The 50,223-nt window shown below is 67.1% G+C and carries 44 protein-coding genes, 2 pseudogenes and 1 riboswitch; of the genes and pseudogenes, 30 read left to right on the plus strand and 16 right to left on the minus strand.

Annotated features, from left to right (window positions below):
- Positions 1-325: 325 nt before the first annotated feature.
- From AWC07_RS10145 to AWC07_RS10155, 3 genes are all read right to left on the minus strand, one after another.
- Positions 326-3,304: an MMPL/RND family transporter gene (locus AWC07_RS10145; RefSeq protein ID WP_085105058.1), complete on the minus strand. Its 2,979-nt coding sequence runs from the start codon at positions 3,302-3,304 to the stop codon at positions 326-328.
- Positions 3,301-3,723 (minus strand): MmpS family transport accessory protein, encoded by a 423-nt coding sequence (locus AWC07_RS10150; protein ID WP_051508237.1) that lies wholly within the window; start codon positions 3,721-3,723, stop codon positions 3,301-3,303. Before AWC07_RS10150 ends, AWC07_RS10145 begins: the two co-directional genes overlap by 4 nt.
- A 277-nt stretch (positions 3,724-4,000) precedes the next feature.
- A complete protein-coding gene (locus tag AWC07_RS10155; protein ID WP_036418644.1) occupies positions 4,001-4,687 on the minus strand; it encodes a TetR/AcrR family transcriptional regulator in 687 nt (228 codons plus the stop codon).
- A gap of 316 nt (positions 4,688-5,003) precedes the next feature.
- Here AWC07_RS10155 and AWC07_RS10160 point away from each other — a divergent pair, with 316 nt between their 5' ends.
- From AWC07_RS10160 to AWC07_RS10195, 8 genes are read left to right on the plus strand one after another with little or no spacing between them, the layout of a single operon-like run.
- Positions 5,004-5,423, plus strand: a complete 420-nt coding sequence (locus AWC07_RS10160; protein WP_036416030.1) for an MmpS family transport accessory protein — start codon at positions 5,004-5,006, stop codon at positions 5,421-5,423.
- On the plus strand, positions 5,420-8,326 hold the full coding sequence (locus AWC07_RS10165; protein WP_036416032.1) for an MMPL/RND family transporter: 2,907 nt from the start codon (positions 5,420-5,422) through the stop codon (positions 8,324-8,326). Before AWC07_RS10160 ends, AWC07_RS10165 begins: the two co-directional genes overlap by 4 nt.
- Positions 8,327-8,385: 59 nt before the next feature.
- On the plus strand, positions 8,386-9,702 hold the full coding sequence (locus tag AWC07_RS10170) for an NAD(P)/FAD-dependent oxidoreductase (protein ID WP_036416034.1): 1,317 nt from the start codon (positions 8,386-8,388) through the stop codon (positions 9,700-9,702).
- Positions 9,696-10,403, plus strand: coding sequence for a DUF1365 domain-containing protein (locus AWC07_RS10175; RefSeq protein WP_036416035.1), 708 nt, complete (start codon positions 9,696-9,698; stop codon positions 10,401-10,403). The genes AWC07_RS10170 and AWC07_RS10175 overlap by 7 nt, the downstream gene beginning before the upstream one ends.
- Positions 10,400-11,680, plus strand: a complete 1,281-nt coding sequence (locus AWC07_RS10180; protein ID WP_036416036.1) for a class I SAM-dependent methyltransferase — start codon at positions 10,400-10,402, stop codon at positions 11,678-11,680. Before AWC07_RS10175 ends, AWC07_RS10180 begins: the two co-directional genes overlap by 4 nt.
- A gap of 17 nt (positions 11,681-11,697) precedes the next feature.
- Positions 11,698-12,471, plus strand: a complete 774-nt coding sequence (locus AWC07_RS10185) for a DUF1295 domain-containing protein (RefSeq protein WP_036416037.1) — start codon at positions 11,698-11,700, stop codon at positions 12,469-12,471.
- 44 nt (positions 12,472-12,515) lie between these two features.
- Positions 12,516-13,079: a sigma-70 family RNA polymerase sigma factor gene (locus AWC07_RS10190; RefSeq protein ID WP_036416494.1), complete on the plus strand. Its 564-nt coding sequence runs from the start codon at positions 12,516-12,518 to the stop codon at positions 13,077-13,079.
- Positions 13,076-13,774 carry an anti-sigma factor gene (locus AWC07_RS10195; RefSeq protein WP_036416484.1) on the plus strand — a complete coding sequence of 233 codons (699 nt, stop codon included), beginning with the start codon at positions 13,076-13,078 and terminating at the stop codon, positions 13,772-13,774. The genes AWC07_RS10190 and AWC07_RS10195 overlap by 4 nt, the downstream gene beginning before the upstream one ends.
- A 64-nt stretch (positions 13,775-13,838) precedes the next feature.
- Here the strand turns inward: AWC07_RS10195 and AWC07_RS10200 are convergent, their stop codons facing one another.
- Both AWC07_RS10200 and AWC07_RS10205 read right to left on the minus strand, forming a co-directional pair.
- Complete coding sequence (locus tag AWC07_RS10200; protein ID WP_036416485.1) at positions 13,839-14,696, minus strand: hypothetical protein; 858 nt, start codon at positions 14,694-14,696, stop codon at positions 13,839-13,841.
- Positions 14,697-14,706: 10 nt separating this feature from the next.
- Positions 14,707-15,249 (minus strand): mycothiol transferase, encoded by a 543-nt coding sequence (locus tag AWC07_RS10205; RefSeq protein WP_036416488.1) that lies wholly within the window; start codon positions 15,247-15,249, stop codon positions 14,707-14,709.
- Positions 15,250-15,314: 65 nt separating this feature from the next.
- Between AWC07_RS10205 and AWC07_RS10210 the strand changes: the two genes are divergently transcribed.
- From AWC07_RS10210 to AWC07_RS10220, 3 genes are all read left to right on the plus strand, one after another.
- Positions 15,315-17,051 (plus strand): N-acyl-D-amino-acid deacylase family protein, encoded by a 1,737-nt coding sequence (locus AWC07_RS10210; protein ID WP_036416490.1) that lies wholly within the window; start codon positions 15,315-15,317, stop codon positions 17,049-17,051.
- Between the two features lie 94 nt (positions 17,052-17,145).
- The gene (locus AWC07_RS10215) at positions 17,146-18,582 is read left to right on the plus strand and encodes a capsule stability/integrity protein PPE10 (protein WP_036416491.1); all 1,437 of its coding nucleotides are present in this window, start codon (positions 17,146-17,148) and stop codon (positions 18,580-18,582) included.
- 44 nt (positions 18,583-18,626) lie between these two features.
- Positions 18,627-19,022, plus strand: a complete 396-nt coding sequence (locus tag AWC07_RS10220; RefSeq protein WP_036416492.1) for a hypothetical protein — start codon at positions 18,627-18,629, stop codon at positions 19,020-19,022.
- Between the two features lie 145 nt (positions 19,023-19,167).
- On the opposite strand, the gene groL is transcribed toward AWC07_RS10220, so the two are convergent.
- Positions 19,168-20,790 carry a chaperonin GroEL gene (groL, locus tag AWC07_RS10225; protein WP_036416493.1) on the minus strand — a complete coding sequence of 541 codons (1,623 nt, stop codon included), beginning with the start codon at positions 20,788-20,790 and terminating at the stop codon, positions 19,168-19,170.
- A gap of 421 nt (positions 20,791-21,211) precedes the next feature.
- Here groL and AWC07_RS10230 point away from each other — a divergent pair, with 421 nt between their 5' ends.
- The 7 genes from AWC07_RS10230 to AWC07_RS10260 all read left to right on the plus strand — a co-directional run bounded on the left by AWC07_RS10230 (position 21,212) and on the right by AWC07_RS10260 (position 28,041).
- Positions 21,212-22,162 (plus strand): SDR family NAD(P)-dependent oxidoreductase, encoded by a 951-nt coding sequence (locus AWC07_RS10230; RefSeq protein WP_036416496.1) that lies wholly within the window; start codon positions 21,212-21,214, stop codon positions 22,160-22,162.
- A 30-nt stretch (positions 22,163-22,192) separates the two neighbouring features.
- The gene (moeA, locus tag AWC07_RS10235) at positions 22,193-23,398 is read left to right on the plus strand and encodes a molybdopterin molybdotransferase MoeA (protein WP_085105060.1); all 1,206 of its coding nucleotides are present in this window, start codon (positions 22,193-22,195) and stop codon (positions 23,396-23,398) included.
- Positions 23,399-23,490: 92 nt separating this feature from the next.
- Positions 23,491-24,255 carry a phosphatidylserine decarboxylase gene (locus AWC07_RS10240; RefSeq protein ID WP_084293544.1) on the plus strand — a complete coding sequence of 255 codons (765 nt, stop codon included), beginning with the start codon at positions 23,491-23,493 and terminating at the stop codon, positions 24,253-24,255.
- Positions 24,252-25,112: a CDP-diacylglycerol--serine O-phosphatidyltransferase gene (pssA, locus tag AWC07_RS10245; RefSeq protein WP_036413940.1), complete on the plus strand. Its 861-nt coding sequence runs from the start codon at positions 24,252-24,254 to the stop codon at positions 25,110-25,112. The genes AWC07_RS10240 and pssA overlap by 4 nt, the downstream gene beginning before the upstream one ends.
- A complete protein-coding gene (locus AWC07_RS10250) occupies positions 25,109-27,304 on the plus strand; it encodes an AAA family ATPase (RefSeq protein WP_036413936.1) in 2,196 nt (731 codons plus the stop codon). Before pssA ends, AWC07_RS10250 begins: the two co-directional genes overlap by 4 nt.
- Positions 27,305-27,349: 45 nt before the next feature.
- Positions 27,350-27,610, plus strand: coding sequence for a ribbon-helix-helix domain-containing protein (locus tag AWC07_RS10255; RefSeq protein ID WP_036413932.1), 261 nt, complete (start codon positions 27,350-27,352; stop codon positions 27,608-27,610).
- A complete protein-coding gene (locus AWC07_RS10260) occupies positions 27,607-28,041 on the plus strand; it encodes a type II toxin-antitoxin system VapC family toxin (protein WP_036413929.1) in 435 nt (144 codons plus the stop codon). The genes AWC07_RS10255 and AWC07_RS10260 overlap by 4 nt, the downstream gene beginning before the upstream one ends.
- 8 nt (positions 28,042-28,049) lie before the next feature.
- Here the strand turns inward: AWC07_RS10260 and AWC07_RS10265 are convergent, their stop codons facing one another.
- From AWC07_RS10265 to AWC07_RS10285, 5 genes are all read right to left on the minus strand, one after another.
- A complete protein-coding gene (locus AWC07_RS10265) occupies positions 28,050-28,697 on the minus strand; it encodes an LON peptidase substrate-binding domain-containing protein (protein ID WP_036413926.1) in 648 nt (215 codons plus the stop codon).
- A 45-nt stretch (positions 28,698-28,742) separates the two neighbouring features.
- Positions 28,743-29,906 carry a glutamate--cysteine ligase gene (locus AWC07_RS10270; protein WP_167380053.1) on the minus strand — a complete coding sequence of 388 codons (1,164 nt, stop codon included), beginning with the start codon at positions 29,904-29,906 and terminating at the stop codon, positions 28,743-28,745.
- Positions 29,887-30,603: a superoxide dismutase[Cu-Zn] gene (gene sodC / locus AWC07_RS10275; RefSeq protein WP_085105059.1), complete on the minus strand. Its 717-nt coding sequence runs from the start codon at positions 30,601-30,603 to the stop codon at positions 29,887-29,889. The genes AWC07_RS10270 and sodC overlap by 20 nt, the downstream gene beginning before the upstream one ends.
- A gap of 69 nt (positions 30,604-30,672) precedes the next feature.
- Positions 30,673-31,146, minus strand: a complete 474-nt coding sequence (locus tag AWC07_RS10280) for a LytR C-terminal domain-containing protein (RefSeq protein ID WP_036412933.1) — start codon at positions 31,144-31,146, stop codon at positions 30,673-30,675.
- Positions 31,147-31,210: 64 nt separating this feature from the next.
- Entirely contained in the window at positions 31,211-31,519 is a 309-nt protein-coding gene (locus tag AWC07_RS10285) for a nucleoid-associated protein NapA (RefSeq protein ID WP_023370272.1), read from the minus strand.
- 266 nt (positions 31,520-31,785) lie between these two features.
- Here AWC07_RS10285 and AWC07_RS10290 point away from each other — a divergent pair, with 266 nt between their 5' ends.
- The 5 genes and pseudogenes from AWC07_RS10290 to AWC07_RS29765 all read left to right on the plus strand — a co-directional run.
- The gene (locus AWC07_RS10290) at positions 31,786-32,379 is read left to right on the plus strand and encodes a peptide deformylase (RefSeq protein WP_036412935.1); all 594 of its coding nucleotides are present in this window, start codon (positions 31,786-31,788) and stop codon (positions 32,377-32,379) included.
- Positions 32,379-33,296 carry an N-acetylglutamate synthase, CG3035 family gene (locus tag AWC07_RS10295; protein ID WP_036412937.1) on the plus strand — a complete coding sequence of 306 codons (918 nt, stop codon included), beginning with the start codon at positions 32,379-32,381 and terminating at the stop codon, positions 33,294-33,296. The genes AWC07_RS10290 and AWC07_RS10295 overlap by 1 nt, the downstream gene beginning before the upstream one ends.
- 17 nt (positions 33,297-33,313) lie before the next feature.
- Complete coding sequence (locus tag AWC07_RS10300) at positions 33,314-34,129, plus strand: exodeoxyribonuclease III (protein ID WP_036412943.1); 816 nt, start codon at positions 33,314-33,316, stop codon at positions 34,127-34,129.
- A 127-nt stretch (positions 34,130-34,256) separates the two neighbouring features.
- Complete coding sequence (locus AWC07_RS10305) at positions 34,257-34,703, plus strand: hypothetical protein (protein WP_036412938.1); 447 nt, start codon at positions 34,257-34,259, stop codon at positions 34,701-34,703.
- A gap of 2,212 nt (positions 34,704-36,915) precedes the next feature.
- Positions 36,916-39,075 (plus strand): annotated as a pseudogene (locus AWC07_RS29765) (cation-translocating P-type ATPase); the annotation flags it as partial.
- Here AWC07_RS29765 and AWC07_RS29770 read toward each other — a convergent pair.
- Positions 39,038-39,352 carry an Rv1535 domain-containing protein gene (locus AWC07_RS29770; RefSeq protein WP_425271240.1) on the minus strand — a complete coding sequence of 105 codons (315 nt, stop codon included), beginning with the start codon at positions 39,350-39,352 and terminating at the stop codon, positions 39,038-39,040. The pseudogene AWC07_RS29765 and the gene AWC07_RS29770 overlap by 38 nt on opposite strands.
- A gap of 63 nt (positions 39,353-39,415) precedes the next feature.
- Here AWC07_RS29770 and AWC07_RS10315 point away from each other — a divergent pair, with 63 nt between their 5' ends.
- Positions 39,416-39,691, plus strand: coding sequence for a hypothetical protein (locus AWC07_RS10315; RefSeq protein ID WP_139829634.1), 276 nt, complete (start codon positions 39,416-39,418; stop codon positions 39,689-39,691).
- A 22-nt stretch (positions 39,692-39,713) separates the two neighbouring features.
- Here AWC07_RS10315 and AWC07_RS29775 read toward each other — a convergent pair whose 3' ends face one another.
- Together AWC07_RS29775 and AWC07_RS10320 are read right to left on the minus strand one after the other, a co-directional pair.
- On the minus strand, positions 39,714-39,998 hold the full coding sequence (locus AWC07_RS29775; RefSeq protein WP_425271238.1) for an ATP-binding protein: 285 nt from the start codon (positions 39,996-39,998) through the stop codon (positions 39,714-39,716).
- Positions 39,886-40,170 (minus strand): annotated as a pseudogene (locus tag AWC07_RS10320) (ANTAR domain-containing protein); the annotation flags it as partial. The pseudogene AWC07_RS10320 and the gene AWC07_RS29775, both read right to left, overlap by 113 nt.
- 34 nt (positions 40,171-40,204) lie before the next feature.
- Positions 40,205-40,315: riboswitch (TPP riboswitch) on the plus strand.
- On the opposite strand from AWC07_RS10320, the gene thiC reads away from it, so the two are divergent.
- The 3 genes from thiC (at position 40,305) to AWC07_RS10335 (ending at position 43,451) form a co-directional block, all read left to right on the plus strand.
- A complete protein-coding gene (gene thiC, locus AWC07_RS10325) occupies positions 40,305-41,945 on the plus strand; it encodes a phosphomethylpyrimidine synthase ThiC (RefSeq protein ID WP_036418658.1) in 1,641 nt (546 codons plus the stop codon). It overlaps the preceding riboswitch by 11 nt.
- A gap of 49 nt (positions 41,946-41,994) precedes the next feature.
- Positions 41,995-42,834 (plus strand): bifunctional hydroxymethylpyrimidine kinase/phosphomethylpyrimidine kinase, encoded by an 840-nt coding sequence (thiD, locus tag AWC07_RS10330; protein ID WP_036418661.1) that lies wholly within the window; start codon positions 41,995-41,997, stop codon positions 42,832-42,834.
- Entirely contained in the window at positions 42,831-43,451 is a 621-nt protein-coding gene (locus AWC07_RS10335) for an alpha/beta hydrolase family protein (protein WP_036418663.1), read from the plus strand. Before thiD ends, AWC07_RS10335 begins: the two co-directional genes overlap by 4 nt.
- A gap of 85 nt (positions 43,452-43,536) precedes the next feature.
- Here the strand turns inward: AWC07_RS10335 and AWC07_RS10340 are convergent, their stop codons facing one another.
- Positions 43,537-44,823, minus strand: coding sequence for a PucR family transcriptional regulator (locus AWC07_RS10340; RefSeq protein WP_036418665.1), 1,287 nt, complete (start codon positions 44,821-44,823; stop codon positions 43,537-43,539).
- Between the two features lie 139 nt (positions 44,824-44,962).
- Here AWC07_RS10340 and AWC07_RS10345 point away from each other — a divergent pair, with 139 nt between their 5' ends.
- Together AWC07_RS10345 and AWC07_RS10350 are read left to right on the plus strand one after the other, a co-directional pair.
- Positions 44,963-46,753, plus strand: a complete 1,791-nt coding sequence (locus AWC07_RS10345) for a DUF3556 domain-containing protein (RefSeq protein ID WP_036418668.1) — start codon at positions 44,963-44,965, stop codon at positions 46,751-46,753.
- Entirely contained in the window at positions 46,750-48,171 is a 1,422-nt protein-coding gene (locus AWC07_RS10350; RefSeq protein ID WP_036418712.1) for a phytoene desaturase family protein, read from the plus strand. The genes AWC07_RS10345 and AWC07_RS10350 overlap by 4 nt, the downstream gene beginning before the upstream one ends.
- Positions 48,172-48,364: 193 nt before the next feature.
- Here AWC07_RS10350 and AWC07_RS10355 read toward each other — a convergent pair whose 3' ends face one another.
- Entirely contained in the window at positions 48,365-49,240 is an 876-nt protein-coding gene (locus AWC07_RS10355; protein ID WP_036418670.1) for a 3-hydroxyacyl-CoA dehydrogenase family protein, read from the minus strand.
- Between the two features lie 255 nt (positions 49,241-49,495).
- On the opposite strand from AWC07_RS10355, the gene AWC07_RS10360 reads away from it, so the two are divergent.
- Positions 49,496-50,223: DUF222 domain-containing protein (locus tag AWC07_RS10360; protein WP_139829633.1), on the plus strand; the 728-nt coding region annotated here is incomplete at its 3' end.

Raw genomic sequence — 50,223 nt, forward strand, 5'->3', positions numbered from 1 at the left:
ACCACCACCAACCAACTGAGTTGGCTGCCGGCCAGGTCATTGCAAGTACCGGATCGGAGCTTAAACGGGTTGGCGCATCAAGGAATTCGTTCGCGATACACGCAGCAACGGCCATCGTGAACAATCAAGGCCGACAACCGCACCCGCTACCCGACGACCTCGCAACACCCTCCCCACGATCCGCGACAACGTGCGCACCACCGTGAGCCAAGTCGGGGCAGCGCCACGCGCACTCGCGCTTCTCCGCGCACACGTAGATCTCGCTGCGGCTCAAGGCGATTGGTCGAGACCTGCCCATCGGGCATCTGGATGTTCGCCTCCCGCGTCAGTAGTGCGGGGTGCTCACCGGGAATCGATCGGTGTCGGTCGTTCCGGATGGGTCGACGGACTTACCGTCGCGGGGCAGCAACAAGGCACGAACCAACGGGCGCGGGCCGTAGGGCCGAAGTAGCTGACTGGCCGGCCGGGTGCGCACGCGCTGCGGCCACCAGAACCAGCGGCCCATCATCGCGGCAACGGACGGCATCATGAACGACCGCACGATCAGCGTGTCGAACAACAGACCCAGCGCGATCGTCGTACCGACCTGCCCGATCACCTTCAAGTCGCTGAAGATGAAGGAGGCCATGGTGGCGGCGAAGACCAGGCCCGCAGAGGTCACGACCGCGCCGGTGCCGGCCATCGACCGGATGATCCCGGTCTTTATTCCGGCGCCGATTTCTTCCTTGAAGCGCGATACCAGCAGCAGGTTGTAGTCCGACCCGACGGCCAACAGCAGGATGACCGACATCGCCAGCACCATCCAGTGCAATTCGAAACCGAGAATGTCCTGCCAGACCAGAACGGAAAGCCCGAACGAGGCACCCAACGACAACAGCACCGTGCCGACAATGGTGAACGCCGCCACCACGCTTCGGGTAATGATCAGCATGATGATGAAAATCAAACTGGCGGCGGCAATCCCGGCGATCATGAGATCCCATTTGGAACCGTCGCGCATATCCTTGAAGACGGCGGCGGTTCCGCCGAGATAGATTTTGGCGCCCTCCAGCGGAGTTCCTTTGACCGCCTCCTTGGCCGCCTTCAAGATCGGCTCGACGTGCGAGATGCCTTCGGGGGTAGCCGGATCACCTTCGTGGGAGATGATGAAGCGGACCGCGTGCCCGTCCGCCGACAGGAACATCTTCAGACCCCGTTTGAAGTCGGGGTTGTCGAAAACCTCCGGCGGAATATAAAAGGAGTCGTCGTTCCGCGACTGGTCGAAAGACTGTCCCATCGCCGTCGAATTCTTGGTCATCTCGTCCATCTGGTCATACAGCGACGACATCGAGCTGTGCATAGTCAGCATCATCGTCTTCATGGTCTTCATGGTCGCTATCTGCGGCGGCAGCTGAGCAAGCATCTGCGGCATCAACACGTCCAATTGGTCCAAATTGCCGGCGAGTTCCGCCAGCTTCTCGTCGATCTGGTCAAGACCGTCCAGCGCATCGAATATCGACCGGAGCGACCAGCAGATCGGAATGTCGTAGCAGTGTCGCTCCCAATAGAAGTAACTGCGAATCGGCCGCCAGAAATCGTCGAAATCGGCGATGTGGTCCCGCAATTGGTTGGTGATCTCAACCATTTCATGGGTCAGCGTGTCCATGTTGTGGGTGACCTTCACCGTCTGGGCCATGATGTCGTACATGTGCTGCATGGTGTCGATCGACTGCTGCATCGCTTCGGCCTGCGTCAGCATGTCGGCCATACGCTGCTTCATGTACTGCATGTTCTCGACCTGGACGGTGCTTTGCATACTGATCTGGAACGGAATCGACGTGTGCTCGATCGGTCTGCCCAACGGCCGGGTGATCGCCTGCACCCGCGCGATGCCGGGCACGTGAAAGACCGCTTTGGCTATCCGGTCGATGACCAGCATGTCGGCCGAATTGCGCATATCGTGATCGGTCTCCACCAAGAGCAGCTCCGGATTCATCCTTGCCTGGGAGAAATGCCGGTCGGCAGCCGCGTAACCCACATTGGCGGGGGTCCACGACGGCAGATATTTCTTACCGTCGTAATTCGTCTTGTACCCGGGCAGCGCGAGCAGCCCGATCAGGGCGATCGCGATGGACACGGCCAGGATCGGTCCGGGCCAGCGCACGATCGCGGTACCTACCCGCCGCCAGCCCCGGGTCCGCATCTTGCGCTTGGGGTCGAAGATTTTGAAGTAACTGCCGACGACCAGCACGGCGGGCCCCAGGGTGAGCGCGGCCAGCACCGCTACCAGCATTCCTATTGCGCATGGAGCACCGAGGGTCTGGAAATAGGGAAGCCGGGTGAAGCTGAGGCAATACATCGCACCGGCGATCGTGAGGCCGGAGCCGAGGACGACATGCGCGGTTCCGTGGAACATCGTGTAGAACGCCTTTTCCCGATCCTCACCGAGGCCGCGCGCCTCTTGATATCGGCCGAGCACGAATATCGCGTAATCGGTTCCGGCGGCGATCGCCATCAGCACCAGCAGATTAACCGCGAAGGTGGAAAGCCCGATGATGTTGTAATGCCCCAAGAAAGCAACGACCTGCCGGGCCGCCATCAATTCGATGGCAACCAACACCAGCACCAGCAGCACCTGGACAATAGACCGGTAGACGAAAAGCAGCATCACGATAATCACCAGGAAAGTGATCGCGGTGACTTTCTTGATACCTTTGTCGCCGGAGGTGGACTGATCGGCGGTGAGCGCGGCCGGGCCGGTGACATATGCCTTGACACCTGGCGGAGCCGGAACGCTGTTGACGATCTTGCGCACCGCTTCAACCGACTCGTTGGCCAGGGACTCTCCCTGGTTGCCGGCCAGGTTCAGCTGGACGTAGGCCGCCTTGCCGTCGGGGCTCTGTGAACCGGCCGCCGTCAGCGGATCGCCCCAGAAATCCTGGATGTGCTGAACGTGTCTGGTGTCGGCGGAGAGCCTGCGGATCAGTTCGTCGTAATAGTGGTGGGCGGCGTCATCGAGTGGCTTGTCGCCTTCCAGCACGATCATCACCGAGCTGTCGGTATTGAACTCCTGAAAGACCTTGCCGACGCGCTTCATCGCGACCATCGACTCCGCATCGCTGGGGCTCAACGACACGGTGTGGTCTTTGCCGACCTGTTCCAGCGACGGTACGAAAATGCTCAGAACGACGACGAGTCCGATCCAGAGCAGCACGATCGGCACCGCAAGGCGGTGGACTATCCGGGCGAACGAGGGCCGTTTCCGGGCCCCGTTCGGGGCTTGGTCCGCGGGACTGTTTTCGGCGGTCGTCTGGATATCGCTCATGCCGATTTCACCAAGCAGAAGGTTTGGGCGTTCACTTCGTTCTCGGACCTTTCGTCCTTGACTTCGCCGTTCACGATGATGCGGCAGCCGATCTGGTCGCTGTTGCCCTGTGCCACCACGTTGACGCTCACCGAAGCCAGCGTGGTGGTGACGGAAAGCGTCCAGGGCAGCGGGACGTTACTGACCCGCTGGGGCTGCGCATTGATGTCCAGATAGTTGATGTTGGCGATGGTCCCGGGGGGACCGAAGACCTCGTAGACCACGTGCTTGGGGTTGAACGGCTTGATGTCGTCGGCAATGCCGCTGGTGATCGGCCCCTTGTCCTGATAGCCGAAGAAGCTGCGCAGGCGGTGGACGCTGAAACCAGCAACCGCGACCACGGCAACGATGACGAGGGGGATCCACACTCGCTTCAGCACGTTGGCGACCGAAATCTTTGCCACCGATCACCTTCCGCTTGCCGGGGCCGGGACCGTGCGCCGGAGCGCGTCGGCCATCGCGCGCGCCGGGCTTGTCGAACGGATCCAGGAAGCAAACCCGAGGCGGTTGGCAACGACCGGCGTTCGTGGCCATCCCATCCGGATGGTTTGTTGCACTAAGTATCGTAGACGTACCCGTGGCGGGCCGCAGAATCTCGCCCCGGCGACGGTCCCAACCGGTTGTGATCTGGTCACGAAACTCTCCATCCTCGGTGGCTCAGGGACATTCGGCGGTGAGACCGAAGCACGTCGCGGTCAGTAGCCGGGTCAGGGCGGAACCGAAGTCGAGGTTCCACTCGGGCGGCAGGACTTCAGGCTCCTCGGCGTAAGCGTCGGTAAGCCGCTCCGGCGGGTTGGCGATCTGCCACAGCGTGGCCGCCAACGAGTAAGCGGCCAGCAGAATGTCGAAGGCCCCGGAACGCCCGAGCGCCGGCAGCGCATTCTCGATCGCGTCCGCGAGTGCGATGACGGCTGCGGTGCTAGTGCGCTTCACCTCGACCACCCGGTCGACGTCCACCTCGTGTTCGAGATGCAGGTGCAGATTGGCCAGCAGGTCACAGAACAGCGGATCGGCGGCCAGGCCGTCGGCCAGGGCCGCGGCCACCCGGGAATGTGACATCGGGCCGGGCTCACTCAAGCTCTCGCATACCGTCTTCGACCACCGCACCCAGCCCTCGGCAGCGAGGTGGAGCAGTACCTCCTTATGGGAGGTGAAATAGCGGCGCACCGCCGAGTAGTGAATGCCGGCGCGGTTGGCGACGGCGGTCAAGGTCACCGACGCCACCCCGGTTTCGGATGCCAGCGAACGCGCCGCTTCCATCAACGCGGCGGCACGCCGACGTTTGTTCTCCTCGGTGCGGGCGCGCCGGAACGTCAGTTGCGCCACCGACAGAGGATAACGCACATCATGTGATTTGCGAGCGGTAAGCCGACCGGGTACCGTGCCGTTACGCACGTGATATGCGTTACACTGCCGCCCCGCGGGGGAAGGAGCCGCCCCCACGCCGCAATGATTTACTTAGGCAAGGCTAGGCACAGTAGTGGCGGGCTTAAGGTGATTCGGGGTGACCCGCGACGAGTAGCTCGTCGCGGCCACCGGGCGTCGCTGATCGGGTGCGTCGCGCTGCTCTGTCGTTGAAAGCTCGGAAGGACTTCAATAGGGCGGGTATGGTTCGCCCGTAGCAAATACCAACCGGCGAAAGGGACTTGAGATCTTCAAGGTGTTGTCGCGGACGTGGATCGCGTTGGTAATCCTGGCGGTAGTCATCGTCGGGGGGTTTACCGTGCACCGGATTCGCGGCTTCTTCGCGTCCGAGAAACGCGAGTCCTATTCCGACAGCAACCTCGACAGCAAACCGTTCAACCCCAAGCAGATCACCTACGAAGTCTTCGGGACACCCGGGACGGTCGCCGATATCAGTTATTTCGATGTCAATTCCGACCCACAACGGGTCGACAATGCGGTGCTACCGTGGTCCTTGCACTTCACCACGAACTTGGCGGCAGTGATGGGAAACCTTGTGGCCCAAGGTGACAGCGACAGCATCGGTTGCCGGATCACCGTGGACGGTGTGGTCAAGGCGGAGAAGGTTTCGCACGAGGTCAACGCTTACACCTACTGCCTGGTGAAGTCGGCGTGACCATCAAGTACGCGAACGATCCCGACACCGGCAGCCACGCCGAAAAGCCGTTGATCGCGCGGATCATCCACGCGTTCGCGGTGCCGATCATCCTGGGCTGGCTCGCGATCTGCGTTGCGCTCAGCGTTTTCGTCCCATCGCTGGAAGAAGTCGGGCAAGAGCGCTCGGTGTCGCTGAGCCCCAAGGAAGCGCCGTCGTACCAGGCGATGAAGCACATCGGTCAGGCGTTCAACGAAGGCAACACCGACAGCGTCGCCATGATCGTGTTGGAGGGCAAGCAGCCGCTCGGCGACGAGGCCCACAAGTATTACGACGTTCTCGTCCGCAAGCTGCGGGCCGATACCAGGCATGTCCAGAGCGTCCAGGACTTCTGGGGGGATCCGCTCACGGCTGCCGGGGCGCAGAGCAACGACGGCAAAGCTGCCTACGTCCAGTTGAACCTCGCCGGCAACCAGGGTGAGCCGCTGGCCAACGAGTCCGTCGAAGCGGTGCGCAAGATCGTCGCGGAGACGCCGGCGCCGTCCGGGGTGACGACGTACGTCACCGGCGCGGCAGCGCTGGTTGCCGATATGCACCACAGTGGCGACACATCGATGATGAAGATCACCATCACCACCGTCGCCGTGATCTTCATCATGCTGCTGCTGGTGTACCGCTCGCCGATCACCGTCATCATGCTGTTGCTGACGGTGGGGGTGGAATTGACCGCGGCCCGCGGAGTGGTCGCGCTGTTCGGACACCTCGGGGCCATGGGACTGTCCACCTTTGCGGTCAGCCTGCTGACCTCACTGGCAATCGCCGCCGGCACCGACTACGGCATCTTCATCTTCGGGCGCTACCAGGAGGCGCGCCAGGCCGGCGAAGACCGGGAAACCGCCTTCTACACGATGTACCGCGGCACCGCCCACGTCATCCTGGGCTCCGGATTGACGATCGCCGGCGCGACCTTCTGCCTCAAATTCGCCCGGATGCCCTACTTCGAAACGCTCGGCATCCCTTGTGCGTTGGGCATGCTGGTGGCGGTCTTCGCGGCACTGACGCTGGGGCCCGCGGTGCTGACCGTGGGCAGCCGATTCGGGCTGTTCGACCCCAAGCGGCTGCTGAAGGTTCGCGGCTGGCGCCGGGTCGGCACGGTGGTGGTGCGGTGGCCGCTGCCCGTTCTGGCCGCCACCTGCGCCGTTGCCCTGGTCGGTCTGCTCGCCCTGCCCGGATACCGGACCAACTACAACGACCGCTCCTACCTGCCCAACTTCATCCCCGCCAATGAGGGATTCGCCGCTGCGGAACGCCATTTCTCGCAAGCCCGGATGAAGCCCGACGTGCTGATGATCGAGTCCGATCACGACATGCGCAATCCCGCGGACTTTCTGGTGCTGGACAAGCTGGCCAAAGGAATCTTCCGGGTTCCCGGAATATCCCGGGTGCAGGCGATCACCAGGCCCGACGGGACGGCGATGGATCACACGTCGATCCCGTTTCTGATCAGCATGCAAAACGCCGGTCAGGTGCAAACCTTGAAGTACCAGCGTGACCGGATCGACGACATGCTCAAGCAGGCCGACGAGATGGCCAAGACCATCACGATCATGCAGCAGATGTACAGCCTGATGTCGCAGCTGGCCGCCAATACCCACCGCATCGTCGGCGACACCGAACAGATGCAGCAGATCACCAACGAGCTGCGCGACCATATCGCGGACTTCGATGATTTCTGGCGTCCGATCCGCAGCTACTTCTACTGGGAGAAGCACTGTTACGACATCCCCATCTGCTGGTCCTTCAGGTCGATATTCGACGCGCTGGACGGACTCGACCAGGTTGACGAGAAGCTCGGCGATCTGGTGGCCGATACCAAGAATATTGACCGGCTGATGCCGCAGATGCTCGCGACGTTCCCGCCGATGATCGACAGCATGGAGAGCATGCGGGTCATGATGCTGACCATGCACAGCACCATGGCCGGCTTCTACGACCAGATGAACGAGATGAGCGACAACGCGAACGCGATGGGCAAGGCGTTCGATGCCGCCAAGAACGACGACTCGTTCTACCTGCCGCCTGAGGTCTTCAAGAACAAGGACTTCCAGCGCGCCATGAAGTCGTTCCTGTCACCCGATGGGCACGCTGCCCGCTTCATCATTTTGCACCGGGGAGATCCGCAATCGCCCGAGGGAATCGCGAGCGTCAGTGCGATACGCACCGCGGCCGAGGAGTCGCTCAAGGGAACCCCGCTGGAGGACGCCAAGATCTATCTGGCCGGGACGGCGGCCGTCTTCTACGACATCGCCGACGGGGCCAAATGGGACCTCCTTATCGCCGGGATTTCCTCGCTGTGCCTGATTTTCATCATCATGCTGATCTTGACCCGCGCCTTTGTTGCGGCGGCGGTGATCGTGGGCACGGTGGCGCTTTCGCTGGGCGCCTCGTTCGGGCTATCGGTGCTGTTGTGGCAGCACATTCTCAGCATCGAGTTGCACTACATGGTGCTCGCCATGTCCGTCATCGTGCTGCTGGCCGTGGGATCTGACTACAATCTGCTGCTGGTTTCCCGGTTCAAGGAGGAAATCAGCGCCGGGCTGAATACCGGCATCATTCGCGCGATGGGCGGTACCGGCAAGGTCGTGACCAACGCCGGGCTGGTGTTCGCGTTCACCATGGCCTCCATGGCCGTCAGCGATCTGCGGGTGATCGGCCAGGTGGGCACCACCATCGGCCTGGGTCTGCTGTTCGACACGCTGATCGTGCGTTCGTTCATGACGCCTTCCATCGCCGCGCTGCTGGGCCGCTGGTTCTGGTGGCCGATGAAGGTGCGTTCGCGACCGGCCCGAATCCGTTCGGCGCCAAGAAGTCCCGAGGAGGAGCCGCAAACGGACCGGCTGATGGCGATGAGCGGCGAACATTAAGGCCGGTTAGCCGCGGTTAGCCGGCCCATCCGCGCTGCCGGCGGTTCCGAATACCTGATGTGCAGCAAAGACACCCCGCGGGACGCTCGATAGCGGTCATCGGCAGCGGCGTCGCCGGCCTCACCGCCGCCTACGTGCTGTCCGGACGTGACCGAGTCACCTTGTACGAGGCCGACACCCGGCTCGGCGGACACGCCCACACCCACTATGTCGATCCTGGCGACGGGACGGGCGGTCACCGTCTGGTAGCAGTCGACTCGGCGTTCCTGGTCCACAACGACCGGACCTACCCGACGCTGTGCCGACTGTTCGACGAACTGGGGGTGGCCACCCAGGAATCGGACATGTCGATGTCGGTGCGCGCCGACGACATCGGCCTCGAATATGCCGGGGCTCTGGGAGTCCGGGGACTGTTCGCGTGCCGGCAGGCGCTGCGGCCCCGCTACCTGTTGATGCTCGCCGAGATCCTGCGCTTCCACCGCGCCGCCTCCCGACTGCTGCGCGCGGAACCAGGCGATGGACCAGAGACATTGGAAGCGTTCCTCAAGCGGCACCGCTTCTCGTCGTTTTTTGTCGACTACTTCATCACTCCCCTGGTGGCCGCGGTGTGGTCGTGCGCGAGCGGAGATGCGTTGCGCTACCCGGCCCGGTATCTGTTCGTCTTCCTCGACCATCACGGGATGTTGTCGGTGTTCGGATCGCCCACCTGGCGCACCGTCACCGGGGGATCGGCCACCTACGTCCAGGCGATCGCCTCGGGTCTGGCCGAGGTGTCAACGGGCACACCGGTGCATTCGCTGCGCCGGGTGGCCGGCGGCGTGGTGGTCCGAGCCGGTCACGACGCACCGCGGGAGTTCGACGCGGCCGTGGTGGCCGTGCATCCCGACCAGGCGCTGCTGTTGCTCGACCGGCCGACCGCCTGGGAGCGCCACGTGCTGGGCGCGATTCCCTATTCGACAAACCGGGCCCAGCTGCACACCGACGAGTCGGTGCTGCCCCGCCACCCCGGCGCCCGCGCATCCTGGAACTACCTGGTGACACCGGGCACCGACCATGTGGTGGTCAGCTACGACGTGAGCAGGCTGATGCGCATCGACGACAGCCGACGGTTTCTGGTCACCCTCGGCGGCCATGACCGGGTGGACCCCGGGTCGGTGCTTGCCGAGATGACCTACAGCCATCCGCTGTACACACCGGAATCGGTTGCGGCCCAGCGTTTATTGCCCACCCTCGATGACGATCGGGTGGTGTTCGCCGGGGCCTACCACGGCTGGGGGTTCCACGAGGACGGCGCCGCCTCCGGGCTGCGCGCGGCCCGGAGGCTCGGGGCGGACTGGCCGGCGGCCACCCGGCACCAGGCGGTGGTGCCATGCTGACTGCGGCGATCTACCGCACCACCATCACCCATGCGCGACGGGCCCCGGTGCACCACGCGTTCGAATACCGAAGCTACAGCTGGTACGTCGACGTCGACGACCTGCCGCGGCTGCCCTGGTGGCTGCGACCGTTGGCCCGATTTCGCGCCGACGACCACTTCACCGGGACGCCGCACGGTTCATTGCGCGACCGGTTGGAGGCGTTCTTCAACGATCGCGGCGTCGCTGTTCCCGACGGCAAGATCACCGCGCTGCTGCAGGCGCGCGTGCTCGGGCATGTCTTCAACCCGCTGAGCGTCTATTGGTGTCACGACCGTGAGGGCCGGGTGCGCCATGTCGTGGCCGAAGTGCACAACACCTATGGGCAACGGCACGCTTATCTGCTGCCGCCGGCCGATCTGCCCGTGGTGACGGCCAAGACGTTCTATGTCTCGCCGTTCAACGATGTCGACGGCTACTACGTGGTGCGGGCGCCGCGGCCCGGCCGCGAGGTCGACGTCACGGTGTCGCTGCACCGGGAGAACCGACAGGATTCCCCGGAATTCACCGCCCGCCTGCGGGGCACGTGGCGGCCGGCGACAGCCAAAGAAGTCACGATCATGCAATTCATTTCACCGTTGGCCCCGTTGGTGGTGGCCGCCCGTATCCGGATACAGGGGATCAAGTTGTGGTTACGTCGAGTTCCAGTGGTACCGCGATGAGCATCGAAACGATCGAAACCCGTTCGGCAGCAATCGATCCTGAGCGCTGGCCGGCCGTGGCGCAACTGCCGGCCGGTCCGGTGGCCGCGGTGTCGGCGGCCATCGCCGACTGGCTGTTGCGTCGCGCGGTCGCCGGGCTGCCGCTGCGACTGATCTACCCGGACGGCACCGCGATCGGCGCCGGCGACGCCACCTCGGCGACGTTGACGATGCACCGGCCGCAGGCGCTGGCACGACGGATCGGGCGGCACGGCCTGATCGGCTTCGGCGAGTCCTACCTGGCCGGCGAATGGTCGTCGGAGGATCTCACCACGGCGCTGACGGTGCTGGCCGAGTCGGTGGCCGACCTGGTGCCGCGTCCGCTGCAGTGGTTGCGTCCGCTGGCGCCGGCGTTCGAGCCGACGCGGCGCGGTCCCAGCCGCGATCAGGCCCGCCGCAATGTCGCCGAGCACTATGATCTGTCGAACGACCTGTTCGCTGAGTTCCTCGACGAGACCATGACATATTCGTCCGCGCTGTTCGACGATCTTCCCGCCTCGTGGCCCGATTTGGCTGCCGCCCAACGGCGCAAGATCGATCGGCTGCTCGACCTGGCCGATGTCCGGCCGGGAAGCCGGGTGCTCGAGATCGGTACCGGCTGGGGCGAGCTGTGCATCCGAGCGGCCGCCCGCGGGGCCCGGGTGCGGTCGGTCACGTTATCGGTGGAGCAGCAGCGGCTGGCGCGTCAGCGGGTCGCCGCCGCGGGCCTGTCCCATCTTGTGCAGATTGACTTGTGCGACTACCGCGACGTGGGCCGGGACGGTGACCCTTTCGATGCGGTACTCTCGGTCGAGATGATCGAGGCCGTCGGATACCGCTGCTGGCCAACGTATTTCGCGGCGCTGGACCAGCTGGTGCGCCCGGGTGGCCGGGTGGCGATCCAGGCGATCACCATGCCCCACGACCGGATGCTGGCCACCCGCAACACCCGCACCTGGATCCAGAAGTACATCTTCCCCGGCGGGCTGCTGCCGTCCACGCAGGCCATCGCCGCGATCACCGAGCGCCACACCAGCCTGCGCACGGTCGACACCGCCTCGCTGCGACCGCACTACGCCGAGACCCTGCGGCTGTGGCGGGAGCGGTTCGTCGAGCGGCGAGACCGGTTGGCGCACTTGGGTTTCGACGAGGTATTCGCCCGGATGTGGGAGTTCTACCTGGCCTACTCCGAGGCGGGATTCCGGTCCGGGTACCTCGATGTCGTCCAGTGGACGTTCGAGCGCAAGGATGACCGGTGAACGAGGCCGACATCTTTCTGGTATCGGGCGCTGCGGTGCTGGTGCTGGTCGCGGTGCATTCGACGGCATTCCTGATCGGCAGGTGGCTCGGCCGCTACAACGTCGTCGACGTCGCGTGGGGACTGGGTTTCATCGCAGTAGCAGCGGTGGCGGCAATATTGGGCACCGGGGACCCGACCCGGCGGTGGCTGCTGCTGGCGCTGGTGACGGTGTGGGGTCTGCGGCTGAGCTGGCATATGTACCGCAAGACCGCCGGTAAGGGTGAGGATCCCCGCTACGCCGATCTGCTGCGCGGTGCCACCGCAGGTCAGGTGGTGCGCAAGGTCTTCGGACTGCAGGCCTTCCTGACGCTGTTCATCTCCTTCCCGCTGCAGCTGTCGGCGGTCAGCGGGCCCACCCCGAAGCCGTTGCTGGCGGTCACCGGTGTGGGCGTGGCGGTGTGGCTGGTCGGGGTCGTCTTCGAAGCGCTCGGCGACCGCCAGTTGCGGGTCTTCAAATCCGACCCGGCCAATCGCGGGGCCATCATGGACCGCGGCCTGTGGGCCTGGACCCGCCACCCCAATTACTTCGGTGACGCCTGTGTCTGGTGGGGGTTGTGGCTGATCACCATCACCGGCTGGGTGCCGCTGCTCACGGTGGTCTCGCCGTTGTTGATGACCTACTTCCTGGTCGACGTGAGCGGGGCCCGGCTGACCGAGAAGTATATGAAGGGCCGTCCCGGTTTCGCCGAATACCAGCGCCGGACAGCGTATTTCGTGCCACGGCCACCGCGATCGGCGCGTCAGTTATGACCGGTCTGGCGATTTCGGTGCTGCCTGACGATAGGCTACCGTCGATGACGGGACCGCCACGGCTGAGCAGCGACCTCAACGCCCTGTTGCACCAGATCGCACGGGGCGACCGCGACGCGTTCGCAACGTTCTACGACCACACCAAGACCCGGGTGTACGGACTGGTGGCGCGGGTGCTGCGGGACCCGGGCTACAGCGAAGAAACCACTCAGGAGATCTATCTCGAGGTGTGGCGCACGGCGTCGGAGTACGACGCCGTCAAAGGCTCGCCGCTGGCCTGGTTGCTGACCATGGCACACCGGCGCGCCGTCGATCGGGTACGAGCCGAGCAAGCCGGCAGCCGGCGGGAATCACGCTACGGCGTGGCCAATATCGAGCCGGCGAGCGACGTCGTCGCCGACTCCGCGATCGCCGGTGACGAACGCCGCCGGGTCGCCGCATGCCTGGGCGGGTTGACCGACGCGCAGCGGGAGTGCATCGAACTGGCCTACTACGGCGGCCTGACGTACGCCGAGGTGTCGCACCGGCTGGCCACCAACCTGTCGACGATCAAATCGCGGATGCGTGACGCGCTGCGCGGTTTGCGGAACTGCCTGGGTATGTCATGACCGAGCCGACCGATTTCGGGCTGTTGGAGCTGGCGATCCCGTATGCCCTGCATGCGATGTCCGACGAGGAGCGAGTCGACATCGAGCGAATGGTCGCCGCCGCACCCTCGGCGGTGACGGCCGCGTTCAACGAAGAAGTTCGCGCGGTTCGCGAGACGATGGCAATGGTGTCGGCGACGACGGCCACCGAACCGCCGGAACGTCTGCGAGCGGCCGTCCTGGGCACCGCGAAGCCAGCCACCGGCCGCCTTCAGTCACGTTGGCGTACTGCCGTTTTCGCTTCCGCGGCCGCTATCATGGTGGGGCTGGGCGCATTCGGCCTGGGCACAGTGCTGCGGCCGCCAGCGCCGCCCACGGTCGCCGAGCAGGTCCTGGGCGCTTCGGATGTGCAGACCGTCTCCCGCCCATTGGGCAACGGGACCGCCACGGTGATGTTCTCCCACGACCGCAATGCCGGCGTGCTGGTGATGAACAACGTGCCGCCGCCCTCCCCGGGTACCGTTTATCAGATGTGGCTGCTGGGCGCCAACGGTCCGACCTCGGCGGGGACCATGGGCCCGGCGGCGGTGGCGCCGTCGACGAAGGCCACGCTGACCAACCTCGGGAACTCGACCGCGCTGGCGTTCACCGTCGAACCCGGCACCGGTTCTACGCAGCCGACCGGTGCGATCTTGGCCGAGCTGCCGCTGCGTTAGTACGGTGGCGGCTCGCCCGGCAGCCATGGCCACCACTCGCGATCTGGCGACGCTACTTCAGCGGCTACCTCCACAGACTTCCCAGCATCGCGGCCAGCACGCCCAGCGCCACCAGTGCCGCACCGGCGACCAGCGTCAGGTTCAGCCACAGGTGCAGGCTGCCCTCCGCCGTACCGACCATGACGTCGGCCACCCGCCGGATGTCGCCGGTTGTCCGATTGAGCGCGTCGTCGACATATCGACTGCCGATCTCGATACCCGCCCAGCCGGCGGCGCCGACGAGCAACGCCGACACGCCGAGGCTGGTCAGCGCCTTACCCCGGCGGCGTGCGGTGATCAGCATCAGCAACGCGCAGCCGGCGCTCGAGGCCGCGGCGCCAACACTGACCCACGGGCCCCACACCGCCAGCCGCCGCAGCTGCCCCTGGTGCACCGACTGGGGCACCGACACCGTCAGCGGTACCTTCAGCGTCGCCGGTACCTCGACCTGGTAGCCGCTCAACACCTGCCGCATCGAGCTGTCGTTCAGCATGGGGGCCAGATCCACCACCCATTGGTCACCGGTGCGGCCAGACCGCGGCGCGCCGAACAACCAGCTGTGCGCGACCCGGTTCGCCTGGGCGAACAGCGGCGGAAACGCCGGGCCAGCGGTGAATGCCACGGCAGCATCGTGCACGGTCGAGCTGTCGATCGGATGGCTGGGATAGCTCGGCCCCCCGTGCTCGGCGATGAGCGCGGTTGCGCGGGTGGTGAGTTCGACCGCCATGGCGGACTGCAGAGCCGGGTCGCGGGCGGCCTTTTCGGCCAGCGCGGCGTAGCCGTCCTCGTCGATGATCGTGGTCTGCGCCCACGCCACCGGAACCGCTACCGCCAGCGCGACCGTGGTGGCCAGCCAAAACACCATCGTCGCAACGAATCGCACGCCTTGAAACCTACTGGGCCGCCGGCACGATCCCGCGAAGGTAGGCGGCCTGGCCGAGATGTTGCGCGCAGTCATCGATGATGCTGACCAAGCGCATGCTGGCGGTCACCGGCGGGTCCCAGTGGGTGTCGACGATGCGGGACAGCTCGGCTGCGGTCACGCCGGCGACGTAGTCGAGGGTGAGCTGATGCACCGCGTGGTAGTACCCGTGCAGCAGGCCGGCCGGTGCGCGTACCTTGCCCACATCGGCGGGGCTGTGCCCATAACCGGTGTCGTCGCGCGGTAGGTCAAGGCCGAACCGGCCGACCCAGCCGTCGCGGGTCCACACCTGTTCCACGCCGGCGATGTGGGACAGCTGTATGTCCTGGACGCGGGCACTGTGCCAGAGCAACCACGCGATGCTGTTGGCGCTCGGGGTCGGCCGGTAGGTGGCGACGTCGTCGGTCAGGCCGTCGGTGAGGTCGTCGGCGTGTTCGATCAGGCGGGTGAACGCGTCACGCAGCAGCTCCTGGGCCGGGGCTGCGTTGGCTGCGTTGGCTGCGGCGGGGGCCATACCGGCGACTTTACGGGCGGGGACGATTCTGGCACCACCCGCCGTCGCGGTCGTAGATTAATTAGATGACCTACGACCTGCTCATCCGCAACGGCACCATCGTCGACGGGCTGGGGGGCGAGCCGTACGTCGGCGACGTCGCGGTGCAAGACGGCGTCATCAGCGCGGTCGGGTCAGTCACCGGGAGCAACGCCAAGCGGCAGATCGACGCGACCGGTCTGCTGGTCACTCCGGGTTTCGTCGACCTGCATACCCACTACGACGGCCAGGCCATCTGGTCCGACCGGCTGACACCGTCGTCGGCGCACGGGGTGACCACAGTGGTGATGGGCAATTGCGGGGTCGGCTTCGCGCCCTGCCGCCGGGAGGACCACGACGTGCTCGTCGACGTGATGGCCGGCGTGGAGGACATTCCCGGCGTGGTCATGACCGACGGCCTGCCGTGGACCTGGGAAACCTTCCCCGAGTACCTGGACGCGCTCGAGGCGGGCAGGCGTGATATCGATGTGGCCGTCTACCTGCCGCATTCCCCGTTGCGGGTTTACGTGATGGGGCAGCGCGGCGCCGACCGCGAACCGGCCACCCCGCAAGACCTGGCCGCGATGCGGGCCCTGGCCAAGGAGGCGATCGAGGCCGGCGCGTTGGGGTTCGCGTCGTCGCGGCTGACCATCCACAAGACCGAGAGCGGCTCGCCGATCCCCAGTTACGGCGCCGCCCGGGAGGAGATCGAGGAGATCGCCAGGGGTGTGGTCGACGGCGGCGGCGGGCTGCTGCAGTTCGTGCCCGACATTCCGGCCGGCGGCTATCAGCCGGTGTTGCAGCTGGTATTCGACGTCGCCGAGGACTTACAGCTGCCGGTGACCTTCACGCTGGTGGTCGCCAACGCCGGCGACCCGACCTGGCCGGACGCCATCACCATGGTGGAGAAGGCCAATAAGAACACAGCTGCAGGAGGCAAGATCACCGCGCAACTGCTGCCCCGCCCGATCGGGCTGATCATCGGGCTGCAGCTGTCCGCCAACCCGTTCGTGCTCTACCCGAGCTACCGGGAGATCGCGCATCTGCCGCTCGCACAGCGGGTCGCCGAGATGCACAAACCCGAGGTGCGCGCCCGTATCCTCGCCGACAAGCCCGGCCACGGCCATCCGATCCTGTATGTGGCCCAGGCATGGGACTGGATCTTCCCGCTGGGCGACAGCCCTGATTACGAGCCGGACCCGTCGGGCAGCATCGGGGCCCGCGCCCGGGCCCGGGGGGTGAGCCCGATGGAGGAGGCGTACGACCGGCTGCTCGACGACGACGGTCACGCCATGTTGCTGGTCGCCACGAGCAACCTGGAGAACAACTCGCTGGACACCGTCGGAAAATTGCTGCACCGCGACGACGTGGTGCTCGGCCTCGGCGACGGCGGCGCCCACTACGGCATGATCTGCGACGCCAGCTACTCGACGTACTTCTTGGCGCACTGGGCGCGCGACCGGGCGTCCGGGCGGTTCACGGTGGCCGACGCCGTGCGCGAACTCACCTCCGTTCCGGCCCGGGTGGCCGGGCTGGCCGACCGCGGGCGCATCGCCGTCGGCTACAAGGCCGACCTCAATGTCATCGACCACGGCGCGTTGCGGCTGCACAAGCCGGTCATCAGACACGACCTGCCCGCCGGCGGGCGGCGCCTGGACCAGACCGCCGAGGGCTACGTCGCGACCGTCGTCTCAGGCGAATTGATCGCCGAGAACGGGGCGCCCACCGCCGCCCGACCCGGCAAGCTGGTCCGCGGACGTCGGTCCGCTCCGGTCCCCGGCTGAGCACTTTGGAGGTTCCTGCGCACCGGGTAGGGATATGCAGTTTTCCCGCGCCGATATGGCCACGTCGAGGGGCTCGGGCGGGTAGTTTGGGCTAGTGACAAACCCGCATTTCGCGTGGTTGCCGCCAGAGATCAATTCGGCACTGATGTTCGCCGGTCCCGGCGCGGGACCGCTCCTTGCCGCGGCCGGGGCCTGGGGCGGTTTGGCCGAAGAATTGACGTCGTCGATGTCATCGTTCAGCTCGGTGGTCGCCGAGCTGACCAACGGCTCTTGGCTGGGTCCTTCGGCGGCGGCGATGATGGCCGTCGCGACCCAATACATGGCGTGGCTCAGCGCGGCCGCGACGCAGGCCGAGCAAGTCGCGGCTCAGGCCGCGGCCACGGCGACGGCCTTCGAGGCGGCGCTGGCGGCCACGGTGCAGCCCGCGGTGGTCGCGGCCAACCGTGGCCTGATGCAGGTGCTGGCGGCCACGAACTGGTTGGGGTTCAACACTCCGGCCATCATGGACATCGAGGGCGCCTATGAGCAGATGTGGGCGATGGACGTGGCAGCGATGGCGGCATACCACGCCGACGCCTCCGCGGCCGCCTCACTATTGGCGCCCTGGCAACAGGTGCTGCGCAACCTCGGCATCGACATCGGCAAGAACGGCGCGATCAACCTCGGCTTCGGCAACACCGGCAGGGGAAACATCGGTATCGGCAACACCGGCAGCGGCAACCTGGGCATCGGCAACACCGGCAGCAGCAACATCGGCAGCGGCAACACCGGCAACAACAACGTCGGCATGGGCAACCTGGGCAATAGCAACGTCGGCTTCGCCAGTACCGGCAATCGTGACGTCGGGTTCGGGCTGACCGGCAATAACCAGGTCGGTTTCGGCGGCCTCAATTCCGGTAGCGGCAACATCGGCTTCGGCAACTCCGGCACCGGGAACGTCGGCCTCTTCAACTCCGGCAACGGAAACCTGGGCATCGGCAACTCGGGCTTCCTCAACAACGGGTTTGGGAACTCGGGAAACATCAACACCGGCTTCGGCAACGGCGCCATGAGTGCGGGCTTCTGGCACACCAACATGACGGGCCCGGCCGGCATGGAGGGGGGCCTGGCCAACTCCGCGAACTACGCGACCGGTGGCACAGCAACCTTGAGCTCGGGAATCCTCAGCTCCGCCCTCGGTCACACCGGCGGCATCAACCCGGGTCTGACCAATGCGCTCAACGCGGCCCCGGCCACACCGCCGGCGGCCACGCCGATCACTCCTGCTGCCGGAGTCGACCCCGGCAGCGGTGGCGCCAATGCCGGCACCGGCTCGCCGGCCAATGCCGGACTGCGGAGCGCGGGCAGCGGGTACACCGGTTTCTACAACCCGGGCAGCAGCGATTCGGGTGTGCGCAACACCGCCGTCCGTGAGCCGGTCAGCGGCGCTCCGGGCGTTCCCGGGTCGGGCATCCCCAGGTCGGCCTTCTACCCCAGCCGCGAGCCGGGCGACCCCGGCACCGGCATCAAGCTGCCGGTTCGGTCGGACTGACACTGAACGTCCGCCGGACCATGCCGGCGCCTATCCTCGATTGCATGGGCGCCAAAAAGGTAGACCTCATGCGGCTGGCCGCCGCTTTGGCCGACTATCCCTTCGCCTACCTGATCACCGTCGATGACGACTACCGCGCGCACACCGTGACCGTCGAGCCGGTACTGCGCGGGGCAGTCCTCGACGTGGGCCTGGTCGGCGGAGGAAGCCGCAAGAACCTGACGCGGCGCCGCGACGTGACGCTGCTGTGGCCCCCCTCTGAGCCCGGCGGCTATTCGCTGATCGTTGACGGCAGCGCCGAAGTAACAGGAGCCGGTGAGGAGACCGTCCGTCTGGGGGTGGTGCCCACCCGCGCGCTGCTGCACCGCGAGGCCGAACCCGACTCCCCCGCGGCGGCCAAGGGCTGTCGCCACGACTGCGTGGTGTTCTCGGCGCCGTAACCGTGCCGCGCGCACGTCGAGACTGCGGTCACTGCGTCGAAACAGCGGTGAGCGTCTACGTTGCCCTACTTCTATAGCTGTGTACGCAGTCTCGTCGCACGAAAAAGCCCGGCTCACGAGTGAGCCGGGCTTTTCGTTGGCGACTTTAGAAGTCCATGCCTCCCATGTCGCCGCCACCGGGCATGGCGGCCTTTTCCTTCTCCGGCTTGTCGGCGACCACCGCCTCGGTGGTCAGGAACAGCCCCGCGATGGACGCCGCGTTCTGCAGCGCCGAACGGGTCACCTTGACCGGATCGGCAACGCCGGCCTTGAGCAGGTCCTCGTACACACCGGTCGCGGCGTTGAGGCCGTGCCCAGCGGGCAGGTTGCGCACCTTCTCCGCGACCACGCCGGGCTCCAGGCCCGAGTTGAACGCGATCTGCTTCAGCGGAGCCTCCAGCGCCACCTTGACGATGTTGGCCCCGGTGGCCTCGTCGCCGGAGAGCTTGAGCTCGTCCAGTGTGGGCGCGGCCTGCAGCAGGGTTACACCGCCGCCGGCGACGATGCCCTCCTCGACGGCCGCCTTGGCGTTGCGCACCGCGTCCTCGATGCGGTGCTTGCGCTCCTTGAGCTCCACCTCGGTGGCGGCACCGGCCTTGATCACCGCAACACCGCCGGCCAGCTTGGCCAGGCGCTCCTGCAGCTTCTCGCGGTCGTAGTCGGAGTCGCTGTTCTCGATCTCCTGACGGATCTGCGCCACCCGCCCGGCGATGGCGTCGCTGTCGCCGGCGCCCTCGACGATGGTGGTCTCGTCTTTGGTGACGACGACCTTGCGGGCCTTACCGAGCAGGCTCAGATCGGCATTCTCCAGGGTCAGGCCGACCTCCTCGCTGATCACCTGACCACCGGTGAGGATGGCCATGTCCTGCAGCATCGCCTTGCGGCGGTCACCGAAGCCGGGCGCCTTGACCGCCACCGACTTGAAGGTGCCACGGATCTTGTTGACGACCAGGGTGGACAGCGCCTCGCCCTCGACGTCCTCGGCGATGATCAGCAGCGGCTTGCCCGCCTGGATGACCTTCTCCAACAGCGGCAGCAGGTCCTTGACGGTCGAGACCTTCGAGCTGACCAGCAGGATGTAGGGGTCCTCCAGAACAGCTTCCTGACGCTCAGCGTCGGTGACGAAGTAGCCGGAGATGTAGCCCTTGTCGAACCGCATGCCCTCGGTGAGCTCGAGCTGCAGGCCGAAGGTGTTGGACTCCTCGACGGTGATGACACCCTCGTTGCCCACCTTGTCCATCGCCTCGGCGATCAGGTCGCCGATCGACTGGTCACCGGCGGAGATGGCCGCGGTGGCCGCGATCTGCTCCTTGGTCTCGACCTCCTTGGCGCCCTTGAGCAGCGTCTCGGTGACCTTCTCGACGGCCTTCTCGATGCCGCGCTTCAGGCCCAGCGGGTTGGCGCCGGCCGCGACGTTGCGCAGGCCCTCCTTGACCAGCGCCTGCGCGAGCACGGTGGCCGTGGTGGTGCCGTCGCCGGCGACGTCGTCGGTCTTCTTGGCGACTTCCTTGACCAGCTCGGCGCCGATCTTCTCGTACGGGTCCTCCAGTTCGATCTCCTTGGCGATGGAAACCCCATCGTTGGTGATCGTGGGGGCGCCCCACTTCTTCTCCAGGACGACGTTGCGGCCCTTGGGTCCCAACGTCACCTTTACCGCGTCGGCGAGGGCATTGAGGCCCCGCTCGAGGCCGCGACGGGCCTCTTCGTCGTACGCAATTGTCTTGGCCATTGCGAAGTGATTCCTCCGGATCGGGAATGAAACTGGGGCCGCCGGGTGATGACAACCCCGTTGCTTACGCTGGCCGGGCGCAGTGCCCGCGACGGACGATCGCAGCTGTTGCGGCTGGACCTCACCGTCCCGACCTAGCACTCGCCGGTGGAGAGTGCCAACGTCATTCTTAGCACTCGCCCATGACGAGTGCAAGGAACGGGTCGGTGATCGATTCCCCGCCGCGTCCCGCCGCGTCCCGCCATCAATGAAACGCCACGGCGAATTTCCGAGCGGATTTTCGCCGTGGCGTTACGCTCGGCGACTCGGCGCGGGCAAGCTGGCGATCCACGGCTTCCGCAACGACTCCGACCAGCCGGCGTCGATCCTGAACCGGTTTGCCCGGGCGCCCCCGTCGACGCCACTGAGTATCTTGTGCCCCATGACCTCTGACGTCTCGGCGAACCGCAAATGGACGCGGGCCGACATCCCGGATCAAAGTGGCCGCGTGGCCGTCGTCACCGGCGCCAACACCGGCCTGGGCTACCACACCGCCGCGGTGCTGGCCTTTCGCGGCGCGCACGTGGTGCTGGCGGTACGCAACCTCGAGAAGGGCAACGCCGCCCTGGCGCGCATCGTCGCCGCCGCGGGCCGGAATGCCCAGAAAGTAGACGTCACGCTGCAGCAGCTCGACCTGAGCTCGCTGGGTTCGGTGCGCGCCGCCGCCGAGGCGCTGCGTTCGGCGTATCCCCGCATCGACCTGCTGGTCAACAACGCCGGGGTGATGTGGACGCCCAGGCAGGTCACCGAGGATGGGTTCGAGATGCAGTTCGGCACCAACCATCTCGGTCACTTCGCGCTGACCGGCCTGCTGCTCGACCGGCTGCTGCCGGTGCGCGGTTCGCGGGTGGTGACGGTCAGCAGTCTGGGCCACCGGATTCGAGCCGCGATCCACTTCGACGACCTGCAGTGGGAACGCGGCTACGACCGCGTCGCCGCCTACGGCCAGTCCAAACTGGCCAACCTGCTGTTCACCTACGAGCTGCAGCGCCGCCTGGCGGCAGATCCCAAGGGCGCCACCATCGCCGTCGCCGCCCACCCGGGCGGCTCCAACACCGAATTGGCGCGCCACCTGCCGCGGGTTGTGCGGCCGCTGTCGAACATCCTCGGGCCGGTGCTATTCCAGAGCGCGGAGACGGGTGCGCTGCCGACATTGCGGGCCGCCACCGATCCGTCCGTCGAGGGCGGGCAGTACTACGGTCCCGACGGTTTCGCCGAGCAGCGCGGCCACCCGAAGCTGGTGCAGTCCAGCGCTGCGTCACATGACGAGGAGCTGCAACACCGGCTGTGGGCGGTCTCCGAGGAGCTCACCGGCGTCCACTTCCCGGTGTAGCCGAACGATAATGGCCGGGTGGGGTCAGACTTGCGATCGGTAGCAGAACACCAGCGTGTCGTCACCGACATGATCCGGGCGCGTCCGGCGGTGACGCTGGCGCTGAGCGAGGCCCAGGGCCTTGTCCTGGCCGGCGACGTGATCGCGCAGCTGTCGCTGCCGGTGTTCGACAACTCGGCAATGGACGGGTACGCGGTTCGCGCCGAGGACACCGCGGGCGCGACAGCCGAGCACCCGGTGACGTTGCCGGTAGCCGAGGACATACCAGCCGGGCGCACCGACAAACTGCGGCTGGCGCCCGGCACCGCGCACCGCATCATGACCGGCGCGCCGATACCGTCCGGTGCCACGGCCATCGTGCCGGTCGAAGCCACCGACGGCGGCGTGCCGACGGTGGCGATCCGCCAGCAGGCCACACCGGACAAGCACATCAGGCGCGCCGGCGAAGACGTCGCCGCCGGTACCACCGTGCTGCACGCCGGCCAACATGCGACGCCGGCCGCGCTGGGTTTGGCCGCGGCGCTGGGACTGCCCGAACTGACCGTGATTCCGCGCCAGCGGGTGCTGGTGGTCTCCACCGGGTCCGAGCTGGTGCCGCCGGGCAGCCCGCTGCGACCGGGGCAGATCTATGAGTCCAACTCCGTGATGCTGGCCGCCGCGGTTCGCGAGGCGGGTGCCGTGGTGACGGCCACCGAGACCGCCGGCGACGACGTCGCGCAGTTCGCCGCGATCATCGAGCGCTACGCGGGCGACGCCGACCTGATCATCACCAGCGGCGGCGTCAGCGCCGGGGCGTACGAAGTGGTCAAAGACGCCTTCGGCCGGGCCGGCGACCAGGGCGTGGAATTCGTCAAAGTGGCGATGCAGCCCGGAATGCCGCAGGGCGTCGGCGTGGTGGCGGGCACACCGATCGTGACCCTCCCGGGTAACCCGGTCAGCGCGCTGGTGTCCTTCGAGGTGTTCATCCGGCCGGCGCTGCGCAAGGCGATGGGTTTTCCCGATGCGTTCCGGCCGCGGCGGGCCGCGATGCTCACCGAGTCGGTGACCTCGCCGCGCGGCAAGCGGCAGTTCCGGCGGGCGGTACTGGACGCCGACAGCGGGCAGGTCACCAGTTACGGCCCGCCGGCCTCCCATCATTTGCGCTGGCTGGCCTCGGCCAACGCGCTGCTGGACATACCGGAGGACGTCGTCGAGGTGTTCGCCGGAACCGAGCTGCAGGTCTGGGATCTGTCCTGATCTCGGTGCGCCGGTCAACGATCCCATCAGATAGCCGTGGCCACCGGATCGACTCGGACACGCCGGACGCCCGCCTTCCGTAAGATGACCGCGTGGCACGACGCCCCCGCCCTTCCGTCCCGGAGGGCCCCTCTTACCCGGAACCGACGCTGAGCCCGCAGCACCTGCTGGCGTTGGTGCGATCCACCGTTCCGCCGATCCACCCGGCGGGGCGGCCCTTCATCGCTGCCGGGCTGGCAGCCGCGTCGGCCGGGATTCTGGGCCAGGCCGCCACCGGACGCGATCTTCGGTGGCTGCGCCGGACCGGTCTGCTGGCCGCGGGCGCGTGTGCCGGGTTTTTCCGGCACCCCTCCCGGGTATCACCGACCCGGCCCGGCGCCATCGTCGCGCCGGCCGACGGCGTGATCTGCGTGATCGACTCCGCGGCGCCGCCCGCCGAACTCAGCGTGGGCGACACCCCACTGCCGCGGGTCAGCATCTTCCTGTCGATTTTCGACGTCCACGTGCAGCGGTCACCGGTGAGCGGCGAGGTGATCGCCGTGCAACACCGGCCCGGTCGCTTCGGATCCGCCGACCTGCCCTCGGCCAGCGTCGACAACGAACGCACCAGTGTGCGGATCCGTACGCCCGGCGGATCGCAGGTCTCAGAGGTCATAGCCGTGCAGATCGCCGGGCTGGTGGCACGCCGCATCGTGTGCGACGCACGTGTCGGGGACAAGCTGTCGATCGGTGACACCTATGGCCTGATCCGGTTCGGTTCGCGGCTGGACACCTACCTGCCGCCGGGAGCGGAACCCGTGGTCAAAGTGGGCCAGCGGGCGATCGCCGGCGAGACCATATTGGCCGAGCTGCCATGACCACCAAGCCTCGGATCAGACGAGGGGTGAACCTGCATCTGTTGCCCAGCGCGATGACGGTGCTGTCCATCTGCGCGGGATTGACCTCGATCAAGTTTGCCCTCGACCACAAGCCGATACCCGCGATGGCGCTGATCGCCGTGGCCGCCATCCTCGACGCCCTGGACGGCCGGGTGGCCCGCATCCTGGACGTCCAGTCGCGGATGGGCGCCGAAATCGACTCACTGGCCGACGCCGTCAACTTCGGCGTGACACCGGCGCTGGTGGTCTACGTGACGATGCTGTCGAAGTGGCCGATCGGCTGGATGGTCGTGCTGCTGTATGCCGTATGTGTGGTGTTGCGGTTGGCTAGGTACAACGCTCAGCTAGACGACGGCACCTTGCCCCCCTACGCGAAGGAATTCTTCGTCGGAATGCCCGCGCCGGCGGGCGCGGTGTCCATGATCGGTCTTATCGGCCTCAAGCTGCAGTTCGGCGAGGGCTGGTGGACGTCGGTGTATTTCCTGGCCTTCTGGGTCACGGGTACGTCGCTGCTCATGGTCAGCGCGATCCCAATGAAGAAGATTCACACCGTCGCGGTGCCGCCCAACCTGGCCGCCCCGCTGCTGGCGGTGCTGGCGATTGTGGCGGCCGCCGCCGTCCTGGCGCCTTACATCCTTATCTGGGTCATCATCATCTCCTACGTGTGCCACATTCCGTTCGCGGTGCGCAGCAAACGCTGGCTTGCCGAACATCCCGAGGTGTGGGGCGAAAAACCCAAGCAACGACGTGCCGTCCGGCGCGCAATCCGCCGAGCGCAGCCGCACCGGCGGTCGATGGCGCGGCTGGGGCTGCGTAAGCCGGGCGGGCGGTTGTGACTCGTCCCGGCGATCCGGTTCGTAGCAATGCCCCGCAGCTGACGCTGACCGCCCGGCTCAACACCTCGGCCGTCGACTCGCGCCGGGGTGTGGTGCGGCTGCATCCGAGCGCCATTGCCGCGCTGGGCATCCGGGAGTGGGATGCGGTGTCGCTGACCGGGTCCCGGACGACCGCGGCGGTGGCCGGCATGGCGGGCCCGCAGATTCCGGTGGGCACCATCCTGCTGGACGACGTCACGCTGTCCAACGCCGGAGTGCGGGAGGGGACCGCGGTGCTCGTCAACTCGGTCACCGTCTACGGCGCGCGAACGGTGACGCTCAGCGGCTCGACGCTGGCCTCTCAGTCGATCTCGCCGCTCACCCTGCGCCAGGCCCTGCTCGGCAAGGTGCTGACCGTCGGTGACGCGGTGTCACTGCTGCCCCGCGACCTGGGCCCCGGCACTTCCACGTCGGCGGCCACCCGGGCGTTGGCGGCTTCGGTCGGGATCAGCTGGACCTCGGAGCTGTTGACGGTGACCGGCGTCGATCCCGAAGGGCCGGTCAGCGTGCAGCCGAACTCCCTGGTCAGCTGGGGCTCCGGGGTTCCCTACCGGGCGTCGACGGCCGCGGAGAAGGCCAGCGTCGCCACCCCTGAGATCCAGGTCGAGGAGCTCAAGGGCACTCAGCCGCAGGCCGCCAAGCTCACTGAATGGCTCAAGCTGGCCCTCGACGAGCCCCACCTGCTCAAGACCCTGGGGGCGGGCGCCAACCTGGGGGTGCTGGTGTCGGGTCCGGCCGGCGTCGGCAAGGTGACGCTGGTGCGCGCGGTGTGTGCCGGGCGCCGGCTGGTGGAGCTGGACGGACCGGAGGTCGGCGCGCTGGCTGCCGAAGACCGGCTCAAGGCCGTGGCCGCTGCCGTGAAGGCAGTGACGGCAGAGCGTGACGGCGGCGGGGTGCTGCTGATCATCGACGTCGACGCCTTGCTGCCGGCAACCGCCGAACCGGTGGCCTCGCTGATTCTGGCCGAGTTGCGTACGGCGGTGGCCACCGACGGCGTGGCGGTGATCGCCACCACCGCCCGGCCCGACCAGATCGATGCCCGGTTGCGCGCGCCCGAGCTGCTGGACCGGGAACTCGGTCTGCCGCTGCCCGACGCCGGCACCCGCCGGGCGTTGCTGGAAGCGCTACTGCGGCACGTCCCCACCGGTGACCTTGATCTCGACGAAATCGCCAGCCGCACACCGGGTTTCGTCGTTGCCGACCTGGCCGCACTGTTGCGTGAGGCGGCATTGCGGGCCGCCTCGCGGGCCAGCGCGGACGGTCAGGCGCCGACGCTGAACCAGGACGATCTGGTCGGCGCGCTGACCGTCATCCGGCCGCTGTCGCGCTCGGCCAGCGAAGAGGTCGCCGTCGGCAGCATCACGCTCGACGACGTCGGCGACATGGCCGAGGCCAAACAGGCGCTGACCGAGTCGGTGTTGTGGCCGTTGCAGCACCCGGACACCTTCGCCCGGTTGGGGGTCGACCCGCCCCGCGGGGTGTTGCTCTACGGACCGCCCGGGTGCGGCAAGACCTTTGTGGTGCGTGCGCTGGCCAGTACCGGGCAGCTGAGCGTGCATGCGGTCAAGGGCTCCGAGCTGATGGACAAGTGGGTCGGCTCGTCGGAAAAGGCGGTGCGCGAGTTGTTTCGGCGCGCCCGCGACTCCGCGCCGTCGCTGGTGTTTCTCGACGAAGTCGACGCGCTCGCACCCCGGCGCGGCCAAAGCTTCGATTCCGGTGTGAGCGACCGGGTGGTGGCGGCGCTGCTGACCGAACTCGACGGCATCAACCCGCTGCGCGACGTTGTCGTGCTGGGCGCCACCAACCGCCCCGACCTGATCGACCCGGCCCTGCTGCGCCCGGGGCGGTTGGAACGCCTGGTGTTCGTCGAGCCGCCCGACGCGGCGGCGCGGCGCGAAATTCTGCGCACCGCCGGCAAGTCGGTCCCGCTGGCCGCAGATGTCGACCTGGACGAGGTGGCCGCCGGGCTCGACGGGTACAGCGCCGCCGACTGTGTGGCCCTGCTGCGGGAGGCCGCCCTGACCGCGATGCGGCGTTCCATCGATGCCGCCGACGTCACCGCCGCCGACCTGGCCGCCGCCCGGGAAGTCGTCCGGCCGTCGCTGGATCCGCTGCAGGTCGCGGCGCTGCGCAGCTTCACCGAGGGCCGGTAAAAACGCATCTTGACGCGCGCCCGACCGAGCATCATGATGCCTGGTATGCGCACCACTTTGACGCTCGACGAGGACGTCGTTCGCTTGATCGAGGAGGCGGTTCACCGCGAACGCCGCCCCATGAAGCACGTCATCAACGACGCGCTGCGCAAAGCGTTGGCGCAGCCGATGGAGCCCCGCACGCCGTATGAGTTGAAGCCGCATCGCTCGGCAGTGCGGCCGGGATTCGATTTGGCCGGCTTCAACCGGCTGGCCGACGAGATGGAGGACCAAGCGATCCTGGACTGGACGCGACCGGCCCGGTGATCATCCCCGATGTCAATCTGCTGCTGTATGCGGTCATCACGGGCTTCCCACAGCATCGGCGCGCGTACGCCTGGTGGCACGACACCGTCAACGGCCAAGAGCGCATCGGGCTGACATACCCCGCCATATTCGGCTTTTTGCGTATCGCGACCAACGCACGCATCCTCACCGAGCCCCTGTCGGCAACCGAAGCAGTCTCCTATGTGCGCGACTGGCTTACGCAGCCCAACGTGGACCTTCTTACCCCTTCTGGCCGCCATCTGGACCTGGCATTGGGGTTGCTCGAGGAACTCGGCACGGCCAGCAGCCTGACCACCGACGTCCAACTGGCCGCCTACGCGATCGAGCACAACGCCGAGATGCATTCCAGCGACCCTGATTTCGCCCGATTCGCCGGTCTCACGTGGACCGACCCACTGCGTGACCGATAACCGGCGCACTATTCGGACAGCTGGAACTCCACTATGGCGGCCACCGCGTCGACAGCCTCACCCAGCGCGGCCAGCCGGGCTGCCGCCGACGGCGCCGACAGCACCGCGTAGCGATCAGCACTGCCCATCGGAATCCGGGATGCCAACGCGTACAGGCGTTGCCCCGCTTCCGGGTCGACACGGCCGTAGCCCAGCAGGACGTCGCGACCCGGCAACTGCGCACCACGGGCCGCCGCGATCCGCTCGAACAACGCCATCACCCGATCCTCGAGTTCGAGCAACTGCGCCTCGGTCACCGGTTCCCCGGGCTCGTCGGGCCAGCTCTGCGCGATCGCCCGCGGGTAGGGATCGTCGGGCAGCCACTGGGCCACCCGAATGCGCTCGCCGGTGCGGCAACGCAACAGGAATCGGCCAGGGCCGAGGTCGGCGCATTCCTCGATCCTGGCCAAAGTCCCTACGTCACAACGTGTTTCACCGCCACCGACCTCACGCCCGCGGGAGATCAGCACGACTCCGAACGGATCGCCGCTGCCCGTGCAGTGCCGCACCAATGCGGTGTAGCGCGGCTCGAAGATGCGCAACGGCAGGTCCTGGCCGGGCAGCAGCGCCGTCTCGAGCGGGAACATGGGCAGCTCCAACGGTGCGAAAGGCGCCATCAGCTAAACCTAAAGCCACCGAGCCGGGAGTTGATCGCTCGACCCTTAGATGTCGAGCTCGGCAACCAGCGCGTCGACGACGGCGCGCAGGTCGCCGTCATGGTCCTCGGCCACCCGGCGCTGCCGTTGATAGGAAGCACCCACCCGGGGGATGTCGGCCACCGCGGCCAGCTCGTCGGCACAATTCAGCGACTTGGCGACCGGCTCCAGCCGGGTCAGCAGATCGCCGAGGTCCTCGGTGACCAGCCGCTCGTTGCTGTCGGAGTCCAAGATGATCACTGCGTCCAGGCCGTAGCGAGCGGCACGCCACTTGTTCTCCTGGACGTGCCAGGGAGGCATGGTCGGCAGCGTCTCCCCGGCGTCGAGCCGGCGGTCCAGGTCGACCACCAGGCAATGAGTGAAGGCGACCAGCGCGCCGAGCTCACGCAAGTTGGAGATGCCGTCACACACCCGTACCTCGATCGTCCCCAGATGCGGCGAAGGTCTTATATCCCAACGGATTTCGTCTATGTGGTCGATGATGCCGGTCTTCTTCTGGTCGTAGACGAAGCCTTCGAACTCGGCCCAGGTTTGGAACTGGAACGGCAGCCCGGCGGTGGGCAGCTGCTGAAACATCATCGCCCGGTTACTGGCATAGCCGGTGTCTTCGCCGCCCCACCAGGGTGAGGACGCCGACAGCGCCAACAGGTGCGGGTAGTAGTTGAGCAGCGACGAGATGATCGGCATCACCTTGTTGGCCGACGAGATCCCGACGTGGACGTGCACGCCCCAGATCAGCATCTGGCGCCCCCACCATTGGGTGCGCTTGATCAACTCGGCGTAGCGCGGCGCGTCGGTGAGCTTCTGGGTCGACCACCGCGCGAACGGGTGGGTGCCGGCGCAGAAGAGCTCCATGCCGCGGGCCCGGACGATCCGGCGGGCGGGTCCCAGGGTGTCGCGCAGATCTTCCATCGCCTCTGCGGCACATTCGCAGATACCGCTGACGATTTCGACCGTGTTGCGCAGCAATTCCTTGTGGACGCGCGGGTTTTCGCCGATCTCGGCGATGACGGCGGTGGCTTCGTTGCTCAGGTCTCGGGTCTGCGCGTCGACGAGCGCAAACTCCCATTCCACACCGACAGTCGGCCGCGGTGACGGGGCGAAATCGATACGGGCATCACCTTTTTTGGGCGCCCTGTTGACCGGCGAGCTAGCCGGCACCGATGACACCACACGCCACCCGCTTGCCGGCGTCACCGGTGGTCATCGTGGTCTGATCGGGCCCCGGCGTGCCGTTGGCCTGGGTGTAACGGTCCGCCGGGATGTTGGCGAAGTTGTCGGCTCCGGCGTGGATGATGATCGCGGTTTTCTCGCCGCTCACCAGGTCGTCCATGGTGAAGGCATCGGTGGTGGTGACCAGCGTGCCGCTGCCGTCACCGCGCACCTGCAGCGACGTCAGGTCACCATTGGATTGTCCGGCCTTGGCACGCCCGGGCACCTGGAAGTGCCCGCCGGCGGACAGGAAGTCGCCGGGAGCCCCGCCGGAGGGGGCGACCGAATTGGGCTCGCACTTGCCGGCCTGGTGGATGTGCACGCCGTGGAAGCCGGGCGCGAGGCGGCCGGTGCCGGTTGTCACGATCGTGATGGTCGCGAATCCGTTGGCGAACTCGAACTTGGCGGTCGCCACCTCGGTGCCGTCGGGTGCCCGCAGCTGGGTGGTCAAGCCCTGTGCGCCGGGCACCCCCTCCTGGTTGCCCCTGCCCTCCGACGGCGCGGGCGATCCGGTCCAGATCGACGGCGTGGTACCCGGTGTCGTCGAGGCGTGTTGCGGCGACGAGCACGCGCTTACCAGCGCGACGCACGCGGCCGCGGACAGGGCGGACAGGGTGGTGGCTACGACGTGGCGGTGACCGGCGGGCATAGACATAGCGGAGAGCCTAGCCTGGCGCCCCCCTTCCTACCGAGCGGGTCGAAACGACCCGCTGAGAAGCCGGGCTCAACCCGTGACGAGGACGATGACCCCGGGCGGCTGGTCGGCGAGTTCGGCGATGCGCCGCTCGACGGGCGCTCCCAGTTTCTGTCCCACCGCATCCGCGGTGGCCCGCTCGCCCTCGGCGTCGCCGTAGTAAACGGTGGTGGCGGAGACATCCGACACGGCGAGGTTCGTGACCTCGGTCACTTTGAAACCGGCCGCTTTGAGTTGGTCCGCGGTCCGCCCGGCGACGCCCTCTTTGCCGGAGATGTTGTACACCCGCACCTCGGCCTGGTTCGCCGCGGGCTTGGCGCTGGTCGAGGTGGGCGCGGTGCTGGTGGTCGTCATGCCGGCCACCGCCGACGAGTCGTCGTCGGATTTCCCGGACGAACTCAGGGCCTGCCAGCCCAGCAACAGGAAGATGACGCCCAAGAACAGCAGCACCATCACCATGGCCCGCAGGGGAAGCCCCGTGGAGTCGGGTACGCGCTCGCTCATCGAGCCCACTGTAGCCAGGAGTGGCCCGAAACCTGTAACGGCACGTCAAAAAGGTGGACGGGTGTCAGGTCACCTCGAAGCCGAGGCGCCGCGCCGCCCTCGCCTTCTGGCGGCTGGCTCGCAGCCGCCGCAGCCGTTTCACCAGCATGGGGTCCGCGGCCAGCGCCTCGGGCCGATCAACCAGCGCATTGAGCACTTGGTAATAGCGTGTCGCCGACATGGAGAACAGCTCTTTGATCGCTTCTTCCTTGGCACCGGCGAATTTCCACCATTGGCGTTCGAAAGCCAAGATGTCGTGCTCGCGACGGGTCAGACCTTCGGCAATGTCAGAGTCGTCCCCCGCTCGATTTGCCCGCGCCATAGCGCCGTCCATATTGCTTCCCCTGGGCCCTTCCGGCGAATGCTCACTTAGCTCGAATGACTTGACCTACAAAGGCGCATGTTCCGGCGAATATTGAACCACGCCCGGAAGTGATGCCTGGTGAGCCTGACCCGCGAGTCGGCGATTGGCGCGCCGATTGGGTCCATTGACCTGCTGCGCCCGCCGCCCAGCCGCGAGCACGTTGTTGGCAGCCAGCCCGCTGCGCCGCTTCACGGCGGGTCCTGGGGCCGGGGCCGGCCCGCCTAAGCTAGCCGACCATGGCAGTCGTACCTATTCGCATCGTGGGCGATCCCGTCTTGCACACTCCGACGAAGCCGATACCGGTCGGCGCCGACGGATCGCTGCCGGCCGATCTGCCGCAACTGATCACCGACATGTACGACACCATGGACGCCGCGTACGGCGTCGGCCTGGCCGCCAACCAGATCGGCTACGGACTGCGGGTGTTCGTCTACGACTGCGCCGAGGACCGCGGCAAGACGGCGCGCCGCCGGGGGGTGGTCATCAACCCGGTGCTGGAGACTTCCGAAATCCCCGAAACCATGCCCGACCCGGACAACGACGAGGAGGGCTGCCTGTCGGTTCCCGGCGAGTCGTTTCCCACCGGGCGCGCCACGTGGGCGCGGGTCACCGGCCTGGGCGCTGACGGCACTCCGGTCGACATCGAGGGCACCGGCCTGTTCGCGCGGATGCTGCAGCACGAAACCGGGCACCTGGATGGCTTCCTGTACCTGGACTGTCTCATCGGCCGGCATGCCCGCAGCGCCAAACGGGCGGTCAAGTCACACGGCTGGGGCGTACCCGGCCTGTCGTGGCTGCCGGGCGAGGGGCCCGACCCGTTCGGTCACTGATGGCGGTCTCGTGGCCGGACGCCGGCACGCGGGTGACGGTTCGCTACCGCCGGCCCCCTGGGTCCGTCCCGCCGCTGACCGACGCGGTGGGCCAGCTGCTGACCGTCGCCCCGACGGTGCGGGTGCGGACGAAGACCGGCGCGACGGTCGAAATCACCCCCGCCGACGTCGTGGCGGTGCGGGCGCTGACCGATGCGCCGGTGCGCACCGCGGAGATCCGGGCAATCGAACACGCGGCTGCCAAGGCCTGGCCCGGTGCGCAACGCTGCTGGCTCGACGGCTGGCTGCTGCGAGCCGGCCACGGCGCCACCCCCGCCGATTCGGCAGTGCCGCTGGACATCTCGGCCCGCGCCGGTACCGTCCCGGCGATCGCTGACTGGTACCGGGCCCGCGGCCTCACGCCTCGGCTGGTGATCCCCGACCGGCTACTGCACCAGCCGACCGGCTGGGTGCCCGAACACACCGAACGCCTCCTGGTGCGCGACCTGGTGCGCGACGCGGGCGACATGGACGACATAGAAGAAGGGGCCAGCCACCCAACCGACCGCTCGATCACCGTGTCCGCCCGTCCCGACGACACCTGGCGGCGGCTCGACGACCGCCGGATACCCGTTGACGTTCTTACCGCAGTCGTCGACGGTGAACTCGCATTCGGCAGCTACCCCGGGGTGGTCGCCGCACGCGCGGCCGTGACCGACGCACCGGACGGCAGCCGGTGGGTGGGGCTGTGGGCAGGGCTGTGGGCAGGGCGCGACCAGTCCCGCGCCGCCCCACTGTATGAAGCGCTGCTGGCCTGGGGCGCTCGGCGCGGCGCGACCCGCGCCTACCTGAGCGTGCCGGACGCCGGCCCGGCCCAGCTCCTGGATTTCCGGCTGCACCATCGCCGCCGCTACCTGCGCCCACCCGATAGCCTCTAGCCATGCCCGAGGGCACCATGCGGCTGGCCACCTGGAACGTGAATTCGATTCGCACCCGCCTGGACCGCGTCCTGGACTGGCTCGCCCGCGCCGAGGTCGACGTATTGGCCATGCAGGAGACCAAGTGCGCCGACGGACAGTTCCCCGCGCTGCCACTGTTCGAACTCGGCTACGAGGTCGCACATGTCGGTTTCGATCAATGGAACGGCGTGGCAATCGCATCCCGGGTCGGTATCGACGACGTCCAGATCGGCTTCGACGGCCAACCCACCTGGAGCCGTAAACCGGAGGTGGCGGCCACGGCGGAGGCTCGCGCTCTGGGTGCCACCTGCGGCGGTGTCCGGGTGTGGAGCCTGTACGTGCCCAATGGTCGCGCCCTAGGCGATCCGCACTACACCTACAAGTTGGATTGGCTTGCGGCGCTGAAGGATACGGCCGAAGGCTGGTTACGCGACGATCCCGCCGCCGCCATTGCGCTGGCCGGCGACTGGAACATCGCCCCCACCGACGACGACGTCTGGAGCACCGAATTCTATGCCGGAGCCACGCACGTCTCGGAGCCGGAACGCAGGGCGTTCAACGCCATTGTCGACACCCAATTCGCCGATCTGGTAAGGCCTTTCGCCCCCGGACCGGGGGTCTACACCTACTGGGACTACACCCAGCTGCGCTTTCCCAAGCGGCAGGGAATGCGTATCGACTTCATCCTCGGCTCGCCCGCGCTGGCGCGCCGTGTCGTCGACGCGCAGATCGTCCGCGAGGAGCGCAAAGGCAAGGCGCCCAGCGACCACGCGCCGGTCTTCGTCGATGTACGCGACGGCACGACTGCATAACCGGCAGACACTCTCCAGTCACTGTTCGTTGTCCTGGCGTTGGTAACGTGGCAGGCTTTTAGTTGACATGCGTGCTGTGAAGTGTGCGGCCCAGAGTAGATAAACGATTACAAGCCAGGGAGTCATCATGGGAATCGTCGGCGGAGCGGTCCGCAGCGTTGGTCGAACGGTGGGTCAGGCCGCCAACGTGACCACGGCGGCTGCCGGCGCCGTCGGCGGCGCGGCGGTCAACGGCGTTGTCGGCGGCGTAAAGGGAGCCGCGGAGGGCGTGCAGCGCGGACTCAGCACCGGCACCAAGTCGACACCGGCGGCCGCGTTGGCCATCGGCGCGCTCGGCGTCGCCGGAATTGTCGAGTGGCCGATCCTGTTGGCCGTCGGGGGCGGCGCGTTGCTGTTGCGCCGGTTGAACAAGAAACCCGGGGACTCCGGGCCGCCGGTGAAGGCGAAACTCACCTCGGTACCCAGCGAATCCGAGCCGGAAAAAGCCCCACCGCAAAAGACAACCGGCAAGGCACCGGCCAAGAAGGCGGCTGGGCGCCGGGCAGGTAGCACCGAGCTGCGCAGCACCAACTGACGGCGGTGTCGAGCACCCGTTGAGCATTGCCAAGTCCATAACACGGTCTCTGCCGCTGCGCGCGCTCGCGACTGGCATTCAGGCGACCACCGCGCTTACCGTCGCATCGGTCACGACCGCCGCGGACGTCGCCGAAACGTTGGGTAAGACGGCGGGTTCGGTTACCAAGGCGTTTTTCGAGGCGTGTTTCGAGGCGTGTTTCGAGGCGTGTTTCGAGGCCGGTACCGCGCCGCTGCGCGACGGAGCCAAGGCGGTTTCCGGCGAGCTGTGCCGCGAGACATTGAGCCGGCACTGCTGGCGCGGTGCCGATCGCGCCTGGATCGAGGTGCGCGGCCTCGGCGACGACGACGAACTCGGCCGCCTCGTGCTCGAGTCGATGCGGGCCCACCCCGGCGTGGCGTCGGCCAGCCTGAACTACCCGTTATCCCGTGTCGTCGTCGGCATCGACGAGCCGACGACTACGCTGCGGGAGCTGTGCCGCGTCGTCGCTGACACCGAAAATCGTTACCGCTCAACGCAGGACAGTTATCACCGGACCCCCGCGGCCAGCCTGCCGGGCGATGGTGTGGTGCTGGCGACCCGGGCGGTGACCCTGGCCGCCAACGCCGCCGGGCTGGGCCTGGCGATCAGTGGCCGGGCGCTGCGCTGGCCCCGATTGCCGATCAGCGTGCTCGCGGGCGTGGTGGCGTTCGACTACCAGCCGCGACTACGTGGCCTGCTCGAAGACCGCATCGGCGCCGCGGCGACCGACACGGTCATGACCCTGGCCGTCGCCGCGGCAGAGACGCTCACCCAGGCGCCGGCGTCGTTGTCGGTGGGCCTGGTGATGCAGACGCTCAAGGCCGCCGAATCCCGTGCCGCGGCGCGGGCCTGGGACTACCACGAACCATTGTTGGCGCGGCATGCCGACCAACCCCCGATCGAGCCCGTCCGACGGCCCGCGCCTACCGTCGAGCGCGCTGCCGGTCGTTTTGCGCTCATCCAGGCGATCAGCGCCGGTCTGGTCGGCTCCAGCACCCGCAGCCTGGACATGGCCGCCACCGCCGCGCTGGTGGCCACCCCGAAGGCCAGCCGAACCGCGCCGGAGGCGTTCGCCGCAGCGCTCGGGCAGGGGCTGGCCGATCGCCATCGGGTTTTGCCGTTACGTCCGGAGGGCCTGCGCCGCCTGAGCACGGTCGACGCGATCGTCGTCGACCCTCGGGTGTTGTGCACCGAAAAGCTGCGGGTGGCCCGCATCGCCGGCGCCGAGCAGGAGGAGCTGTCCGCGGCCTGGAGCCGCGCGCAGCTCCTCCTGGAAAAAAACGGTCTTCGTCCCGGTTGGTGCCCGGTGCCCGGAATATCTTCTGCTACAACGGGCTCCGGCGTCAGGGCGCTTTTCCTGCCGGCCCACGACCCGTTCGCCGCGGCCGTGGTCGCCGAGGCACATCGCACCGGAGCAGAGCTGGTCTCGGTGGACGACGGTTCGTTGGGCGAGCTGCGGCCGGCATTCGACGACATCCGGCCGTTGCCGAATGGAGCGCCGAACGGCTCGATCGACGACGCCCTGGCCGGCGCGGTGGCCGATCTCCAAGAGGCGGGCCGGACGGTGGCGGTGTTGTCCTCGATTGGCGGGCAAGCCATTTCGTCGGCGGACGTGGCACTGGGGGTATTGCCGCCCGCCGCGGCCGCCCCGACCTGGCATGCCGACATGTTGCTGCCCGACCTCGCGGCCGCCTGGCGCATGATGAGCGCGATTCCGGCGGCCCGGGAAGCACGTCGGCGGGGCATCGAAATCTCTGGTGGCGCATCGGCTTTGGGCGCATTACTGATGCTGCCCGGGGTCCGTGGGCTGGGCCCCGGACCCGTGATCACCGGAGCGGCGGCGGGAATGCTGTCGGGATATCTGTTGGCGCGCAAGATCGTCGGGGCGCAGCCGCCGCGCCCGGCGGCCTTCCACGAGTGGCACGCGATGTCCCCCGAGCAGGTCCGTAAACTCCTGCCGTCGCCGGACGACCCGGAACAGCCGGCACCGGAGCACCCCACACTGGCCACCCGCGCCATCGCCGGTGGCATTCACACGGCACAGCGCGGTGCCCGGCTCACCGTGGGGCCCGCGCAAGCAGTCGGGCAGTTCCTCGGCGCGGTGCGCGCGGAGTTGTCCGACCCGCTGACCCCCATGCTGGCGCTGGGCGCCGCCGCCAGCGCGGTGCTGGGGTCGCCCGTCGACGCGGTGATGGTCGGCTCGGTGCTGACCGGCAACTCGGTACTCGCGGCGACCCAGCGGTTGCGCGCCGAAAGCCGCCTGAATCGCCTTCTGGCGCTGCAGGTTCCGCCGGCCAGGAAGGTGCTGGCCGGTCCGGGCGGGCAGCGGGTGTACCGCGACGTCATCGCCGAGCAATTGCAGCCGGGCGATGTCATCGAGGTGCGAACCCACGAGGTGGTTCCCGCCGACGCCCGGGTGATCGAGGAGGCCGACGTCGAGGTCGACGAATCCGCGCTCACCGGCGAATCGCTGTCGGTGACCAAACAGGTGGAAGCCACCCCGGGTGCGGACCTGGCCGAGCGCCGCTGCATGTTGTACGCGGGTACCACCATCGTCGCGGGCACCGCGGTTGCGGTGGTGACCGCCGTCGGCGCCGACACTCAGGCGCGGCGCGCTGCCGAGCTGGTGTCCAGCGGCCTGTCCAATGTCGGTCTGCAATATCAGCTGAGCCAGCTGACCAACCGGGCCTGGCCGGTCAGCATGACCGGCGGCGCGGTGGTCACCGGGCTGGGGCTGCTGCGTCGCCAGGGCCTGCGGCAGGCGGTGGCCAGTGGCATCGCGGTCACGGTGGCCGCCGTCCCGGAAGGCATGCCGCTGGTGGCGACGCTGGCACAGCAAGCCTCGGCGCGGCGACTGACCCAGTTCGGCGCGCTGGTTCGGATCCCGCGTTCGGTGGAGGCGCTCGGCCGGGTCGACATGGTGTGCTTCGACAAGACCGGGACACTCAGCGAGAACCGCCTGCGCGTGGCCAAGGTGCACCCGGCACCGGGGTACAGCGGCGACGAGGTGCTGCGCTGCGCCGTGCACGCCGCTCCCGCCACCAACGGTGGTCCGCAGCTGCACGCCACCGATGTCGCCATCGTCGAGGCGGCGACGTCCGGCGTGGCCGGCAACGGGGTCCCGCCGGATGCTCACCTGCCGTTCCGGTCGGGCAGGTCGTTTTCGGCCTCGGTGTCGGGCACCGAGCTGACCGTCAAAGGTGCGCCCGAGGTGGTGTTGGCCGCCTGCGGAGCCGACGGCCCCGCCATGGACCAGATGGTCGCCGGACTGGCCGCCGACGGGCTGCGGGTGATCGCGGTCGCGCGCCGTCAGCTCGACCCGCAGCAGGCCCGGTCGGTTCTCGACGACCCCGACGACATCGCGGGCTTCTGTCGCGACGGCCTGTCCCTGGTGGGCTTCCTCGGGCTTTCGGACACCCCACGCGGCCCGGCCGCCCAACTGCTCGCAGACCTGGACGAACGCGGGCTCGACGTACGGCTGATCACCGGCGATCACCCGATCACCGCCGCGGCGATCGCGCAAGAACTGGGTATGCCGGTAACCACCGATCAGATCATCAGCGGTGCACAGTGGGATGCCATGTCGCGCAAGGACCAGGAAAAGGCGGTGGCCGAGCGGACCATCTTCGCCCGGATGACCCCGGAGAACAAGGTGCAGATCGTGCAGACGCTGGAACGCAGCGGGCGGGTCTGCGCGATGGTCGGCGACGGCTCCAACGACGCCGCCGCGATTCGGGCCGCCACCGTGGGGATCGGGGTGGTCTCGCACGGTAGTGACCCCGCCCGGGTCGCCGCCGACATGGTGCTGATCGACGGCCGCATCGAATCGCTGCTTCCCGCCATCCTGGAGGGTCGCCAATTGTGGCAGCGGGTACAGGCGGCGGTGTCGGTGCTGCTGGGCGGCAACGCCGGCGAGGTGGCATTCGCCATCATCGGCAGCGCCATCAGCGGAACCTCGCCGTTGAACACCCGACAGCTGCTGCTGGTGAACATGCTGACCGACGCGTTGCCCGCCGCGGCGCTGGCGGTCAGCAAGCCCCGCGACTCGACCAGCCTGGACGCCCGCGGCCCGGATCAGCGCGCGCTGTGGCAGCCGGTGGGCGTTCGCGGGGCGACCACCGCTGCCGCGGCCACCGCGGCGTGGACGATGGCGAGGTTCACCGGCCTGCCGCGCCGCGCATCGACGGTGGGACTGGTCGCGCTGGTCGCGGCCCAGCTGGGCCAAACCCTGCTGGACTCGCATGACTGGCTGGTGGTGCTCACCGCGTTGGGCTCACTGGCGGCGATGGGAACCCTGATCAGCATTCCCCTCGTCAGCCAGCTACTCGGTTGCACTCCGCTCGGCCCGGTCGGGTGGGCACAGGGCCTGGGGTCGGCCGCCGCCGCGACCGCCGCGATGGCCGTTCTGAACCGCATTCTGGACAATACGGATGCCGAACCGGATCCATCGGACCCGTCGGCACCCGAGCGGAGTGGGCCCCCGATACCCGACGAGGCGCCGGCTTCCGCTCCACGACCTCCACGAACCCCACACGCCACAGCAGCGCATAAAGCTCCCGCAACGGCACGCTCAGCACCGCGGCTATCGACGAAACCAGCGGATCGGCCAGGGCGTCGGTCGTCGACATACTCCCGACGGTGACCCTACGACACTGCTCGGCGGCAAACCCTTCGTTACTGAAAGGCAAATGATGGTAGAAAAGAAGGCTCGTCGCGGAACCTCGCAGCGCGAAGCCGTGAAGAAGATCAGAGAGGGCGAGACCTTCGTGGTGAATCTTCCGTTGGTAGGACAGCTAGAAGTGCCCCGGCCCGAGCAACTGGCCTACTACGGCGGTCTGGCCGCGCTGGCTGCCCTCGAACTCATCGACTGGCCGGTCGCTTTGGTGATCGCGACCGGACACATCCTGGCCACCAACCACCACAACCGGCTCCTCGAAGAGCTCGGTGAGGCGATGGAAGAGGCCTGACCGGGGCCTGAACAGGTCTCGTTCAGGGTGCCGCCGCATCGTCGAACCGCAGCACGACCCGGGTCCCGCCGGCAGTACGGACGGTGTCGACCCGGTCAGCGAGCCCGCTCATCAGGGTGAGCCCACGTCCGCGCCGCTGGCTGCGCAGGCTGGCCGAGGAATCACCCGCCCACCGGCCGGAGTCGCTGACCGTGGACCAATTGCTTTGCCAGCGCGCGCACTTTGGTATTGGTCTCCTGCGACCGCCACTGCAGGACACGGAAGGCCTGCTCGGCGCTGACCCGGTATACGAGCAAGTCCTGGACATGGGCGCGGTCGTCGGGATGTTTGTGCGACAGCAGCAGCTTCGTCGTCGGCACGACCGATCCGGGTTCGTAGCCGTGCATTCTGGCTACCTCATCGGACTCATCGGACCACTCCCAGCGTTGGCCGACGAACCAGAACCGAAAACTGCCGACGCTCCAGACGCCCCTGCACAGCGGTGCCGCGCTGCGCTAGCGTGGGACAGATCAACCAAATCCACGCGGGAGCGCACGCCCAGTGCGCTGAGAGGACGGCTCGGGGCCGTCGACCGTACGAACCTGACCGGATAATGCCGGCGTAGGGAGATGAAATGACCGTGACCACCCAACCTTCGGCGCCTTCCGTAACCACCGGACCCATCGCGGGCAGCAGCAAGACTTACCGTGACGTGGCGGGCTCGGGCGGAGTGCGGTTGCGCGTGCCGTTTCGGCGGGTGCACCTTTCCACCGGCGATCACTTCGACCTCTACGACACCTCCGGCCCCTACACCGATCCCGATGCGGTCATCGATCTGACCGCCGGCCTGCCGGCGCGGCCCGGGGCTGTCCGTGACCGCGGCACCCAACTGCAGCGCGCCCGGGCCGGCGAGATCACCGACGAGATGGCGTTCATCGCGGCCCGCGAAGACCTGCCCGCCGAGCTGGTCCGCGACGAGGTCGCCCGGGGACGGGCGGTGATCCCGGCCAACCACAACCATCCCGAGAGCGAGCCGATGATCATCGGCAAGGCGTTCGCGGTCAAGGTCAACGCGAACATCGGCAACTCGGCGGTCACCAGCTCCATTGCCGAGGAGGTCGACAAGATGGTGTGGGCCACCCGGTGGGGCGCCGACACCATCATGGACCTGTCCACCGGTAAGAACATCCACGAAACCCGCGAATGGATCCTGCGCAATTCGCCCGTGCCGGTCGGCACGGTGCCGATCTACCAGGCGCTGGAGAAGGTCAAGGGCGACCCCACCGAGCTGACCTGGGAGATCTACCGCGACACCGTGATCGAGCAGTGCGAGCAGGGTGTCGACTACATGACCGTGCACGCCGGGGTACTGCTGCGCTATGTGCCGCTGACCGCCAAACGCGTCACCGGGATCGTCAGCCGCGGCGGGTCGATCATGGCCGCATGGTGCCTGGCCCACCACCGAGAGTCGTTCTTGTACACCAATTTTGCGGAGCTGTGCGATATTTTCGCACACTACGACGTCACATTCTCGCTCGGCGACGGGTTGCGGCCGGGTTCGATCGCCGACGCCAACGACGCCGCGCAGTTCGCCGAGCTGCGCACCCTGGGCGAGCTGACCAAGATCGCCAAAGCCCATGGCGCACAGGTGATGATCGAAGGACCGGGCCACATACCCATGCACAAGATCGTCGAAAACGTGCGCCTGGAAGAAGAGTTGTGCGAGGAGGCCCCGTTTTACACGCTGGGTCCGCTGGCCACCGACATCGCCCCGGCCTACGACCACATCACCTCGGCCATCGGCGCGGCCATCATCGCGCAGGCGGGCACCGCGATGCTGTGCTACGTCACCCCTAAGGAACACCTCGGGTTGCCCGACCGCAAGGACGTCAAGGACGGGGTGATCGCGTACAAAATCGCGGCGCACGCAGCGGATTTGGCCAAGGGGCATCCACGTGCGCAGGAAAGAGATGACGCGCTGTCCACTGCTCGATTTGAATTCCGGTGGAATGACCAGTTCGCCTTGTCGCTGGATCCCGACACCGCACGGGAATTCCACGACGAGACGCTGCCCGCCGAACCGGCTAAAACCGCGCACTTCTGTTCGATGTGCGGACCGAAGTTCTGCTCGATGCGCATCACCGCTGATGTGCGGGCGTATGCGGCGGAACATGGTCTCGACAGCGAGGAAGCCATCGAGGCGGCCATGCACGAGAAGTCGCTGGAGTTCGCCGAGCACGGCAATCGGGTGTATCTGCCGATCGCACAGCGGTGATCGCAAGCGCGGCGCAGCCGGGCGCAGCGGGTCACCGCCATCCGGCACAGTGAATTTCCCGCCTCCGGTGCTGCCTGTGCCTCCGCCGGGCACCACGCCGTCGCGCGTGCTGACCATCGCCGGATCGGACTCCGGGGGCGGTGCCGGCATCCAGGCCGATATGCGGACCATGGCGATGCTGGGCGTACACGCCTGCGTCGCCGTCACTGCCGTTACCGTGCAGAACACATTGGGAGTCAAAAGCTTTCACGAGGTCCCCGGCGATGTCGTGGCGGGTCAGATCGAGGCGGTGGTTTCCGATATCGGCGTCCAGGCCGCCAAGACCGGCATGCTGGCGTCGTCGCGCGTCATCGCCGCGGTGGCCGCCGCCTGGCGCCGCCTGGAATTGGGGGTACCGTTGGTCGTCGACCCGGTCTGCGCGTCCATGCACGGCGACCCACTGCTAGCCGCGTCGGACCTGGATTCGCTTCGCGAGCAACTGTTTCCGTTGGCGACGCTGGTGACGCCGAATCTGGACGAGGTGCGCCTGCTGGTGGATATAGAGGTCGTCGACCCGGATTCGCAGCGCGCAGCCTGCAAGGCCCTGCGTGCGTTGGGTCCCCGGTGGGTATTGGTGAAGGGCGGGCACCTGCGATCGTCGGAGCGCAGCTGCGACTTGCTCTCTGACGGGACCGACTTCTACGAATTCGATTCGGAGAGGATACCGACCAACAACGACCACGGCGGCGGCGATACCCTGGCCGCCGCGGTCGCTTGTGCGCTGGCGCACGGGTTCAGCGTGCCCGACGCGGTGGCCTTCGGGAAACGTTGGGTCACCGAATGTTTGCGCGCCGCTTATCCGTTGGGGGCCGGCCATGGCCCGGTCTCTGCGTTGTTTCGGCTGTCATGAACCTCGACCGGATCGCGGGCATCGCACACCAGCCCGACGGCCCGGCAAGGGGTGTGGCGGTGTTGACCCACGGTGCTGGCGGTGACCGGAATTCCCCACTGCTGCAACGTGTTTGCGACGAATGGGCGCGACACGGCTGGCTGGCGGTCCGATACAACCTGCCCTACCGTCGTCGTCGCCCGAAAGGCCCACCGTCCGGCTCGGGCGACGCCGACCGTGCGGGCATCGTCGAAGCGATCGAGGTGGGCCGCGGGCTGGCCGGCGGCCCGCTGATCGCGGGCGGGCATTCCTACGGGGGCCGGCAAACCTCCATGGTAGTGGCCGCCGGCGCGGCGGCCGTTGACGTGCTGACGCTGTTCTCCTATCCGGTGCATCCGCCGGGTAAGCCGGAACGCCCCCGCACCGAACACCTCCCGGACATCACGGTGCCCACGGTGTTCACCCACGGCACCTCCGATCCGTTCGGCACCATCGCGGAACTGCGCGATGCCGCGGCGCTGATCCCCGCACCGACCGAAATCGTCGAGATCACCGGCGCGCGACACGATTTGGCGTCGAAGACCAACGACGTCGCGGCGTTGGCGGTCGATGCGGCACTGCGGCTGTTAGCGGACTGAATCTGAGTTAGGTTTGCGTTTCGCCTGGCCGGCGCGGCGGCCGCCTGACGTCTACTTGCAAGATCCGGTGATCGGCCCGCCCCGGCTACCGGGTTTTCTGCTGCAGAACCGCGCTGCCATACCAGTGACAGGCGAGCAACGCGAGTTCTATGTCGAGCCGGTCGGCGCCGATCTCCCGTCCTCGCCGGGCCACGGCGCGGCCCACGCGATACTTCACCGAGTTGAAGTGCAAATTGAGTTCCTCGGCGGCCACCTTGTAGCTGGAACCGCAACCCAGAAACACCCGCAACGTCTCCCGCAGCCGCGCGTCGTTCTCGTTGTCGCCGGCAAGGTCGCCAAGCACGGCGGCCACCCAGTCGCGGATGCCGGCCAAGTCGCCGCCCATACGCGCCACCACGGACAAGCCCGGATCATCCGCGGCGATCACCGTCGAGCCACGCCGCTCGCGAATTATCGCGACGCCGCGGGCCTGCTGCGCCTCCCGGTGTGAACGGCGAAAGCCTTCCACACCGCCGGCAATCGTCCCAATCGCCACGCTCGGCGAGTCCGGTCTGGCCAGCGCGAAGCGGCGGACTTTTGAAACGGCATCGCTCACCGCGGCGCGATACGGCAGCCAGCCCCAGCCGGACATTTTGTCCGAGGCAACGAAGAGCGGGCTGGCATCGGCACCGGCGGCCTCACCCAGTTCGCGCAGAAATCGTTGCAGCCGACCAAGTTCGTCGCCATCGGTGTCCGCGTCCGGGTACCACATGGCGACCCCAAGGTGGTGCCACCGCAGCGGATAGCGGATCGACGTGGTCGCCGCATCGAGATCGACGCTCTTGTTCGCGTCCAGCACCTCTCGCACCCGTAGGCCGCGTAGGCTGTTCTGGTTCTCCAGCCACCGTTCGCGTTCGTCCTCGTAGACAGCGACGACTTGCTGCGACATCCAGTCGATGTACTCGAACATCGCAGCACTCATCGCCTCGATCACCGCCACCCGCATCGCGTCGGGGACATCGATCGCATGTAATTCGGCGAAAATCAGCTCGTTCATCCGGCGCTGACCAAGTCGATAGGCGCGCACCAGCGCGTGGACGGGCACACCATGTTGGGCCAATCGGCGGGCATACTCCAGCGCTGCGGTGGGCGCCTCGACACGCTCGACCGCGATGTCGTAGCGCAACGCGTGCAACATCGTGTCGACGTTGCCCTCGATGCTGGCCCCGAGCAGTTCCATGATCCGTGGGTCGCGGCGCAAATCGGGAATCTGACCCTCGAGTGCGCGATGAATCTCCGACGTCACGTCGGCCAACCGATCATGTAGTCGGATGGCGACCTCGGCGACATAACGGTTCACCCCGACATCGCTGTCCGGGTGCGATTTCTCCACCTCAATGACGTTAGACGCCGCGGTTGTCTTCGTGCGATAACACCGGGGCGCGGATTTGTCGATTCGCCACTGTGTGCCCACGCACACGACTCCTACCGTAGTCGCCACTCGCAGCCACAACCGGAGAAGGAGCGAAGACATGGGATTCACCAAACCGGATCTGCCCGCAGTCGATCCGGACGCGTTCTTGCTCAAGCCGCTGATGGAGCGGATACGCTTCCTTGCCACCGATTGGGGCGAAAACGGTTTCGGCGCACCGCGGATGGTGCACGTCATCTACATCGTGAAGCTGGTGGTGTTCTTCGCGATCGGCGGCATCACGGTGGCGACGGCGACGTCGGGGCTGCCGGCCTTCTGGCACGCCGCGGACTGGTGGAATCAACCGGTCGTCTACCAGAAGGTCATCCTGTGGACGGTGCTGCTCGAGGCCATTGGCGTGGCCGGCTCCTGGGGGCCGTTGGCCGGCAAGGTCAAGCCGATGACCGGCGGCATCCTGTTCTGGGCCCGGCCGGGAACCATCCGGCTGCGCCCGTGGAAGTGGCTGCCGTTCACCAGGGGCGACCGGCGCAGCTGGTTTGACATCGCGCTCTACCTCGCGCTGCTGGCAAGCCTGGCCGTCCCGCTGCTGTTACCGGGCGTGCACCGCGATTCGCTCTCAAAGGCGTTGCCGGACAACACATCCGGCCTGGTACTTCCCACCCTGCTGATCGCGCCGATCGCGCTGCTGGTGCTGATCGGTCTGCGGGACAAGACCATCTTCCTGGCCGCCCGCGGGGAGCAGTACCTGCCAGTCCTGGTCATCTTCGCCGTGCTGCCGTTCGTGAACATGATCGTCGCGCTGAAAATGGTCATCGTGGTGGTGTGGGTCGGTGCCGGCTTCTCGAAATTCGGCAAGCACTTCTCCAACGTCATTCCGCCGATGGTGAGCAATACGATATTCGCGCCCAAATGGGTGCGACGGGCCCACTACCGCGACTTCGGGCGCGACATGCGGCCGTCGCGGCTGGCGGACTTCATGGCACACGTCAATGGCACCACGGTCGAGATCATTGCTCCGCTGGTCCTGTTCTTCGCCACCAACAAATGGGTGACGCTGGCTGCAGCACTGCTCATGGTGGGCTTCCACCTGTTCATCATCTCGACCTTCCCGCTGGCGGTGCCGCTGGAATGGAACGTGGTCTTCGGCTACACCACGATCTTCTTGTTCCTCGGCTTCCCGAACGCCAACGGATACGCCCCGTGGAACATGACGCCGCCTTGGCTGGCTCTGGTCATCGCCGCCGCGCTGCTGTTCTATCCGATCCTGGGCAACCTGCGACCGGACAAGGTGTCCTTCCTGCCTTCGATGCGGCAGTACGCCGGCAACTGGGCCTCCGCGGTGTGGGCGTTCGCGCCAGGTGCCGAGGCGAAGCTGGACCGGGTCACCCGGTCGACACGGAACCAGGTCGACCAGTTCGTCGCGTTCGGCTACGAGCCGGTGTGGGCGGAGATCACCTCTCAAAAGACGATCGCATGGCGCAGCATGCATAGCCAGGGCCGCGGCCTGTTCTCGCTGCTGTTGACCCACCTGCCCGACATCGACACCCGCACCGTGCGGGAGGGTGAGTTCATCTGCAACTCCCTGATCGGCTTCAACTTCGGCGACGGCCACCTGCACAACGCAGACTTGATCCGGGCCGTGCAGCGTGAAGCCGTGTTCGAACCGGGCGAGTGCGTCATCGCCTGGGTGGAGTCGGAGGCCTTCGGCAGCGGCGTGCAGCATTACCAGTTGATCGATGCCGCACTCGGGGTGATCGAGCGTGGCACCTGGAAGGTCGCCGATGCGGTCGCCGAACAGCCGTGGCTGCCCAACGGCCCGATCCCGACCGAGGTGACCTGGTCGCTGCGCGGCACGACGCCCACGCCCGCCCCGAAAGGCCAGCTGGCATGAGTACCGCGGTAGTGGTTGGTGGCGGGCCCAACGGGCTCGCCGCCGCCATCTCCCTAGCCGCCGAGGGAGTGCAGGTCACCGTACTCGAGGCCGCCCAGGAGGTCGGCGGTGGCGCCCGCAGCAGCGAAGCGATCATCCCCGGCCTGTTGCACGACCACTGCTCGGCGATTCACCCGATGGCCGTCGGCTCGGAGTTCCTAGGCCGGTTCGGGCTGGAGCGCTATGGCCTGAGATGGCGCTGGCCGGAGATCGATTGTGTGCACCCCCTCGACGACGGCAGCGCCGGCGTTCTGTACCGCTCGGTGGAGCAGACCGCAGCGGGTCTTGGTCCCGACGGATCGCGGTGGCGGCGTGCGTTCGGCTATCCGGCGGCCCGGTTCGACGCGCTGAGCCAGGACATCATGCGACCCCTGCTGCGATTTCCGCACCATCCGCTGATGCTGGCCCGGTTCGGTGCACCCACCGTTCTTCCCGGGTCCGCGTTCGCGCGGCTGTTTCGCACCAAACAGGGCCGGGCGTTGTTCGGAGGCGTTGCGGCCCATGCCTTCCGGCCGCTGCACTACCCGATGACCTCGGCGATCGGGATGGGCATTATCGCGGCCGGCCACCGGCACGGCTGGGCGGTCGCAGAGGGCGGCTCGCAGTCGATCACCAACGCGATGGTGGCCCTGCTGAGCGACCTGGGCGGCAAGATCGAGACCGGTGTCCGCGTCGACACGGCATCGCAGCTGCCAGCGGCGGACATCACGATGTTCGATCTGGCGCCCAGCGCGGTCGCCGGGATCCTGGGCGACCGGCTACCGCGCCGAGTTTCCCGTGCTTTCAATAAGTTCCGGCGCGGCCCCGGCGCTTTCAAGGTCGACTTCGCCGTCGAAGGCGGTGTGCCCTGGACCAACCCGGACGCGCACCGGGCCGGCACGGTGCACCTGGCCGGGACCTACGCCGAACTTGCCGCGACCGAGCGGGAGATCCACGCCGGACTCATGCCCGAGCGGCCGTTCGTGCTGGTCGGTCAGCAGTATCTGGCTGATCCGCAACGCTCGGTGGGCAACATCCACCCGGTGTGGAGCTACGCGCACGTCCCGAACGGCTACACCGGCGACGCGACCGAGGCGATCATCGCCCAGATCGAGCGGTTCGCCCCCGGTTTCCGCGAACGCATCATCGGCCATTCGGTTCGCTCGACGACCCAGATGGCCGCCTATAACGCCAACTACGTTGGCGGCGATATCATGACCGGCGCAAAGGACATCCGCCAGCTGACGTTCGGACCGCGAATCACGCTGTCGCCATACACTATTGGAGTACCAGGCAGGTACATCTGCTCGGCGGCAACGCCACCGGGACCCGGCGCGCATGGCATGTGCGGCGCCAACGCCGCCCAGCTTGCGCTCGCCCACCTGGCTCGGCGAGCGTAACGCCAGCGCGAGGCCGCCACCTACCAGAGCTATCTCATCGAGCATCAGCAGTCGGCGTCCTCATCGGCCTGTGGGGCTTTATCATGGCGGCCACGGCTTTCTTCGCGTGGGCCCCGGCCGTCTCGAATCGTGCTCTGGTATCCGAGTACGTCGATCGTGATCCTGCGAACTCGATAACGCGCTGAATCCCCGATCAGGGCTTCGGATAGGTGTAGAAGCCCTCGCCGGTCTTGACGCCGAGCTTGCCGGCATCGACGTATTCCTGCAACAAGTCCCGCGCGTGCTTGGGCAGGTACGGGAACTCTTCGATGTAGTGGTTTTCGATGTCGAGCACCACGTCCAGACCGACCAGATCCATCGTCTGGAACGGCCCAGCCGGCACCCGCCAGTTCACCTTGAACATCCCGTCGACATCTTCCGGGCGGGCCACGCCTTCGGCGACCACGGCCAACGACTCGCGTTTGATGGCGGCCCAGACGCGATTGAAGATGAAGCCGGTGCATTCGCGGCGTGCCTCGAAGGGATGGACACCGAACTCGGGAAGGACGGTCAGGAGGGTGTCGAGCAGGCCGCGGTCCGTCTCGCCGTCTGACATCAAGTCAAGCGCGTTGAACTGCGGTGGCATGTAAAAGTGCGTGTTGCACAGACGCGATTTGTCACGCACCTTTTCGGCCATCAGACGCGATGGGAACGATGAAGAGTTGGTCGCGAAGATGGTGTCCGGCGGCGCCGCTTGGTCGATCCGGCCCCACAGCGGAATTTTGATCTCGAGCTTCTCCGGGACGGACTCAACGGCGAGCCAGGCGCCGTCCAACGCCTCTTCGAGGGAACTCGTGCCCACCGCGACGCCGATTTCGCCAAATCCTCTGTCATATAACAGGTTTGGCAGGTTGTCTGTCACGTACTGCATCGCTTCGGCGTGCTGTTCGGCCCGCCGGGCATAGATCCGCACCGTTGCGCCGCGGCTGGCGAACATCAACGCGATGCGGCGACCAAGGGTTCCCGCCCCGATCACCGCGACCGGGCGGTTCCGGATGTCCTCGAATGTGTATGTGTACGAACCAGTCACACATGCACGGTAAGCGGCGGCTGCGTGCCCACGTCCGTCGTTGTGCGACAAAGATCGGCAGATCATTGTCTTCGGCAGACAACACGACCTTAGTGAAATTAAGCGTCGACGGTTCCGATCGACGAGATGGACACCGGTAGCGCACCCGCGCTGCCGCAGCAAGCATCCCGCAGATCACTGAATTCACATGAACAACAGCCGTTTAGGTTTGGTGGCGGAAGGCTGCTTGTCGGTGGGCCGCAATATGATTCGAACATGCTTTCGGATAGCCGGGAAGGGCTGGTTGCCGTGTTGGATAACCTTGACGCGGCGTTGAACCGGGTACTGGAGCTCTCCGGTGAGGTACTGACCGTTCCGGAATGTCTGACACTGCTGCAACGCTGCGAAGTAGTGCGGCGCCGGTTGCCGGCCGCCGAGCATCCGCTGATCAACACCCTGGCAGAGCAGGCCGACCCCGGCGAGTTGGGCGGCAAGCTACCTTTCGCGCTGGCCCAGCGGCTGCGCATCACCCGCGGCGAAGCCTCGCGGCGCATCAGCGAGGCCGCCGATCTGGGACCGCGGCGCGCGCTGACCGGCGAGCAGTTGCCGCCGCTGTTGAGCGCCACCGCCGCCGCCCAACGCGCCGGGCACATCAACAGCGCCCACATCCGGGTGATCCGCGCCTTCCTCCACCAGCTACCCAGCTTCGTCGGCCCGGCCCTGCGCGACAAAGCCGAAGCCGACCTGGCCAGCCTCGGCGGAAAACACCGCCCCGACCAACTCGAGCGCCTAGCCGCCAAGATGGCCGACTGCCTCAACCCCGACGGCAACTTCACCGACACCGACCGCGGCCACCGCCGCGGCATCACCATCGGCAACCAAGGCCCCGACGGCATGTCGGCGATCAGCGGATACCTGACACCCCAAGCCCGCGCCACCTGGGATGCGCTGCTGGCCAAACTGGCCGCCCCGGGCATGTGCAACCCCGACGACCCCCACCCCTG

This window comes from Mycobacterium gastri (assembly GCF_002102175.1).
In the GTDB taxonomy this organism is placed as follows: Bacteria; Actinomycetota; Actinomycetes; order Mycobacteriales; family Mycobacteriaceae; genus Mycobacterium; species Mycobacterium gastri.

Bases quoted from the DNA above. Each gene is read 5' to 3' on its own strand.
- AWC07_RS10180 (WP_036416036.1), top strand. From the start codon at position 10,400: ATGAGCATCGAAACGATCGAAACCCGTTCGGCAGCAATCGATCCTGAG.
- AWC07_RS10230 (WP_036416496.1), top strand. From the start codon at position 21,212: ATGACCTCTGACGTCTCGGCGAACCGCAAATGGACGCGGGCCGACATC.
- AWC07_RS10210 (WP_036416490.1), top strand. From the start codon at position 15,315: ATGACCTACGACCTGCTCATCCGCAACGGCACCATCGTCGACGGGCTG.
- AWC07_RS10220 (WP_036416492.1), top strand. From the start codon at position 18,627: ATGGGCGCCAAAAAGGTAGACCTCATGCGGCTGGCCGCCGCTTTGGCC.
- AWC07_RS10350 (WP_036418712.1), top strand. From the start codon at position 46,750: ATGAGTACCGCGGTAGTGGTTGGTGGCGGGCCCAACGGGCTCGCCGCC.
- pssA (WP_036413940.1), top strand. From the start codon at position 24,252: ATGACCACCAAGCCTCGGATCAGACGAGGGGTGAACCTGCATCTGTTG.
- AWC07_RS10315 (WP_139829634.1), top strand. From the start codon at position 39,416: ATGGTAGAAAAGAAGGCTCGTCGCGGAACCTCGCAGCGCGAAGCCGTG.
- AWC07_RS10195 (WP_036416484.1), top strand. From the start codon at position 13,076: ATGACCGAGCCGACCGATTTCGGGCTGTTGGAGCTGGCGATCCCGTAT.
- AWC07_RS10280 (WP_036412933.1), bottom strand. From the start codon at position 31,146: ATGAGCGAGCGCGTACCCGACTCCACGGGGCTTCCCCTGCGGGCCATG.
- thiC (WP_036418658.1), top strand. From the start codon at position 40,305: ATGACCGTGACCACCCAACCTTCGGCGCCTTCCGTAACCACCGGACCC.
- AWC07_RS29775 (WP_425271238.1), bottom strand. From the start codon at position 39,998: ATGTCCAGGACTTGCTCGTATACCGGGTCAGCGCCGAGCAGGCCTTCC.
- AWC07_RS10265 (WP_036413926.1), bottom strand. From the start codon at position 28,697: ATGGCGCCTTTCGCACCGTTGGAGCTGCCCATGTTCCCGCTCGAGACG.
- AWC07_RS10335 (WP_036418663.1), top strand. From the start codon at position 42,831: ATGAACCTCGACCGGATCGCGGGCATCGCACACCAGCCCGACGGCCCG.
- AWC07_RS29770 (WP_425271240.1), bottom strand. From the start codon at position 39,352: ATGTCGACGACCGACGCCCTGGCCGATCCGCTGGTTTCGTCGATAGCC.
- sodC (WP_085105059.1), bottom strand. From the start codon at position 30,603: ATGTCTATGCCCGCCGGTCACCGCCACGTCGTAGCCACCACCCTGTCC.
- AWC07_RS10290 (WP_036412935.1), top strand. From the start codon at position 31,786: ATGGCAGTCGTACCTATTCGCATCGTGGGCGATCCCGTCTTGCACACT.
- AWC07_RS10255 (WP_036413932.1), top strand. From the start codon at position 27,350: ATGCGCACCACTTTGACGCTCGACGAGGACGTCGTTCGCTTGATCGAG.
- AWC07_RS10345 (WP_036418668.1), top strand. From the start codon at position 44,963: ATGGGATTCACCAAACCGGATCTGCCCGCAGTCGATCCGGACGCGTTC.
- AWC07_RS10285 (WP_023370272.1), bottom strand. From the start codon at position 31,519: ATGGACGGCGCTATGGCGCGGGCAAATCGAGCGGGGGACGACTCTGAC.
- AWC07_RS10205 (WP_036416488.1), bottom strand. From the start codon at position 15,249: ATGGCCCCCGCCGCAGCCAACGCAGCCAACGCAGCCCCGGCCCAGGAG.
- groL (WP_036416493.1), bottom strand. From the start codon at position 20,790: ATGGCCAAGACAATTGCGTACGACGAAGAGGCCCGTCGCGGCCTCGAG.
- AWC07_RS10300 (WP_036412943.1), top strand. From the start codon at position 33,314: ATGCGGCTGGCCACCTGGAACGTGAATTCGATTCGCACCCGCCTGGAC.
- AWC07_RS10145 (WP_085105058.1), bottom strand. From the start codon at position 3,304: ATGAGCGATATCCAGACGACCGCCGAAAACAGTCCCGCGGACCAAGCC.
- AWC07_RS10295 (WP_036412937.1), top strand. From the start codon at position 32,379: ATGGCGGTCTCGTGGCCGGACGCCGGCACGCGGGTGACGGTTCGCTAC.
- AWC07_RS10305 (WP_036412938.1), top strand. From the start codon at position 34,257: ATGGGAATCGTCGGCGGAGCGGTCCGCAGCGTTGGTCGAACGGTGGGT.
- AWC07_RS10190 (WP_036416494.1), top strand. From the start codon at position 12,516: ATGACGGGACCGCCACGGCTGAGCAGCGACCTCAACGCCCTGTTGCAC.
- AWC07_RS10175 (WP_036416035.1), top strand. From the start codon at position 9,696: ATGCTGACTGCGGCGATCTACCGCACCACCATCACCCATGCGCGACGG.